Origin of the sequence: Aquabacterium parvum (assembly GCF_001447195.1) — a bacterium.
GTDB classification, from domain to species: domain Bacteria; phylum Pseudomonadota; class Gammaproteobacteria; order Burkholderiales; family Burkholderiaceae_C; genus Aquabacterium; species Aquabacterium parvum.
Map to the genome: position 1 here is coordinate 57,554 of NZ_LFRI01000538.1, position 57,671 is coordinate 115,224.

Sequence of the window (57,671 nt, forward strand, 5' to 3'; positions counted from 1 at the left end):
GGAAGATAGGACTCGAGCACCACCTCCCCAGTGATCTCGGTGGAACGCCGATTCGAGAACTTGATGGATGGCGCGATGCCATCGGTCAGGTCGAGGTCTTCAAGGACGAAGGTGAGGCCCATGTTGGCAGAAGCCGTCGCGGTGGGCAGAACGGCGGCGTGCGCCGCGCCTGAAAGTGCGAGCGCTGCCGCCCACACCATGGGTGATCGATGTGTCATGTGAACTCCCTGGTTCGTGGAAATGAAGGATTTGTGACCTCGTCCACGGTCAGGCAGGCCATCGGTTCACCCAGCGCGAAGCCCCGCCGACAGGCGTCTGAGGCTGCCCGCGGCGGTTGCCGCCGCGATGCCCTCCCCCGAAGGCTTGACTCATGTGCGTGGCCGATCGCTGCCTGTGCCGGCGGATCAGATCTCGAAGGACCTTAGCACCCTCGATCCGGCGGCTCGCCCCCCGCCTCAAGGTGAATTTGTGCCAAACCCGCTCGGAATGTCAGCAATCGAATCAATGGCTGGCTGCCGCTTTTTTGAGGCTCGGCCGATCGGTCAGCGCAACGATGAGGCAGCACAGAGCTGCGCCAACGCCTGCACGACCCGAGGGCGGTGACTCGCTCAAGGCGTGTAGAGGACCACCAACACAAGTGCCCACCCACGTTGCAAGCGGCGCGGATGTTGCATGATCACCCCATGAGCATCGAAAAAGCGCAAGGGCTCCGCGTCGTCATCGTCCTGCCCGTCACCCTGTCCGTCGAACCCGACGACGACGAGGTGGCCGAGGTCGAGCGTTCGCGCATCCTGCGCCTGTCGCTGCTGGAAGCCGGCTACAACCTCGTCGCCACCCTGCCGGGCGACCGCTTCCTGCCCGAGCGGCTGGCCTAGATCCAGCCCGACCTGATCGTGGTAGACGCTGAATCGCAAGGCCGCGACATCCTCGAGCACGTGGTGATGGCCACGCGCGACGAGCGCAGGCCCATCGTGATGTTCACCGCCGACGAAGACACGAGCTACGTGCGCAAGGCCATCGCGGCCTGCGTCTCGGCCTATGTGGTAGCGGGCACGCCCACCGAGCACATCAAGCCGGTACTGGACGTGGCCCTGGCTCGCTTCGAGCACGAAGAGCGCCTGCGCAGCGAACTGGCCGATGCGCGCAGTCAACTGGAAGAGCGCAAGGTCATCGACCGCGCCAAGGGCCTGCTCATGACCCGCCAGGGACTGTCCGAGCAGGAAGCCTATGCGCGCCTGCGCAAGGCGGCCATGGGCCGCGGTCTGAAACTGGCCGAGGTGGCCCAGCGCCTGATCGACGCCGCCGACCTGCTGGGCTGAAACCCACGCTGTCGGTGCACGTCACCCCGGGACGGTGCGCCCGGGGCACCGCAACAGGGGCCCAAGCGCCCTTTCCTCGACGCCCCCCCCCCAGCGAAGCCAGCCTCAACCGAAGCTGGCACAGGCTTTGCAACGCCTCATGCAAGCAAGGTCAACGGCGACCTTGCGTGACTCGGGCGCTCGAAGATGAGGCCCGTGCTTGCGGACAAAGGTGTTTTCGCTGCGTGAAGCCAATGGCAGAGCGCGACGACGGCACCTTTTTGTTTTTCAACCAGGAAAGCTTTGCACCATGAATCAGCAGGACCCGAACATGACCCGCCGCACCATCTTGAAGAGCGCTGCTGCCGCCGGCGCTGTCGGTGCCCTCGCCTCCCTTTCTTCGGCGGTCTGGGCCGCCGGGTCCGACAAGCCGGAGCTGGAAGAAGTCAAGATCGGCTTCATCCCGCTGACCGACTGCGCGTCCATCGTGATGGCCTCGGTGCTGGGCTTCGACAAGAAGTACGGCATCAAGATCATCCCCACCAAGGAGGCGTCGTGGGCGGGGGTCCGCGACAAGCTGGTCAACGGCGACCTGCACATGGCTCACGTGCTGTATGGCCTGATCTACGGCGTGCAACTGGGCATCGGTGGCCCCAAGAAGGACATGGCCGTGTTGATGAGCCTGAACCACAATGGGCAAGCCATCACTTTGTCGAAGGCCCTGGCAGACAAGAAGGCCGTCGATGGCGCCTCGCTGGCCAAGCTGATGAGCACCGACAAGCGCGAGTACACCTTCGCGCAGACTTTCCCGACCGGCACGCACGCCATGTGGCTGTACTACTGGCTGGCCACCTACAGCATCCATCCGATGAAGGATGCCAAGGTCATCACCGTTCCCCCGCCGCAGATGGTGGCCAACATGCGCGTGGGCAACATGGACGGCTACTGCGTGGGCGAGCCCTGGGGCCACCGCGCCATCATGGATGGCATCGGCATCACGGCGGTGACGACCCAGGACATCTGGCAGGATCACCCCGAAAAGGTGCTGGGCTGCACCGATGAGTTCACCAAGAAGTACCCCAACACGGCGCGCGCCGTGATGATGGCGGTGCTCGAGGCCAGCAAGTGGATCGACGCAGGCCTGCAGAACAAGCTGAAGATGGCCGAAACCATCGCCGCGAAGTCCTACGTCAACACCGGCGTCGATGCCATCAACCAGCGCATCCTGGGGCGCTACCAGAACGGCCTGGGCAAGACCTGGGACGACCCCAACCACATGAAGTTCTTCAACGACGGCAAGGTCAACTTCCCGTACCTGAGCGATGGCATGTGGTTCCTCACGCAGCAAAAGCGCTGGGGCCTGCTCAAGGACCACCCCGACTACCTGGCGGTGGCCAAGCAGGTCAACAAGGTCGACCTGTACAAGCAGGCGGCCAGCGCGCTGAACGTGCCGGTACCCAAGGACCCGATGCGCACCTCCAAGATGATCGATGGCGTGGTCTGGGACGGCAAGGACCCCAGGAAGTACGCCGACGGTTTCAAGATCAAGGTCTGAGCCCCTCACCGCCTTGAGTTCCGGTTGCAAGCCCCCCGGTTCGACGTCTTCACCCGTTCACCACCGAGCCCCGCTGAGGCCGGCCCGACAGAGCGCCCAACGATGGCACCGCCCCTCCCTCGCGGGAGGCGGCCGGTCATCCCGATGAAGGATGGCTCATCAGGCCAATTTCTTGCAGACGCCGAGCCGGGAGGGGCCTTGCGCCCACCCCGTTCCAGACCTCTCTCCCTGATCCACCAAAGGAGCCCGCCATGGTCAGCGCCGTATTTCACAGCCCCTCCGATGCCAGCGACGCCCTGCGCGCCGACAAGGCCTGTGCCAAGCCCCCCCTCACACCCATGACCGCTGTTTCCGCCCCCACCGCCACGGCCTGCGCTCAACCCGCCAGGGCACCATTCGACTGGGCAGGCTGGGCGCTGAAGCTCCTCTCGCCTGTGGCGGGCCTGGCCCTGCTGGTGGGCATCTGGGCCCTGCTCACCATGAAGAGCACCACCTTTCCCACCCCGCTGCAGACCTGGGACGCGGCGGTGGTGCTGTTCTCCGACCCGTTCTACAGCAACGGCCCCAATGACCAGGGCATCGGCTGGAACATCTGGTTCTCGCTCAAGCGCGTGGCGATGGGCTTCGGCCTGGCCGCGCTGGTGGGCATCCCGATGGGCTTCATCATCGGTCGATCGCAGGTGATCGGCGGCATGCTCAACCCGATCATCAGCCTGCTGCGCCCTGTCTCGCCGCTGGCCTGGTTGCCCATCGGCCTGCTGGTGTTCAAGTCGGCCGACCCGGCAGCCATCTGGACCATCTTCATCTGCTCGATCTGGCCGATGATCATCAACACCGCTGTGGGCGTGCAGCGCGTGCCCGAGGACTACCTCAACGTGGCCAAGGTGCTGAACCTGAGCGAGTGGAAGATCGTCACCAAGATCCTGTTCCCCTCGGTGCTGCCTTACATGCTGACTGGCGTGCGCCTGTCGGTGGGCACGGCCTGGCTGGTGATCGTGGCGGCCGAGATGCTGACCGGCGGCGTGGGCATCGGCTTCTGGGTCTGGGACGAGTGGAACAACCTGAACGTCCAGCACATCATCATCGCCATCTTCGTGATCGGCATCGTCGGCCTGCTGCTGGAAAACGCCCTCGTGGCCATCGCCAAGCGCTTCAGCTTCGAGTAAGGAGATCACCATGTCCGCATTCATCGACATCAGCCAGGCCGAGATGGTGTTCAACACCAAGAAGGGCCAGTTCCACGCGCTGCGTGAGATCAACCTGCAGATCAACCAGGGCGAGTTCATCGCGCTGATCGGTCACTCGGGCTGCGGCAAGTCCACGCTGCTGAACCTGATCGCCGGACTGCTGACGCCTACGAGTGGCGGCCTGATCTGCGACAGACGCGAGATCGCCGGCCCCGGCCCCGAGCGGGCGATGGTGTTCCAGAACCACTCGCTGCTGCCCTGGCTGACCTGCTTCGACAATGTCTACCTGGCGGTGGAACGGGTGTTCGGCGCCAAGGAGAGCAAGGCCCAGCTCAAGGCCCGCACCCAGGCCGCGCTGGAGCTCGTGAACATGGCCCACGCCACGCAGAAGCGCCCGGGCGAGATCTCCGGCGGCATGAAGCAGCGCGTGGGCATCGCCCGGGCCCTGGCGATGGAGCCCAAGGTGCTGCTGATGGACGAGCCCTTCGGTGCACTCGATGCGCTCACGCGTGCCCACCTGCAGGACGAGCTGCTCAAGATCGTGGCCCGCACCAGCAGCACCGTGGTGATGGTGACCCACGATGTGGACGAGGCGGTGCTGCTGTCAGACCGCATCGTGATGATGACCAACGGCCCGGCCGCCACCATCGGCGAGGTGCTGGAAGTGCCCCTGGTGCGCCCGCGCAACCGCGTCGAGCTGGCCGAGGACGCCACCTACATGCACTGCCGCAAGGCCGTGCTGGACTTCCTCTACACCCGCCACGGCGTGGCGCACCAGCAAGCCGCCTGAGTTCCCCGTGAGGGCTGGCACAGCGTTTGCAAATGCTCCAGCGGCCAGCGGTTTCGTGCGAAGCCGGTGGTCTTCCTCAGCGGGGGTCCGTGGGTTTGCGAAGACGCCACCGACCCTTTTACGCCCCCTGTCCTCCCGGACGGGGGGCATTTTTTTGGGCCACACCCCAAATCAGGGCGCCCAGCACGATCATCGGCACGCACAGCCACTGGCCCATGCTCATGTTCAGCGCCAGCAGGCCCAGGAAGCTGTCGGGCTCGCGGAAATACTCGGCCACGAACCGGAAGACGCCATAGCCGAACAGGAAGGCCCCGGCCACCGCCCCTTGCGGACGCGGGCTGCGCGCGTACCACCACAACAAAACGAACAAGGCCAGCCCTTCCAGCCCGAACTGGTAGAGCTGCGACGGGTGGCGGGCGACGTCGGTGCCGGACTGAGGAAAGACCATCGCCCAAGGCAGGCTCGGATCGGCCGCACGCCCCCACAACTCGCCGTTGATGAAGTTGCCGATGCGCCCTGCCGCCAGTCCCACCGGCACACAGGGCGCCACCAGATCGGCCACCTCGAAAAACGAGCGCTTGCGACGCCAGGCGAACACCCACATGGCCAGGATCACGCCGATGAGCCCGCCATGAAAGGCCATGCCGCCCTGCCAGACGGCCAGGATTTCACCTGGGTGGCTGAAGTAATACGCGGGCTTGTAGAACAGCACATAGCCCAGCCGACCACCCAGGATCACACCCAGCACGCCGAAGAACAGCAGGTCCTCGATGGTTTCGCGCGTCCAGCCCGCCTCCGCGTACCAGGGGCGTTTGACGCGCTGAGCCGCCAACAGGTAGAACATCGAGAAAGCCGCCAGGTAGGTCAGGCCGTACCAGTGGATCTGCAGGGGCCCCAGAGACAGGGCGATCGGGTCGAATTGGGGGTGCGTCAGCATGGCGCGAACGATACCGCATGTGAGCGTGCACAACGGCGGCGCGACAGACCTCACCCGGGGCGCTGCTACGATCCCGCGCATGCATCCGACCACCATCCAGATCATCGGCGCCGTGCTGTTCGGCATCGCCTTGCTTCACACGTTCTCGACCAAGTTCTTCGAGCACCTGGCCCACACGCGGCCCGCCCACGCAGGCCTGTGGCACTTCCTGGCCGAAGTCGAGGTGGTGTTCGGCTTCTGGGCCATGGTGCTGATGGTGTTGATGTTCGCGGTCAACGGCAAGGAGGAGGCCGTCCACTACCTGGACAGCCGCAACTTCACCGAGCCACTGTTCGTCTTCGCGATCATGGTGGCGGCCGCCAGCAAGCCCATCATTCAGCTTGCCGGTCTGCTCACTCGCATCCTGACAAGGTTGATCCCGCTGCCTGGGGCCATGGGCCTGACACTGGTGATCCTGGCTTTTGTGCCGCTGCTGGGCTCCTTCATCACCGAGCCGGCCGCCATGACCCTGGCCGCGCTGCTGCTGCGCGATGGGCTGTTCAAACTGGGCATTTCAGAGCGCCTCAAGTACGCCGTGCTGGGCGTGCTGTTCGTCAACGTGTCGATCGGGGGCACGCTCACGCCTTATGCCGCGCCGCCCGTGTTGATGGTGGCCAGCGCCTGGGGCTGGGACCTGGGCTTCATGCTCACGAACTTCGGCTGGAAGGCGGCCCTGGCGGTCGGCCTGAATGCCACCGGGCTGGTGGTGCTTTTCGCACGGGAGTTCATCCGGCTGCGCCCCGCTGTCGGCTCACCCGAGCCGATGCCGCCCCTGCCGGTCACGGTCATTCACCTGGCCTTCCTTGCAGGCATCGTCGCCTTTGCGCACCACGCAGCGGTGTTCCTGGCGCTGCTGCTGTTCTTCCTGGGTTTCATGAACGCTTACCAGCGCCACCAGTCGCCCCCGATCCTGCGCGAAGGGTTGATGGTGGCGTTCTTCCTGGCCGGCCTGGTGGTGCTTGGCGGGCAACAGCAGTGGTGGCTCGAGCCCTTGCTGCTGAGCATGAACAGCGACGCGGTGTACTACGGCGCCACCGCGCTGACCGCCATCACCGACAACGCTGCCCTGACTTACCTGGGTTCCCTGGTGCCAGGCCTGAGCCCCGAGTTCAAGTACGCGCTCGTGGCCGGCGCCGTCACGGGCGGTGGCCTGACACTGATCGCCAACGCCCCGAACCCGGCCGGCGCGGCCATCCTCAAGGGCGACTTCCACGAGCAGTCGATCAACGCGCTGTCGCTGTTTCTCTCTGCAGCAGGCCCGACCGTGGTCGCCATGGTCTGCCTCAAGCTGATTTGAGCCCTCAAAAAAAAGACCCCGACACGCGGGGTCTGAAAACGCTCTTTTGATCCACCCCGGCACTCGCGCATCGGGACCGTGCAGATTATATTTGCACAAATGCAATGGGCGCCATCGATTTCAAAGTTGCGCGAGCGGGGTGGTCGCCGCTTCGGCAGCATCGGGCACGGCCAACCCTCGGATCACCTGATCCAGGTCGGACTGCAAGCGCAGCAAGGTGGCGTCGTCCAGGGAGTCCAGCGCGTGCGGCAGCACCCCTGCCCACGGACCGGGCACACGGCCCAGGACCGCCAGCGCTTCTTCGGTGACAAACAGCGACACGGCCCGTCGATCGGCGCCGGAGCGCTCGGAACGCATCAGGCCCTTGCTCACCAGCCCCCTCACCAGGTTGCTTGCAGTGGGTTGGCGGATGTCCATGGCCTGCGCCAGTTGCCCCACCCCGATGCCCGGCGACTCGGCCACCACGCTCAAGGCCCAGACCTGCGCCCCACCCAGCCCACTTTCGTGCTCGACCTGGCTGAAGTGCGTCTTGACGGCATTGAAGATCACGCGGAACTGCCTGAGCACCTGCCTGGAGGGCACGGGCACGTCGGTTGCATCCTGTGCGGGGGTGTCGGGCGAATGGGTCATGAGGGGATGAAAACGGTGTCAACACGATGAGCGAGCGTTCTTCTTCCGAATTCGACACCGATTCGGGCGCCGGTGGCGGGACAGCCGACTCGCTCAGCCGTGAATTATCGGATTGGCGCGCCTGGGCTGCGCGGCTGGTGATCATCGGGTTCGCCGTGTTGTCGGGTCTGGCTGTCATTGGGCTGACCTGGCTGAGCGAAGCGGCATTGCACACGTTTTTTGCGCTGCACACCGCTCAGCCCTGGCTGGTGCTGCTGTGGACACCCGCCCTCACCGCCGGCATCGTCTGGTTGACTCGGCGCTGGGCCCCGGGGGCCGCAGGCTCGGGCATCCCTCAGGTGCTGGCCGCTCAGCACGAAGACATCGCGCCCGAACAACGGCGGCTGTTCGTGTCGTTGAGGCTGTCCGTGGCCAAGGTGCTGCTGACCTCTGCGGGCTTGCTCGCGGGCTTGTCAACGGGCCGCGAAGGCCCTTCGGTGCAGGTGGCGGCAGGTGTCATGCACCACGCGCGGCGATGGCTGCCTCAACGCAGCCACATCAATGAGCGAGGCCTGCTGGTGGCGGGCGGCGCAGCAGGCGTGGCTGCTGCGTTCAACACGCCGCTGGGCGGGGTGGTTTTTGCCATCGAGGAGCTCTCGCGCCGCCCTGAAGACCGCGCCAGTGGCCTGCTGATCGCCGCCATCGTGATCGCCGGTCTGGTGGCGGTCTCGGCATTCGGCAGTGGCACCTACTTCGGGCGCATCCAGGTCGAGACCATTGGCTGGGGCATGTTGCTGCCTGGCCTGGCCGTCACGCTGGCATGCGGTCTGGCGGGTGGCCTGTTCTCCCGCCTGCTCAGTTGGGCCCTGAGCCCTGGGCAAGACCGGTTTCGCCGCTTCCGCCAGAGCAGGCCCTGCCTGTTTGCCGCAGCTTGCGGCCTGGCGGTGGCAGCCATCGGCCTGGCCAGCTCTGGCCACAGTTTCGGCAGCGGCTACATGGCCACCCGCCAGATGCTCGAAGGCCAGGACGCCACCCAGGGCCTGGACACGGCGCTGCGTTTTCTGGCGACCTGGTTGTCGGCAATTTGCGGTGTGCCAGGGGGCATCTTCGCGCCTTCGCTGACGATGGGCGCGAGCATCGGTCACGAGGTCGCTTCGCTGACGTCGGACCCCAAACCGGTGCTGATTGCGATCGGCATGGCGGCGTTCCTGGCGGCGGTCACGCAGGCGCCGCTGACGGCTTTCATCATCGTCATGGAGATGGTCGATGGGCACGCCATGGTGCTCAGCCTGATGGGCTCGGCGATGCTGGCGGCAGCCCTGTCTCGCTTGATCGCCCGCCCGCTCTACGACACGCTGGCCAGGCAGATGGTGGCCGCCGCCGTGGGCACCAACAAAAAGGCGCCCGCTTTCGCGGACGCCTCAGGGGAAGGCCCGGACTGCGCCGGCCCCAAGCGTTGAAGGCCGAGCTTCAGCGCTGCAGTTGAGACAGGTCGCGCACGGCGCCGGTGTCGGCCGAGGTGGTCAGCAAGGCGTAGGCCTGCAGCGCGGCCGAGACCTGGCGCTGGCGGTTGGCCGGCTTCCAGGCGTTGGGGCCCTTGGCTTCCATGGCTTGGCGGCGGCGGCTCATTTCTTCGTCGCTGATGGCCAGGTGAATGCGGCGGTTCGGGATGTCGATCTCGATGGTGTCGCCGTTCTCGACCAGGGCGATGGCGCCACCCTGCGCCGCTTCGGGCGAAGCGTGGCCGATGGACAGACCCGAGGTGCCGCCGGAGAAACGACCGTCGGTCAGCAGCGCGCAGGCCTTGCCCAGGCCGCGGCTCTTCAGGTACGAGGTGGGGTAGAGCATTTCCTGCATGCCGGGGCCGCCCTTGGGGCCTTCGTAGCGGATGACGACCACGTCGCCAGCCTGCACCTCTTCACCCAGGATGCCTTCGACCGCATCGTCCTGGCTCTCGTAGACGCGGGCCTTGCCACTGAAGGCCCAGATGGACTCGTCGACACCAGCGGTTTTGACGATGCAGCCCTTCTCGGCGATGTTGCCGTAGAGCACGGCCAGGCCGCCATCTTGCGTGAAGGCGTTTTCCTTCGAGCGGATGACGCCTTTGGCGCGGTCGAGGTCGAGCGCCTTCCAGCGACTGTCCTGGGAGAAGGCCACCTGCGTGGGGATGCCGCCCGGCGCGGCCTTGTAGAAGGTGTGCACGGCCTCGTCCTGGGTGACGGTGACGTCCCAGTTGGCGATGGCCTCGGCCATGGTTTTGCTGTGCACGGTGGGCACATCGGTGTGCAGCAGGCCGCCACGGGCCAGCTCGCCCAGGATGGCCATGATGCCGCCGGCACGGTGCACGTCTTCGATGTGCACGTCGGGCACGGCCGGGGCCACCTTGCTCAGGCACGGCACCTTGCGCGACATGCGGTCGATGTCGGCCATGGTGAAAGGCACCTCGGCCTCGCGTGCTGCGGCCAGCAGGTGCAGCACGGTGTTGGTCGAGCCGCCCATGGCCACGTCGAGCGCCACGGCGTTCTCGAAGGCCTTGAAGTTGGCGATGTTGCGCGGCAGCACGCTGAAGTCGTCCTGCTCGTAGTGGCGCCTGGCCAGGTCGACGATGGTGCGGCCGGCCTTGCGGAAGAGCTTTTCGCGGTCGGCGTGGGTGGCGACGATGGTGCCGTTGCCCGGCAGGGACAGGCCCAGGGCTTCGGTCAGGCAGTTCATCGAGTTGGCGGTGAACATGCCCGAGCACGAACCGCAGGTCGGGCAGGCCGAGCGCTCGACCATGGCCACTTCTTCGTCGGAGCAGTTCTTGTCAGCGGCCTTGACCATGGCGTCCACCAGGTCCAGGGCAATGACCTTGCCTTCGATCTTGGCCTTGCCGGCTTCCATCGGGCCGCCAGAGACGAACACGACGGGGATGTTCAGGCGCAGGGCGGCCATCAGCATGCCCGGGGTGATCTTGTCGCAGTTGGAGATGCACACCAGCGCGTCGGCGGTGTGGGCGTTGACCATGTACTCCACGCTGTCGGCGATCAGGTCACGCGAGGGCAGCGAATACAGCATGCCCCCGTGGCCCATGGCAATGCCGTCGTCCACCGCGATGGTGTTGAACTCTTTGGCCACGCCGCCAGCGGCTTCGATTTCACGCGCGACCAGCTGACCCAGGTCCTTCAGGTGCACGTGGCCAGGCACAAACTGCGTGAAGCTGTTGGCGATGGCGATGATGGGTTTTTCAAAGTCACCGTCCTTCATGCCGGTGGCGCGCCACAGGGCGCGTGCACCCGCCATGTTGCGGCCGGCGGTCGAGGTGCGGGAACGGTATTGGGGCATGAGGGGCTCCGGAAAGCGCGGTATGGGGAACCCGCGATTCTAAGCCCCCACCCTGGTCAGCGACGGCGCCCCGGCTTCTGCAAACCCAGTGCGTCCAGGGCTTTCTGCCGACGGGCTTCGCGCTTGGCGTCCACCTTTTCCATGGCCTTGCGCTGGGTGTGACCGGACGCGTCGGACCAGCCCCACCAGACCACGGCCAGCCCAAAAGGCACCAGGATGAACCAGGCCTTGCCGAATCCTGCCCAGGCCCACTCGCCCACCGGACCGATGCCGGCCAGGTTCATCACCAGCATGGCGACGCCGATTGCCACGAACCACATGAGTCATTCACCTTTGTTGGCCTGTGGCACACCGCCCCCAGGCGGTCGTCCGAAATCGGCCCTGCTGCGTTTATAAATCACCTTCTTGCACAGGAGACCCCGGATGTTTGCTGCGATGACGATTTCCCGCACCTTGACGCGCCCCCTCGCCCCCGCCCTGCTGGGCGCTGCGCTGATGACCCTGAGCGCCCTCGCACCGGCCCACGCCAGCGAAGACCTCGCCCGCCAGAAGGCCTGCCTGGCCTGCCACCAGGTCAACAAGGCGGTGGTGGGCCCCTCTTTTGCCGACATCGCCAAAAAATACAAGGGCAACAAAAAGGCCGTCGAGCAACTCGCGGCCAAGGTTCGCAAGGGTGGTGGCGGCGTCTGGAACATGCCCATGGGGCCCATGCCCGCACAAGGTCAGGTCAACGAAGCCGAGGCCAAGCAACTCGTGACCTGGATCCTGGCAACCAAGTGATTTCGTCACGCCGCGGCTGAGGCGCTCGCCCACGAAAAAGGCCCCGCGATGCGGGGCCTTTGAGTTTGCACGGAGTCATCCGTCCGAAGTGCCCTGGCGGATCAGCCTGGGCAGGCCTGCCGGACTTGTGATCCGGCAGGGCATCGGCGCAGAAATCAGTCGCCGGCGTAGATGTCCACGTCCTTGGTTTCACGCACGAACAGCAGGCCGATCACGAAGGTGACCATGGCGATGATGATCGGGTACCACAGGCCGTTGTAGATGTTGCCCGTCTGGGCCACGATGGCAAAGGCCGTGGTCGGCAGCAGGCCGCCGAACCAGCCATTGCCGATGTGGTACGGCAGGGACATCGAGGTGTAGCGGATGCGGGTCGGGAACATCTCCACCAGCATGGCGGCGATCGGGCCGTAGACCATGGTCACGTAGATCACCAGGATGGTCAGGATGGCCACGATCATCGGCTTGTTCACCTTGGCAGGGTCTGCCTTGGCGGGGTAGCCGGCCTTCTTGAGCTCGCCGGTGACGGCCTTCTTGAACTGGCCGTCGATGACCTTGGCTGCCGCAGCCTTCGGGTCCTTGTCGAACGCAGCCAGGGCGGCGGCGGCCTCCTTGGCGGCCTTCTCGGCGTCCTTGAGCTTGGTGGCGGCGTCGGCACCGGTTGCGGCCTTGGCTTCGGCGACCTTGGCGATGGCAGCGTCGTTGGCCTTGGCAGCGGCTTCCTTGGCGGCCGGCACGTCGGCGTCGGTGACCTTGGTCGGCGAGTAGCTGTTGATGGCCACTTCACCCACCTTGATCACGGCGGTCGAACCAGCAGGGCCCGCCACGTTCTCGTAGTTGACCGAGCCGGTGGCCAGCAGTTGCTTGGCGATGTCGCAGGAGCTGGTGAACTTCGCCGTGCCCGTCGGGTTGAATTGGAACGAGCACTCGGCCGGATCAGCAACCAGGGTCACCGGAGCGGAGGTCTGGGCCTTTTCCAGGTCGGGGTTGGCGTAGTGGGTCAGCGCCTTGAACAGCGGGAAGTAGGTCAGCGCCGCGATCAGGCAGCCCGCCAGGATGATGGGCTTGCGGCCGATCTTGTCCGACAGCGAGCCGAACACCACGAAGAACGGGGTGGCGATCAGCAGGGACATCGCGACCAGGATGTTGGCCGTTGCGCCATCGACCTTCAGCGTCTGCGTCAGGAAGAACAAGGCGTAGAACTGACCGGTGTACCAAACCACAGCCTGACCCGCGACCAGACCGACCAGGGCCAGGATCACGATCTTCAGGTTGCGCCACTGGCCGAAGGATTCGGTCAGCGGGGCCTTCGAAGTCTTGCCTTCAGCCTTCATCTTCTTGAAGGCCGGCGACTCGTTCATGCTCATGCGGATCCACACGCTGATGCCCAGCAGAGCCAGCGAGACGATGAACGGCACGCGCCAGCCCCAGTCAGCGAAGGCTTCTTCGCCGATCATGGTGCGGGTGGTCAGGATCACGATCAGCGACAGGAACAGACCCAGCGTGGCCGTGGTCTGGATCCAGGCGGTGTAGGCACCACGGCGGCCGTGAGGCGCGTGCTCGGCCACGTAAGTGGCGGCGCCACCGTACTCACCGCCCAGCGCCAGGCCTTGCAGCAGACGCAGGATGATGAGGATCACCGGCGCAGCCACGCCGATGGAGGCGTAGTTGGGCAGGATGCCGACGATGAACGTCGAGGCGCCCATCAGCAAGATGGTGACCAAGAAGGTGTACTTGCGACCGATCATGTCGCCCAGGCGACCGAAAACCAGCGCGCCAAAGGGACGGACGATGAAACCTGCGGCAAAAGCCAGCAAGGCAAAAATGAATGCCGACGTGGGGTCCAGCCCGGCAAAAAACTGTTTGGCGATGATGGCCGCCAAAGAACCGTACAAGTAAAAGTCATACCACTCGAAAACCGTGCCAAGGCTGGAGGCGAAAATCACCTTCTTTTCCTCGGCGGTCATCGGGGCGTTCGAAACGCTGGTTGTAGCCATGTCAAAAGCTCCTCGTCATTGCGGTGTTGGACCGCGCTTGTGGCGCTGTCCCCCCCTCAATCTAGTGGGCTGTGTGAAGTTTTGTATGAGGGGGAATGCTAGGGGGGTGGGGTTTTGCGTGATTTCTGTTGGTTAACCCCGCAAACCAATCAGATAACAAGATTTCTCAAATTGAACGACCGTGCGAAAACCTGTCGCTCGGGAATGGGCAGACACAGTTCAAACGTTTGAATCACGGACACGACAAAACCCGCCCCACCTTTTCAGGCGGGCCGGATTTCATGCACGACGCGGCAGCGTCAGTTGCTCTTGGCGAGCTGCTCCAGGATCGCCGGGTTCTCCAGCGTCGAGGTGTCCTGGGTGACGTCCTCGCCCTTGGCGATCACACGCAGCAGGCGCCGCATGATCTTGCCGGAGCGGGTCTTGGGCAGGTTGTCGCCAAAGCGGATGTCCTTGGGCTTGGCGATCGGGCCTATCTCCTGACCGACGTGGTTGCGCAACTCGTTGGCGAGCTTCTTGGCCTCTTCGCCTTCCGGACGGGGGCGCTTGAGCACCACGAAGGCACAAATGGCTTCGCCGGTGAGGTCATCCGGGCGCCCGACCACGGCGGCTTCGGCCACCAGCGGGTGCGACACCAGCGCAGACTCGATCTCCATCGTGCCCATGCGGTGCCCCGAGACGTTGAGCACGTCGTCGATGCGGCCGGTGATGGTGAAGTAGCCCGTTTGCGCGTCGCGGATGGCGCCGTCGCCCGCCAGGTAGTACTTGCCACCGAAGTCAGCCGGGTAGTAGCTCTTCTTGAAGCGCTCGGCGTCGCCCCAGATGTTGCGGATCATCGAAGGCCAGGGCTTGCGCACCACCAGCACGCCACCCTGCCCCCACGGCACTTCCTTGCCGGTCTCGTCGACCACGGCAGCGTCGATGCCAGGGAAAGGCAGCGAGCACGAACCGGGCGTGAGCGCATGGGCGCCGGGCAGCGGCGTGATCATGTGGCCACCGGTTTCGGTCTGCCAGAAGGTGTCGACGATGGGGCAGCGGCCGCCACCGATCTCGCGGTGGTACCACTCCCAGGCGGCCGGGTTGATGGGCTCGCCCACCGTGCCCAGCAGGCGCAGGCTGGTGAGGTCGAAGTTGCGCGGGTGCACTTCGGCAGCCGACTCGGCGGCCTTGATGAGCGCGCGGATGGCGGTCGGCGCCGTGTAGAAGATCGTGACCTTGTGCTTTTCGAGCATGCGCCAGAAGCGCGCGGCATCCGGGTAGGTGGGCACGCCTTCGAACACGAGCTGCGTGCCGCCGTTGGCCAGCGGGCCGTAAGCCACGTACGTGTGGCCCGTGACCCAGCCGATGTCGGCCGTGCACCAGAAGACGTCCGACGGCTTGTAGTCGAAGGTCCACTTCATGGTCAGCGCCGCGTGCAACAGGTAGCCGCCAGTGCTGTGCTGCACGCCCTTGGGCTTGCCGGTGGAGCCCGAGGTGTAGAGCAGGAACAGCGGGTGCTCGGCCTCGACCCACTCGGGTGCGCAGTAAGCTGGCTGCGCGGCCATGACCTCGTGCATCCACACGTCGCGGCCGGCGTTGAAAGCCACCTTGCCGCCGGTGCGGCGGAAAACAATGACCTGCTTGATGCTGTCGCAGCCACCCATGCCGAGGGCCTCGTCGACGATGGCCTTGAGCGGCAGGGTCTTGCCGCCACGCACCTGCTCGTCGGCGGTGATGACCATGACGGCGCCAGCGTCCTCGATGCGGTCACGCAGGCTCTGGGCCGAGAAGCCGCCGAAAACGACGGAGTGGGTGGCGCCAATGCGAGCGCAGGCCTGCATGGCCACGACGCCCTCGACCGACATGGGCAGGTACAGCACCACGCGATCGCCCTTTTTCACACCTTGTGCTTTCAGGGCATTGGCCAGTTGGCAGACGCGGGCCAGCAGGTCGCGGTAGGACACCTGGCTGACCTGGCCGTCGTCGGCCTCGAAGATGATGGCTGTGCGGTCTCCAAGACCGGCCTCGACGTGTCGGTCAAGGCAGTTGTACGAGGCGTTGATGAGGCCGTCGTCGAACCACTTGTAGAACGGGGCGTTGCTCTCGTCGAGCGCCCGGGTGAAGGGCTTGTGCCAGCTGAGGAATTCCTTGGCGAGGCGGCCCCAGTAGGCCGTGTGGTCTTGCTGGGCTTCGTCGACCAGCTTGTCGTAGGCTTGCCGGCTGCCGATGTGTGCGGCTTGGGCGAAAGCGGAGGGCGGGGGGTAGAGGTCGTGGGTCGGGTTGTTGGTTTGATTGCCAGTCATGGCAGGGCTCCTGATGGACGGTGCTTGTGGCACACGCTTGTCGAATTGGCCGGGCGGTTACGCTTTGGGCGTTCACCTTGCCAATCCAAGACCATGCTACTAACTCTAGAATTTGTTACTTCGGAATTACCCCCAAGGTCAGCATGAAACCGACCCAGCCCCCCAAAAAGGTCAATGCCTTGTCTTCTTTTATTTTTGCCAGCCGTTGGCTGCAATTGCCGCTTTATATCGGTCTGATCCTGGCCCAGTGCGTGTACGTGTTCCATTTCTGGGTGGAATTGGTTCACTTGATCGAGGCAGCCTTTGGCAGCCAGGAAGCACTGCTGGCCATTTTCCATGCCACCGGCCAGCCCGCCGACCACGGTCCCAAGCACCTCACCGAGACCACCATCATGCTGGTGGTGCTGGGCCTGATCGACGTGGTGATGATATCCAACCTGCTGATCATGGTGATCGTGGGTGGATACGAGACCTTTGTCTCGCGCATGAACCTCGATGATCACCCGGACCAGCCTGAATGGCTGGACCATGTGAACGCCTCGGTGCTCAAGGTCAAACTGGCCACTGCCATCATCGGCATCTCTTCGATCCACCTGCTGAAAACCTTCATCAACGCGCAGAACTACACGGACAAGGTGCTGATCGCCCAGACCGTGATCCACATCGCGTTCCTGTTCTCGGCCATGGCCATTGCCTACACCGACAAGCTGCTGCACCATGCCGCACCGGGGCACGAAAATCACTGACGCCACCACACGATGAGGACATCGCTTCGCAGGGCCGGCACGCTGACGCGCCGCAAGACCCGCACCAGTTGGGCCAAGGTGCGACGCCAGGCGCCCGGTAAGGACGAGATCCTGGCGTCGCCCTGGATGGCGCCGGTGCGGCCGCACCTGCAAGACGACCGCCTGTGGTGCCTGGATCGCCATGGCGTGGCGCGCGGGGTCGCCGCAGGGCTGTTCATGGGCTTGCTCATGCCGGTGGCACAGATCCTGTTCGCCGTGGCCGCCTCGGTGGTGGTGCGTGGCAACGTGCCGGTGAGCGCCGCCTGCACCCTGGTGACCAATCCACTGACGGTGCCGCCGATCTACTACGCCGCCTACCAGATCGGCGAGCGCGTGTTGCCAGACGCGCTGGACCTGAGCTGGCTGATGAGCGACGCCACCCACTGGCTGGGCCAGGGCCTGAACTGGGCCATTGCGCACGGCACGCCCCTGATGACCGGCCTGTTGATGCTGGCCACAGCGAGCGCGGCACTGGGCTTCGCGACGGTTCACTTGCTCTGGCGACGAAACTGAGCCGCAAAGCACTCGCTCCCCCTCGGCCAGACCTTGGCACAATGTCGGCTGTTTTTTGCCCCCACCACCCAGCCTCACTTTTGCCCCACAAAGGCCCCTGCCATGACGACCATTCGCCACGACGACCTCGTTGAAAGCGTCGCAGCCGCGCTGCAATACATCTCCTACTACCACCCGGCCGACTACATCGCCCACCTGGCGCGTGCTTACGAGCGCGAAGAGTCGCCCGCGGCGAAGGACGCCATTGCGCAGATCCTGACCAACTCGCGCATGTGCGCCGAGGGCCATCGCCCCATCTGCCAGGACACCGGCATCGTCAACGTGTTCCTGAAGATCGGGATGGGCGTGAAGTGGGAAGGCTTCGGCGCCCGCAGCATTCAAGATGCGGTGGACGAAGGCGTGCGCCGTGGCTACAACAACCCGGACAACAAGCTGCGCGCCTCGGTGCTGAGCGACCCGATCTTCGAGCGCAAGAACACCAAGGACAACACGCCGGCGGTGGTCTTCATGGAGCTGGTGCCTGGCGACAAGGTCGACGTGACGGTCGCGGCCAAGGGCGGCGGCTCGGAGAACAAGTCCAAGGTCTACATGCTCAACCCGTCCGACAACATCGTCGACTGGGTGCTGAAAACCGTGCCGACCATGGGCGCCGGCTGGTGCCCGCCTGGCATGCTGGGCATCGGCGTCGGTGGCACGGCCGAAAAGGCCGCGCTGCTGGCCAAAGAGTCGCTGATGGACGACATCGACATGTACGAGCTGCTCGAGCGCGGCCCGCAGAACAAGCTCGAAGAGCTGCGCATCGAGCTGTACGAGAAGGTCAACGCCCTGGGCATCGGCGCACAAGGCCTGGGCGGCCTGACCACGGTGCTGGACGTCAAGATCAAGACCTACCCCACGCACGCGGCCTCCAAGCCCATCGCCATGATCCCGAACTGCGCGGCCACCCGCCACGCCCACTTCGTGATGGACGGCTCCGGCCCGGTTTACCTCGACCCGCCGAGCTTGGACCTGTGGCCCAACGTGCATTGGGCGCCCGACTACAACAAGTCCAAGCGCGTTGACCTGAACACGCTGACCAAGGACGAAGTCGCCAGCTGGAAGCCGGGCCAGACCCTGCTGCTCAACGGCAAGATGCTGACCGGCCGCGACGCCGCTCACAAGCGCATCCAGGACATGCTGGCCAAGGGTGAGAAACTGCCCGTGGACTTCACCAACCGCGTCATCTACTACGTCGGCCCGGTCGACCCGGTGCGCGACGAGGTCGTCGGCCCCGCCGGCCCCACCACCGCCACCCGCATGGACAAGTTCACCGACATGATGCTGGAGAAGACCGGCCTCATCTCCATGGTGGGCAAGGCCGAGCGCGGCCCCGTCGCCATCGAGTCCATCAAGAAGCACAAGTCGGCTTACCTGATGGCCGTGGGCGGTTCGGCCTACCTGGTCTCCAAGGCCATCAAGGGCGCCAAAGTCGTGGGCTTCGAAGACCTGGGCATGGAAGCCATTTACGAGTTCGACGTGGTGGACATGCCCGTGACCGTGGCCGTGGACGCCGGCGGCACCAGCGCCCACATCGAAGGGCCCAAGACCTGGCAAGCCAAAATCGGCAAGATCCCGGTGACCGTGGCCTGAGGCCCTCCCCTGCCCGAGCAGGGGAAGCCACCACGACGAAGGGCCCCACCTGGGGCCCTTTTCCATTTGACGGGACGATGAAAACTCGGCCTTGCACCCTAGGGATGGAAGAGTGCGCCTCGCAGGCCTAGCGTTGCAGCCTCCAAGCCAACAACGGGAGAGCGCCATGTCGAACCTTGCCGCAGCGGACTTCCTGGCTCAGATCCAGGACCTGACGCCCGCCATCGAAGGCTTGCGCCTGGGCGAGTACAGCGATGTGCTCGACAGCCAGGGGAACCAGTACATCGACATCGTGATGGAAGGTGGCGGCACGCTGGGCTTGGCCCTGCTGGGCTACCTGCATGTGCTGGAACAGGTCGGCTTGCGCTTCATCGGCATTGGGGGCACGTCCGCAGGCGCCATCTCGGCGATCGCGCTCGCTGCTGCCAACCGCCCGGGCGAGCTCCGCGTCGAAAAGCTCATTGGCGCGCTGGCAAACATGCCCATGGCCGACTTCGTCGATGGTCACAAGGATGGCGACAAGGACGCCTTGACCGGGCTGCGCACCTGGCTCGATGACGACTCCAGCTCGATCAACAAGTTGTGGAAGGCCAGTCAGGTGCTGGATAACCTGCACGCCATCCATGCGCTCAACCGCGGCGAGGTCTTTCACCGCTGGATGGACAACTTGCTGCGCGACATGAACGGTGGCCAGCCGCTGACGGTGCAGCAGTTGCGCGTGCGCATGAACGACCTGCCAGCCCTGCTGGTGAGCCCTCAAGCCGACCCCAGCGACTTTCACCACGTACCGGACGCTCCGATCTGGGAGGTGGTCAATGGCACGCGGGTCCTGCTTCGCCGGCACAACCCCGATCAACTGTGCGTGGTGGCCGCGGACATTTCCACCGAGACCAAGGTGCACTTGCCCCAGATGGCAGCGATGTACTGGCATCAGCCCGACCAGGTGAACGTGGCCGACTTCGCGCGGGCGTCGATGTCGATCCCGGGCTTCTTCAGCACCTTCAAGGTGAAGTCCCTGCCTGCCGACGAAGCCCGCTCCCTTTGGCGTGGCCAGGAGTGGCCTGAGCGCTGCTATGAGGGCGACTTCCTGCCCGCCGTGCACCATTTCGTTGATGGGGGTGTGTTGTCCAACTTTCCCATCGACGCCTTTCACATCAGAAACCGCGTGCCGTTGCGGCCAACCTTCGGCGTGAAACTGCAATGGGATGAACACAAGCACGACATCCCTGGCGTGATGAAGGTGTTCAGCCAGTCCTTCAACACCGCTCGCCACGCGATGGACGCCGAGTTCATCAAACAGAACCCCGACCACAGCAGGCTGGTCGCCTACATCGACACCGAGGACATCAGCTGGCTGGACTTCGCGATGAACGACGAAACCAAGCTGCGCCTGTTTCGCATGGGTGCGCTGACCGCCGTCTCGTTCTTGCGCGGCTTCAACTGGCGCGACTACAAACGCGTTCGCCGCTCGCTGGCCGAGGCCTACACCTTGCGGGCGTGATGCCCGGCGCGCAGCGCGGTTGACCTGGCGCGCATAAGATGCGCCGCATGAAGAACCCGCACTTCAACCCTGCAAAGAAGCATCACCGACCTGACGGTTTTCAGAACAATTACCAGTCGTTTCGGGGCAAGCGCTGGCACGAGCTCCTGCGCTGGCGTTGGGAGGCCTGGCGCGCGGGGCACCCAAAGCCCCTGCAACAGCCGATTCCAGTGGCAAAACCCGACCTGCCGTTCATCCACGCCAACGCCAAGGCCGGACTGGCCATGCAACCGGCGGCGACCTGGATCGGGCACATCACGGTGCTGCTGCAGGTGGGCGGGCTCAACATCCTGACCGACCCGGTGTTCTCCGAACGCTGTTTTCCGGTTCAATGGGCTGGGCCCAAGCGACACACGCCGCCGGGGCTGGCGCTCCACGAGCTGCCCCACATCCACGTGGTGCTGCTGTCCCACAACCACTACGACCACCTCGATGACGGTTCGATGCAGGCCCTCAAACTGCAGGCCGGCGGCGCACCGCTGGTGATCTGCCCCCTGGGTCACAAGCACTGGTTCGCGCGGCGCGGCATGCACCGCGTGGTCGAGCTCGACTGGTGGGACACCCACGTGCTGGCAGCCACCGAGCACCGCGCCCGCATCCCGGTGACCTTGGTGCCGGCCCAGCACTGGTCGGCACGCACGGCAACGGATGCATTGCGCAGCCTCTGGGGTGGCTTCGTCATTCGTTCACCAGACTGTCACGTCTACTTCGCCGGGGACACGGGTTACTCGAAGGACTTCGTCGACATCCGCCGGCACTTTGCCCGCGACCACACACCGGAAAACGGTGGCGGCTTCGACCTCGCCTTGCTGCCCATCGGCGCATACGAGCCGCGCTGGTTCATGAAGGACCAGCACGTGAACCCCGGTGAGTCGGTTCAGATCTTTCACGACATCGGCTGCAAACGGGCGCTGGCGGTGCACTGGGGCACGTTTCAACTCACGGATGAGGCACTGGACGAGCCGCTCAGGGCCCTGGCTCGTGCATTGCACGCCCACGCCTTGCCCAGCGAGCGTTTCAAGGCCGCAGCGATCGGCGAGACGTGGCGCATCCCGCAGCGCGTTCGCAAGCACGAGGCCACTGAACCATGATTCGTGTCGTGCCTACCGCGTTGTTGATGGCCTTGATCGCGTGGGTGATCGCGCAGACCAACCGTGTCTGAGCTGTTCACCGCGACCCGGTCACCAGACCTCCTGGACGTCCTGGCGAACCTGCTGGGGGTGATCGCCTTCAGCTTGCTGGGTCGCAAACTGGCGAAGCGACAAGGGTGGTTGCGCGGCTGAGCTCCGCTGACACCGCACGCAACACCCGTGTGCGTGAAACCTGGATGCAAAAGCGCTCAAGTAAAGGACCGGTCATCACCATGAAAAAAGCCACCCGAAGGTGGCTTTTGGTGGGCACGCTGCCAATCAGCGCGCGCGACGACGGGCCACGGCCATCAGACCCAGGCCAGCCAGGGCCAGGGCCCATGTGCCGGGTTCGGGCACCGGGGTCAGGTTGATCGGCAGGGCCGTGGAAGCGCGGCCACCGATCTGAGCGCCGATGTTGAAGTAGGCTGTCTGCTCGGTGTTGCTGGTGTTGGCGAACACGGCGTAGAACTGACGCGAGTCACTGAGGGTCTGCTCGTAAGCAGGCACCACGACCGTCGAGTAGATGGGGTGGTTGTACCAATCCGGCTTCGAGTAGTCGTAGCCTTGGTAGGTCTGGTAGCTGTACTCACCACGCGCGTTGGCGTTGATGCTCAGGTTGTTGTTGGAGTTGCCAGAGACCGAGCCGGCCGGCGTCGGCAGGCTGTAGCTGAGGTTCATCCAGGTCGACGACGAGGCCGACTCGGTGTAGTCGCAGTAGTAAGAGGTTGTGCAGGCAGAAGGATTGGTCGCAGAAGCTTTGACCAGGGCGTCGGCCGTGATGATCAACACCGACTGGGCCGACAGCTTGATGCTGCCGTTGTAGTAGTAGCTGCTGCCGTTGCTGCTGACAGAGGCGCTGTAAGACGTGCCGGGGCCACCCGCCTCGCCCTGAACCGACAGGCTGTTCAGGCCGACCGACAGGCTGGCGGAGACCGTGTCCAGGTCACCGGAGGCCGTCTTGGTGTAGGTGCCCAGCCCGTTGCGGCTGTAGTTGTACGACTCGCTCGCAGACTGCGAGGAATCGGCGAGGTTGAACGACAGGGAGCCAGGCAGGCTGGCCAGGCTGAAGCCACTCACGGAAGCGTCCGTGGGGGTCAGGTCGATCACTTGGAACTGGATGTTGCTGATCGAGGCCGAGGCCGAAGACGCTGCGAACGCGGGAAGGGTGGCGGCGACGAGGGCACAAGCCAGGGCGACCGAACGAATGCGGATCATGCTTTCCTCCTGTTGGAATCGATACATTTGCGGGAGAAATGTAAAGGCAACCGAAGGGGCTGAGGCTCGGCCAAAAAGCCGAACCCCGCGCTTGGAGGAGAGCGCGGGGGGGGGTGATTCGCGTCAATGCACCGTCCGCTCGAACCCGAAGTTGCCCTCCGCATCCACCTTAACCGGGATGACGTCCTTCGGCCCGAACCGCCCTTGCAGGATCAGCTTGGCCACCGGGTTCTCGATGCGCTGCTGGATGGCGCGCTTCAAGGGCCGCGCACCGAACACCGGGTCGAACCCCACCTTGGCCAGCTCGGCCAGCGCTTCGGGCGAAACGTCGAGCTTCATCTCGAGCTGAGCCAGCCGCCCTTCCAGGCCCTTGAGCTGGATCTTGGCGATGGACTGGATGTTGGCCATGTCCAGGGCGTGGAACACCACCACCTCGTCGATGCGGTTGAGGAACTCGGGACGGAAGTGCTGCTTGACCTCCACCCACACCGCGTCCTTGATGTCTTCCGAAGGCTGCCCCGCCATCTGCATGATGTGGTGCGAGCCGAGGTTGGAGGTCATCACGATGACGGTGTTCTTGAAGTCCACGGTGCGGCCCTGGCCATCGGTGAGGCGGCCGTCGTCGAGCACTTGCAGCAGCACGTTGAAGACATCAGGGTGGGCCTTCTCGACCTCGTCGAGCAGCACCACGCTGTAGGGCTTGCGGCGCACGGCCTCGGTCAGCGTGCCGCCTTCTTCGTAGCCGACGTAGCCCGGGGGCGCACCGATCAGGCGGCTGACCGAATGCTTCTCCATGAACTCGCTCATGTCGATGCGGATGAGGTGCTCTTCGCTGTCGAACAGGAAGCCGGCCAAAGCCTTGCACAGCTCGGTCTTGCCCACGCCGGTGGGGCCAAGGAAGAGGAATGAGCCGTAAGGGCGGTTTGGGTCGGACAGACCGGCGCGCGAGCGGCGAATGGCGTCGCTCACGGCCACGATGGCCTCTTCCTGCCCCACCACTCGCTCGTGCAGCTTGTCTTCCATGGCCAGCAGCTTGTCGCGCTCGCCCTGCATGAGCTTGCTCACGGGGATGCCGGTGGCGCGTGCCACGACCTCGGCGATCTCCTCGGCGCCGACTTGCGTGCGCAGCAGCGTGGGCTTGCCACCGGCGCCTGCGCCCTTGGCGTTTTCCTTGTCCTGCGCGTCCTTGAGCTTCTTTTCCAGCTCGGGCAGCTTGCCGTACTGCAGCTCGGCGACCTTGTTGAAATCGCCCTTGCGCTTGAGCTCCTCGATCTGGAAGCGCATGCGGTCGATCTCCTCCTTGACCGTGGCCGAGCCCTGGGCCTGGGCCTTCTCGGCTTTCCAGACTTCTTCGAGGTCGGCGTATTCCTTCTGCAGCTTGGTGATCTCTTCTTCGATCAAGCCAAGGCGCTTGATGGAAGCTTCGTCCTTCTCGCGCTTGACGGCTTCGCGCTCGATCTTGAGCTGGATGAGGCGGCGATCCAGGCGGTCCAGCGCCTCGGGCTTGGAGTCGATCTCGATCTTGATCTTGGCTGCGGCCTCGTCAATCAGGTCGATGGCCTTGTCGGGCAGGAAGCGGTCGGTGATGTAGCGGTTGGAGAGCTCGGCCGCGGCCACGATGGCCGGGTCGGTGATCTCCACACCATGGTGCACCTCGTACTTTTCCTGCAGGCCGCGCAGGATGGCGATGGTGGCCTCGACCGTGGGCTCGCCCACCAGGATCTTCTGGAAGCGGCGCTCCAGGGCGGCGTCCTTCTCGATGTACTTGCGGTATTCGTCCAGCGTGGTGGCGCCGATGCAGTGCAACTCACCGCGAGCCAGGGCCGGCTTGAGCATGTTGCCCGCGTCCATCGCGCCATCGGCCTTGCCCGCCCCCACCATGGTGTGGATCTCGTCGATGAACATGATGGTCTGGCCTTCGTCCTTGGCCACTTCCTTGAGCACGTTCTTGAGGCGCTCTTCGAAGTCGCCACGGTACTTGGCGCCGGCCAGCAGCAAGGCCATGTCGAGCACCAGCACGCGCTTGTTCTTGAGCGAGTCGGGCACCTCGCCGGCGACGATGCGCTGGGCCAGGCCTTCGACGATGGCGGTCTTGCCCACGCCGGGCTCACCGATGAGCACGGGGTTGTTCTTGGAACGTCGCTGCAGCACCTGGATGGCGCGGCGGATTTCTTCGTCGCGGCCGATCACCGGGTCGAGCTTGCCGGCGCGGGCGCGCTCCGTGAGGTCAAGCGTGTATTTTTTCAAGGACTCACGCTGGCCCTCGGCTTCGGGGCTGTCGACCTTCTGGTCGCCACGAACGGACTTGATGGCGGTTTCCAGGGACTTGCGGGTCAAGCCGAAGTCGCGGGCCGTGACCGCGGTGTCACCCTTGTGATCGCACAGGGCCAGCAGGAACATCTCTGCGGCGATGTAGGCGTCGCCGGCCTTGTGGGCTTCTTTCTCGGCCCCTTGCAGCAGGCTGACGGTGTCGCGGCCTGCCTGCACCTGCTCGGCGCCTTGCACCTGGGGCAGCTTGTCGAGGCCCTTTTCCAGGGCGGTGGCCAGCGGGGCCACCTTGACCCCGGCCTTTTCCAGCAGCGCGCGTGGGCCGTCGTCCTGGCGGAGCATGGCCAGCAGGATGTGGGCCGGCTCGATGTAGGGGTTGTCGCGCGTGACCGCCAGGCTCTGGGCCTCGGTCAGGGCTTCCTGAAAGGTGGAGGTGAGTTTGTCGAGTCGCATGGGGCTCTCCTGGTGTGCTGAGGCCGAGTTGATCAGCCGATTGCTGCGCAGATGGAGGGCACGAGGCGGTTTTCAAGCCCCGGCCGCGGCCCAGGCACCTCAGGTTTGCGCCAGATCAGATCGCCAGGCTTTCGCTGCTGACCCGGTTGCGCCCTGCCTGCTTGGCATCGTAGAGCCTGGCATCGGCCCGTGACAGGGCTTCTTCCAGCGGGCGGGTGCGGTGGTGAAAGGCAACGCCCACGCTGATGGTGACAGCGATCGTCACGCTGCTGTCGCCCACCTCGGCATGGCAGGGGCGAGCCTCGACCACCTGCCGCAGGCGCTCGGCCACCACCTGAGCGTCCTCAGCAGCCCTCAGGGGCAGCATGACCGTGAACTCCTCACCGCCGTAGCGCGCCAGCAGGGCGTCGTCGCGCAGGTGCTCCGAAAGCACCTGGGTGACGTGGCGCAACACCTCGTCTCCCACCGGGTGACCATGGCGGTCGTTGATGGATTTGAAGTGGTCGATGTCGATCATGAGCAGCGCCACGCCCAGGCTGTTGGCAGGCTGACTGGCGAGCAGGCGCTGCCCGTGCTCTCGCAGCCCCCGGCGCGACAAGATGCCGGTGAGGTCGTCAGACAGGGAGCGGTGGTGAACCTGTTGGTAAAGCCGGTCGTTGATGGTGGCAAAAACGATGGCCGCCACCGACAACGGCAGCAAGGCGATGCCCATGGCCGATGGCGCCATCAGCCAGTCGGGGGCCAGCAGCAAATGCGGCGGGTAAGGCCCAGGGTGGTCCCATGAGTAGGCCAGCACCATCACCCAGTCCAGCGAGAACAGGAAAGCCGTGAACAACAAGGCCCATTCACCACTGAGGCGCGGCTCCTGGGAGCGCAACAGCACCCGCCCCTGGTCCAGCAAGGTGCCAACGGCAATGGCCGCCAGCACCAGGGCCACCAGCAACTGGTAGTGCGCCGGGCTCAGCACCCCACCGCCGAACCAAAGCAGGCACCCCGACCCGATGGCCAGCAACAGGCCCACCGAGAGGGGCGTGCGTTCGCCGTTGAGCTCTCGGAACCCCCAAGCCAGCAGGGTGACGCCCGTGGCGCACACCCCCACCCCGTGACGCCAGACTTCGCGCATGTGCTCAGGCGGGGTCACCAGCACCACCAGGAAAGCCGACAGGCACAGGAACGCCGCCCGGTACAGCAGCAGCGCGCGGCGGATGCGGGGGTGCTCGGTTCGCACCAACATGATCAGCCCCAGGCCGATCAGCGAGCCGGCGCCCGCCAGGGCGTAACAGGTGTGGACGTCGATGACGGACATGCGATTTGGATCATCCCATGTCCGGGCGCAAAGGGGAACTCAGGTCAACCATGCCCGCATGAGCCGGGCGCCCAATGCTGCACACGCGAGGGCACCGATCACGTGCGCCAGGGTGTGAAACAAGGCCCCACCCAGGTCGCCTTTCTCCAGCAAGGCCAGCGATTCGGCAGAAAACGCGGAGAAAGTGGTGAAGCCGCCCAGCAACCCGGTCACCAGCAGCAGGCGCAGGCCTTCGTCTGGGTGGCGCCCCAGCCAGGCCAGGGTCAGGCCGATGCACAGGCCGCCCACCAGGTTGACGAACAAGGTGCCCAGCGGAAAGCCACCCCACAGCGGGTTGAACCACACGCCCGCCTGCCAGCGCAACAAGGCGCCTGCTGCGGCCCCCACGGCCACGGCCACGGCCGGCGGCCACCCCAGCATCCCACCGCTCATGCTGCGCCCTCCTCGTCCGGGGCCTGGTGCCAGCGGCGGGCGGCGGCTTCGTCGCTTTCGCGCGCGTCCACCCAGCGGGCGTCCGAGCCGGCGATCTCCTTTTTCCAGAAAGGCGCGCGGGTCTTGAGCCAGTCCATGAGGAAGGCGGCGCAGTCGAAAGCCTGTTGTCGGTGTGCCGAGGTGACCGCCACCAGCACGATCTGCTCGCCAATGCCCAGGGGGCCGACGCGGTGGATGACGCGCACACCGCGCACGTTGAAGCGCTGGCTGGCCTGGGCGATGAGTTCGGCGATGCTGCGCTCGGTCATGCCCGGGTAGTGCTCCAGCTCCATGACGGCGGCCGGGGCGGCCTGGGCTGCGTCCTGCCACTCGCGCACGGTACCCACGAAGCTGACCACCGCACCCACACCCGGGTCGCAAGCGCGCAGGGCAGCCACTTCGGTGCTCAGGTCGAAATCCTCGGCCGACACGCGCACGCAGGCCAGGGCCTGCTCCAGCGTGAGCGGTGATCGGGTCAAACCGGCCTGCCCCATCATCAGCCTCCGGTCACCGGCGGGAAGAATGCCACCTCGTCGCCGTCCGACAGGGCTTGGTCGGCTTCGCACAGGGCCTGGTTGCAGGCCATGCGCAAGCCGCGATCGGGGTCCAGCACGCGGGCGTGCGCCTCGGAGCGTGACTGCAACCAGGTCAGCAAGGCGCCCACGGTGGGCTGAGCCAGCGCGCTCAGCTCAACGAGCTCTTGCGCGCCCAGGCGCTCGCGGACTGAAGCGAAATAGCGGACGGTGATGCTCATGGACGGATCATTCAAAGCTCAGGGCTGACGAGCGCTGAGCACGGGGTGCAGCAACTCGGACCAGGGCAACCAGCGCAGCCGGTCGCCCGGGTTCACAGGGGTCTGGGGCGACAGGTCGACCAAGCCATCGGACCAGGCGGCCGAGCTGAGCACGCCCGACCCCTGGTGAGGGTACAGCTCGAGCTCGCCCGCTTCGTTGAGGCGGGCGCGCAGGAACTCGCGCCGCTTGTCGGGTTTCGGCCAGTGGAAAGCCGCTGGCAGCGTGATGGCGCGCGGCAGCTGCCAGCCCTCCCCCGCCAGCCAGCCGATGGCCGGACGGGCCAGCAGCAGGAAAGTGACCAAGCTGGCGACCGGGTTGCCGGGCAGGCCCATGTAGAGGGCACGGCTGCCGTCGGCTCGGCGCAACCAGCCGAACACAAAGGGCTTGCCGGGCTTGATGGCCAGGGCCCAGAAATCGAGCCCGCCTTCAGCCAGCACGGCCTGGCGCAGGTGGTCTTCTTCACCGACCGACACGCCGCCACTGGTGATGACCAGGTCACAGGACTCGGCCGCGGCGCGCAGGGCAGCGCGGGTGGTGTCGAGGCGGTCGGGCACGGTGCCCAGGTCAAGCGGTTCGGCTCCCGCAGCGCGGGCCAGGCCCAGCAGGGTGTGTCGGTTGCTGTTGTAGATGCCGCCGGGTGGCAGTGGCTGGCCCGGCATGACGAGTTCGTCGCCGGTGGTGAGCACGCCCACGCGCGGCTGAGCGAACACCGTCAGCTCGGCTCGGCCGACGGACGCGGCCACACCCAGCGCCGCGGCACCGAGCCGACGGCCCGCGCTGAGGACCACCTGCCCGCAGGCGATGTCCTCGCCTCGGCGGCGGATGTTCTGGCCGGACTGAACAGGCTGGGTGAAGGTGACTGGGGCGCCCGGTTCCGCTGGGGACGGGCGCTCGGTGTGCTCCTGCATGACCACGACGTCGGCACCACCGGGGATGGGGGCACCGGTGAAGATGCGGGCACAGGCGCCAGGCGGCAAGGCCGCCCCCACCTGCCCGGCGGCGATGCGCTGTGCCTGCGGCAGGGCCGCGCCCACGCCACCGGCCTGTTGCCAGTCGCTCAGGCGCAGGGCGTAGCCGTCCATGGCGCTGTTGTCGTGCGGAGGCACGTCCACGTCAGAGACGACGTCTTCGGCCAGCACGCGCATGAGGGCCTGGTCAGTGGGCAAGGTCTGGCGACCGGTTGCCGCCGGCCAGGTGTTCAGGGCATCGGCCAGGCGAGACCAGGCCTCGTCCAGCGACATCAGGGGTTGGGGGCCTTGGGCCACGTTCTTTTCCTTGGGTCAGATCAGGTTTCAGCAGGGTGCACGATCGCTGAGGTGGCTGGCGGCAAGCGCAGGCAGACCTCGGTGCCCTCCACCCCCGATTGCACCACCACTTTGGCTCCGATGCGCTCGGCGCGTTCGCGCATGATGCTCAGGCCCACATGGGTGCCATCGGGCGAGATGCTGCCCGGCTCGAAGCCCTGGCCGTCGTCGCGCACGCGGATTTCCCAGATCGGGTGGGCGCGGACCTGCACGTGCACCTGCGTGGCTCGGGCGTGCTTGCGCACGTTGGAGAGCGCTTCCTGCACGATGTGCAGCACCTGGATCTGGATGTCGGCCGGCAGGGGCACACCATCGTCCTGGCAATCGAGTTGCCAGCGCATGCCCGATTGCAGCTCGAACTTGGCCAGCGTTTCGCGCAGAGACAGGTCCAGGCGTTCGCTGTCGGTGCGAACACGGAAGTGCAGCAGCAGTTCGCGCACGTCGTTGTAGCTCTCGCGCACGCCAGTGTCGAGTTCGGCCATGGCGGCATCGATGCCGGGCTGATCACCCTGGGCCATGGCCGAGCGCAGCAGGCTCATCTGGATCTTCAAAAAGGCCAGCGATTGTGCAATGGAGTCGTGCAGCTCCTGGGCCAGCAACCGGCGCTCACTGGCAACGGCCGATTCGCGCGCCAGGGCGGCCATGCGCAGGCTTTCCATGGCCCCTGCGAGATGGCTGGCCAGGGCTTCGAATAGGCTGCGCTCTTCGTCAGAGAAAGCGACCTCTCCGCGGTAGAACAGCTCGATCTCGCCCAGCAGTCGGTGCTGCAGCAACAGCGGCAGGGTCACCAGGGTGGTGTAGCCCTCAGCCTCGCAACGGCGCTGCACAGGGGCGTGATCGGCATGTCCCCCGCCAAAAGACGGCTCGGCGACGATGGGGATGACGCGCATGCGAGGCATGACACCTTCGCGCAGGCGATCACCGCAAAAGCAGTCCCCGGTGAGCACGCATTGCTCTTCGCGGGCCAGGATGTGCGGCAGGCTGTCGCTGGCCAGCAGCACATAGCGATCATTGGCCTCGTCCGACCAGCGAATGGCCACCGCGTCTGACTGGGCAATGCCTCGCATCTGCCGGGCAAAGCCTTGCCCCAGCTCCGAGAGGTTTTCGGCCGACGCCACGAAGGTCGAGACGTCGTAGAGCGCACGCAGACGCGACTGCTCGAGTTCGAGCTTGCGGGTTTTTTCTTTGACCTTGGCTTCGAGCCCTCCGTACAGGGCCTGCAGGCGCTCGGTCATGCGGTTGAAGCCTTCGGCCAGCTCGCCCAGTTCATCGTCGGCCCCGGGGCGCACCCGAGCCTGGAAGTCCCCCTCTTCGACGCGGCGCAAGGCATTGCGCAAACGGGCAACCGGGTCCAGCACCAGCACGTGACTGGCGTACAAGATGGCCAGTGCGCTGATCACCGCCAGCACCATCATCACCACCTGAAAGGTGTGCAAGGCCACGGTGCGAGCTTCCAGTCGGCGCTCGATTTCGGAGACGAGGTCATCGACCTGCCCGACAAAGGGTTCGATGTCGAGGGCCCCGGGCAGCGAGGGGTCGGATTGCCGCGCCATCGCTTGCGCTCGCAACTGACGCCAGTCGGCTTCGACCGCACGCAGGCTGCGTTGCACGGGCTCGCTGCCCGGCACCGCCAGCGGGCGCTGTGGATCGCCACGCGACAGCAGGGTCAGGCTGGCATCCAGCTCGGCAATGCGATCGCCGATGCGTGCCTTGGCCGCGCCATCGAGGCCTGCGCGCAGGTCTCGTGCGTGCAGGGCCAGCTGGTAGGAGCGCATGCGCATGCGACCGGCTTCGTTGATGGCTGCCGCGCCACCTTCGAGCTGCCACGTCACCCACATCGACAGGCCAATCGTGGCCAAAGCCACCGCCAGGAAGACGCAGCCCACAGCCGCCAGCTTGCGCGCCAGCGTCAGGCTGGACGTGCGCGCCCAGGCGGTGGTCTGACGCCGAGCGCCTTCGGAAAGGGAAGCCGCCGAGACATCGACGGGATCGCCCGAAGTCGCGCCTGAAAGAGGTTGGGGCATGGTTGCAAGGCGTCCAGCGGATCCTGCTCGATCCATGAGAAGGGCCTAGACGCGGCGCTCAGCCGCCCGTCTGGGCCATGAACCGCACGATCTTCTCACGCCGTTCGTTGAATTCGTGCCGCGCGGGTTTGGCCGCGATGCCGCGCAGGATGGCCGCGCGCAAGGCATCGTCATCGGCACCATCGCGCAGCAGGCGGCCCAGAGGCACCTGATCGTCCTGCCCCAGGCAGAGGTAGAGTGTGCCGTCCACGCCCAGGCGCACGCGGTTGCAGGCTTCGCAGAAATGCTGGCTCATGGGCGTGATGACGCCCAGGCTCATGCCGCTGGCCGGGTGGCGCCAGTAGCGGGCAGGGCCGGCGCCACGACCAAGCACCTGGGGCAGCAGGCCCCGACGTTGCGCCAGGGCTTCGGTGTAACGGGTGAGGTCACACGTGGGCGCGGCCCGGCCGGTGTCGCCGACGGGCATCGGCTCGATCAGGCGCAGCACCAGGCCATGCTGGCATGCGAAGTCGATCATGGGCTCGATCTCGTGATCATTGACCCCGGGTTGCACCACCATGTTGAGCTTGATGGGATCGAAACCGGCTTCGCGCGCCGCAGCGATGCCGTCGAGCACGTCGGCCAGGCAATCGCGACCGGTGATGCGCGAGACGCAATCGGCGTCCAGGCTGTCGAGGCTGATGTTCAGGCGCTGCACGCCCGCCGCACGCAAGGCCGGTGCCAGTCGGTCGAGCCGGGTACCGTTGGTGGACAGGGACAAGTCTTGCAGGCCTGGCAAGGCGCTCAGACGCGAGGCCAACTCGGGCAAGGCGCGGCGCGTCAGGGGCTCACCACCGGTCAGGCGCACCTTGGCCACACCCAGGCCCACGAACAGGCCCACCAGGCGGGCCATCTCCTCGTGACTCAGCCAGTTGGCGGGCTCTTCAAAGCCCTTGAAGGCCTGGGGCAGGCAGTAGGTGCAGCGCAGGTCGCAGCGGTCGGTGACCGAGACGCGCAGGTAGTCGATGACCCGTCCGTGCGGGTCGACCAGTCGGGTGGTCGGCAACGGGGTTTGCATGCGCTGGAGTCTAGGCAGGCTTGCGTGCTGAGAACATCCTTCGGTGGGACTACTCCCTGCGCGCTGAGCGGAAAAGGTGCGCACGCATGGTCCCGCGCGAGACAATGCCGACATGTCCAGTGTTCCGCTGCCCTCGCCCACCTTGCCTTTCTCACCCGCCGAGCCGGTGGCACCCCGTCGCCCCGAGCCCATCTCGCCACGCATCGACGACCCGATGGCCCTTCTACGCGCCTGCCACGAGAAGGTCGTTCGCTTCACCACGCTGGCACAGCGGCTGCAAGCGCACGTGGGTCAACAGGGCGTGGATGAGCAGGCACGCGAGGCCGCGCAGGCGGTGCTGCGCTACTTCACGCTGGCCGCGCCACTGCACCACGCCGACGAAGACGACAACCTGTTCGTGGCCCTGCGCGGCTTGAATCGGAGCACGCTGACCGCCCGCATCGACGCGCTGCAGGCCGAACACGATGCGCTGGGGCAACGCTGGACCGAGGTGCAACCCTGGCTGGAGGCGGTCGCCGCGGGCCACTCGCCTGGTGGCGTTGAACCCGATGTGGATGGCTTTGCCAAGAGCTACCGCAAACACGCCCAGGCGGAAGAAACCGAGGTCTACCCGCATGCCGCCGAGCTGAGCGAGGCCACCTTGCGGGCCCTGGCGGACGCTATGGTGGCCAGGCGTCAACCAAAGGCGGCACGCTGACCGGTCAGCAAGCAGCATCAGACGACGTTAGGCACTGGCCAGGACCACCCGGGGCGCTCCGGGTTGGGCGGCTTCCTACGCCGCCACGACTTCTTCGGTCATCAAGCGCTCAAGCAACTCGCGCACGCTGCGGATCTGGTCGCCGAAGGGCAACGCCCCCGCCCCACGGAAAAACAAGCCTTTTTTCACGTCACCCCGCAAAGCAGCAGCCAGTTGGTTGTCGATGCAGAACTGACCCCAGGTGGCCAGGCCGTCTCGCAACCCGCACTGGGCCAGGCAATCGAAGGCCTTGGTACAGCGTGACTTGACGTGCGCCACCGCCTGCAGCTTGTGCTCGATCTTAAGGTAGGCGTCGAGCCAGGGGGTGCGCACGGCGCGCGCCGGCAGGCCCGCCACGCTGACGAACTCGGCCAGGTCTTCGTCACGGGCCTCGGCCAGCACGCGCTTGAACTCGGGGTGGGCGTCGCCCTCCTCGGTCACGGCGAACGGCGTGCCCAGTTGCACACCGGCGGCGCCCAGCGCCTGCACGCGGCGGATGTCGGCCAGGCTGCGGATGCCGCCGGCCGCGATGATGGGGATGTCCTTTTCGATGCCCGCCGAGCGGAAGAAGGCCAGGCATTCGGGGATGACACGCTCGAAATCGAAGCGCGTGTCGCTCAGGTCGTCCACCTTGGCCGCCCCCAGGTGACCACCGGCCAGGCGGGGATGCTCGATGACGATGGCGTCGGGCAGGCGCTGCTTGCGCTCCCACTTGCGCACGATGAGCTGCACCCCGCGCGCGTCCGACAGGATGGGGATGAGCAGGGTCTTGGGGTGCTCCCTGGCCAGGTCGGGCAGGTCCAGCGGCAGGCCAGCGCCCACCACGATGGCATCGATGCCAGAGGCCAGCGCCTGCTTGACGGAGGCGGCGTACTCGGTGACCGCGCGCATGATGTTGAGCGCCAGCAGCCCGTTGCCGCCGCTGAGCTCGCGGGCAGCGCGGATGTCGCGGTCGATGGCTTCGAGGTTGGCGGCGTTGATGGCCTGCTTGGCACGGTCGTCCTGCGGCAGGCCGGTGGTGCGCGCCATCAGATCAGGGTGCTGGCGGCGCAGGTCCACCGAGGACAGCGTGCCCACACCGCCCCATTTCGCCACGGTGCCGGCGAGCCGGTGACCCGACACGCCCACGCCCATGCCGCCCTGGAAAATGGGCAGCATGGTGCGCCCGCCAAGCTCGAGGGGCTTCAAGGGGCTGCGGGCCAGCAGATCGGCAAGTTCGTCAGGGATGGCGTTCATGTCGCAAAATTCCAGTCATTCATCGGGTTGCGCGCAGCGTAAGCGCGCGGTCCTCGGCAGGGATTTGCCCTGCATCAAACGACAAGCAGACTCCCCATGCCCATTCGCCTGATCGTGGTCGACGACCACACCCTCTTTCGCCGCGGCCTGACCGCCCTGCTCGCCCGTGACGAACGTGTGACAGTGGTGGCCGAAGCCGCCGATGCTGGCGAGGCCATGCGCCATGTGGCCCAGCACCAGCCCGATGTGGTGCTGCTGGACAACCACCTGCCCGGCGTGCATGGCATCGATGCCCTGCCCCAGTTGCTGGCCGGGCAGCCGGCGCCGAAGGTGCTGATGCTGACCGTCAGCGAGGACGCCAACGACCTGGCGCGCGCACTCGCCGGCGGGGCCAGCGGTTACCTGCTCAAGACGGCCGAGGGCAACGAGCTGGTGGACGCCATCGAGCGCGTGCACCGCGGTGAGTCGGTGGTGTCGCCCGAGATGACAGGCAAGCTGGTGGCCGCCTATCGGCAGGCCCTGGCGTCGGCCACGGAGGCGACTCCTGTCAGCACCCCGCCGGCCGAACCGAGCGGGGTCGTGGCTTCTGCAGCCCCTTCGGCTCATGCCTCGGGCCCGCTGTCGCGCCTGTCGCCCCGTGAGCGCGACATCCTGCGCGAGATCGCCCGGGGCGCCAGCAACAAGGAGATCGCCCGCACGCTCGACATCGCCGAGACGACGGTCAAGATCCACGTGCAGCACATCCTGCGCAAGCTGAACCTGACCTCGCGGGTGCAGGCCGCCGTGATGGCATCGTCTGATCTGGATCAAACCTGAGCCCCGGGCATAGTTCTTTCGAACGATGCCCCTACCCCACAGGAGGATACCCACGCAGAGCTGATCTTCTGACACTGCGCGACATGGAAAGGAATTGACCATGTCCACAAGCAACAGAAGAACAGCGATATCGGTCCTCGTCGTCAGCACCCTGGCTTTCACCGTGTGCTTCATGGTGTGGATGATGTTCGGGGTCATCGGCATCCCGCTCAAGAAGCAGCTGGGGCTGACCGCCACCCAGTTCGGCCTGCTGACGGCCACGCCCGTGCTGACGGGCTCCCTGGTGCGGGTGCCGCTGGGCATCTGGACCGACCGCTTTGGCGGGCGCATCGTGCTGTTCATCACCATGCTGCTGTGCGTGGTGCCGATCTACCTGCTCAGCCACGCCACCGAGTACTGGCACTTCCTGGTGCTGGGCCTGTTCGTGGGCCTGGCCGGTGGCTCTTTCTCGGTCGGCACGCCGTATGTGGCGCGCTGGTTCCCGAAGTCGCAGCAAGGTTTCGCCATGGGCGTGTTCGGCGCCGGCAACTCGGGTGCAGCCGTCAACAAGTTCGTGGCCCCGGTGATCCTGGTGGCCGCGGGCTGGGCCATGGTGCCGCAGATCTACGCGGCCATCATGCTGGGCACCGCCATCATCTTCTGGCTGGGCAGCGCGCACGATCCGGCGCACGTGGTGCCGGCGTCCAAGGGCGGCTTCATGGCCCAGCTCAAGGCCCTGAAGGACCCGCGCGTGCTCAAGTACTGCCAGTATTACAGCATTGTCTTCGGTGGCTACGTGGGCTTGAGCCTGTGGATGGTTCAGTACTACGTGGGCGAGTACGGGCTGGACATCCGCGTGGCCGCGCTGCTGGCCGCCTGCTTCTCGCTGCCTGGCGGCGTGCTGCGCGCCATCGGCGGCTGGCTGTCTGACAAGCACGGCGCGCACCAGGTGACCTGGTGGGTGATGTGGGTGAGCTGGATCTGCCTGTTCCTGCTGAGCTACCCGCAGACCGACTTCACCATCCAGACCGTCAACGGACCCCAGACCTTCCACATCGGCCTGAACGTCTACAGCTTCACCGCCATCATGGCCGTGCTCGGCGTGGCCTGGGCCTTCGGCAAGGCCAGCGTCTTCAAGTACATCAGCAACGACTACCCCGACAACATCGGCACGATCAGCGGCATCGTCGGCCTGGCCGGTGGCCTGGGTGGCTTCGTGCTGCCGATCATGTTCGGCTACCTGCTCGACCTCACCGGCATCCGCTCCAGCGCTTTCATGCTGCTGTACGGCGTGGTCTGGGTCTCGCTGATCTGGATGTACTTCACCGAGGTGCGCACCCGCGACGTCATCGGCGGTGAATCGACCTCACCTTCGGGCTCACGCGCCTGATCCGCTACCGCATTGCCACCTCCTCCACTGGAGAAAATCATGACCACCATCCAAGCAGGCGCACGGCCCGGCAGCACGCTGACCGTCTGGACGCCTGAAGACAAGGCCTTCTGGGAATCACAAGGCCAGGCCATTGCCAAGCTCAACCTCTGGATCTCGGTGCCCGCTCTGTTCCTGGCCTTCGCGGTCTGGCAGCTGTGGAGCGTCGTCGCGGTGAACCTGCCGCAGATGGGCTTCAAGTACTCGACCAACCAGCTCTTCTGGCTGGCGGCAGCGCCGGCCCTCTCGGGCGCGACGCTGCGCATCTTCTACTCCTTCATGGTGCCGGTCTTCGGCGGGCGCCGCTGGACGGCCATCTCGACCGCCTCGCTGCTGATCCCGGCCATCGGCATCGGCTACGCGGTGCAGGACCCGACCACGCCCTACCCCACCATGCTGGCGCTGGCCCTGCTGTGCGGCCTGGGCGGCGGCAACTTCTCCTCGTCGATGTCGAACATCAGCTTCTTCTTCCCGAAGGAGCGCAAGGGCTCGGCCCTCGGCGTGAACGCCGGCCTGGGCAACCTCGGTGTGTCGGTGGTGCAGTTCATCAGCCCCATCATCATCTCGGTCGGCGTGTTCGGTGTCTTCGGCGGTGACTCGCAGACCATCGTCAACAAGGCCGGCCAGCAGGTCGAGGTGTGGGCGCAGAACGCGGCCTTGGTCTGGGTGCCCTGGATCGTCATCGCCTCCGTGGTGTCGTGGTTCTTCATGAACGACATCGCCGATGCGAAGGCCTCGTTCGCAGCGCAAGCCGCCATCTTCCGCAACAAGCACAACTGGCTGATGTGCGTGCTCTACCTGGGCACCTTCGGCTCTTTCATCGGCTACGCCGCGGGCTTTCCGCTGCTGATCAAGTCGCAGTTCAAGGACATCAACCCACTGGCCTACGCCTGGATCGGCCCGCTGGTCGGCGCGCTGGCCCGCCCCTTCGGCGGCTGGCTGGCCGACAAGCTCGGCGGCGCACGGGTCACCCTCTGGAACTTCGTCGTCATGGCTGCGGCCGTGGTAGGCGTGCTGTTCTTCCTGCCCAAGACCACGGGCAGCGCCTGGGCCGCGCCCTTCGGCCCGCACGATGGCAGCTTCAGTGGCTTCTTCCTGATGTTCCTGGTGCTGTTCCTGACCACCGGCATCGGCAACGGCTCGACGTTCCGGATGATCCCTGTCATCTTCCTGAACCAGAAGACCCGCACCGTTCCTCGCAACGACGAGGTGGCCCTGGCCGCTGCCACCAAGGAAGCCAACACCGAGGCCGCGGCCGTGCTGGGCTTCACCGCCGCCTTCGCGGCCTACGGCGGCTTCTTCATCCCCAAGAGCTACGGCTCGGCCATCGCCGCCACCGGCGGCCCCGAAGCGGCCCTGCTGATCTTCATTTCCTTTTATGTGCTGTGCATCGGCCTGACCTGGTGGTACTACGCCCGCCGCGATGCCGAGCAGCCCTGCTGATCCCCGCCTCATTCGACCAATCCCACCACGGAGTCAAACAACATGAGCCACTTCCTGGACCGACTGACCTTCTTCGCACAGGCGAAAGAAGGCTTCTCCGACGGCCACGGCGTCACCACGGGCGAAGACCGCACCTGGGAAGACGCCTACCGCAGCCGCTGGCAGCACGACAAGATCGTGCGCTCCACCCACGGCACGAACTGCACGGGCTCCTGCTCGTGGAAGATCTACGTCAAGGGCGGCATCGTCACCTGGGAAACCCAGCAGACGGACTACCCCCGCACGCGCCCCGACCTGCCCAACCACGAACCGCGCGGCTGCGCCCGTGGCGCCTCGTACAGCTGGTACCTCTACAGCGCCAACCGGGTCAAGCACCCCATGGTGCGCGGCGAGTTGCTCAAACACTGGCGTGCTGCGCGCGGCGTGGCCAAGTCGCCCGTGGACGCCTGGGCCGCGCTGATGTCCAGCGACGACATCCGCCGCAGCTGGCAAAAGCAGCGTGGCCTCGGCGGCTTCGTGCGCACCACCTGGGACGAGGTCAACGAGATCATCGCCTCGGCCAACGTGTACACCATCAAGCAGCACGGCCCCGATCGCATCCTCGGTTTCTCGCCCATCCCGGCGATGTCGATGGTGTCGTATGCCGCCGGCAGCCGCTACCTCAGCCTGATCGGTGGCGTGTGCATGTCGTTCTATGACTGGTACTGCGATCTGCCGCCGGCCAGCCCGCAAATCTGGGGCGAGCAGACCGACGTGCCCGAATCGGCCGACTGGTACAACTCGAACTTCATCATCGCCTGGGGCTCGAACGTGCCCCAGACGCGCACGCCAGACGCCCACTTCTTCACCGAGGTGCGCTACAAGGGCGCCAAGACGGTGGCCGTCACGCCCGACTACGCCGAGATCTCCAAGCTCGCCGACATCTGGATGCACCCCAAGCAGGGCACCGACGCGGCGGTGGCCATGGCCATGGGCCACACCATCCTGCGCGAGTTCTACGTCGACCAACGCAGCGCCTACTTCGACGACTACGCCCGCCGCTACACCGACCTGCCCATGCTGGTGATGCTGCAGGAGCAGGACACGCCGCTGGGCAAGGCCCTCGTGCCGCAACGCTACCTGCGTGCCAGCGACCTGAGCGACAGCGTGCCCCAAGGCAGCAACGCCGAGTGGAAGACCCTGGCCTATGACGGCGAAGGCCGCATCGTGGTGCCGCAGGGTTCGATCGGCTTTCGCTGGGGCGCCGATGGCCGCCCCGATCAGGGCAAGTGGAACCTCGAAGCCAAGGAAGCAGGCGAAGGCCGCGAGGTCAAGCTCAAGCTCTCGACGCTGGAAGACGCGCAGCACGCCGAAACGCGTGCATCGGATGTCCAGGTCGTGGCCTTCCCCTACTTCGGCGGCATCGACTCGCCGGGCTTCAACTCGAACAAGCAAGGCGAAGTGCTGCTGCGCCACGTGCCCATGCAGCGCGTCACCGTGCAGGACAAGGGCGTTGCCCGTGACGTGTGGGTGGCCACGGTCTATGACCTGCAGCTGGCCAGCTACGGCGTGTTCCGCAACCTGACCGACGCCCACGGCGTGCTGGTGGACAACGGCGCGCGCACCCTCGACGACAACGTCGCCTACACCCCGGCCTGGCAAGAGCAGATCACCGGTGTGCCGCGCGACCAGGTCATCGCCGTGGCCCGCCAGTTCGCCGACAACGCCGACAAGACCAAAGGCAAGTCCATGGTCATCATCGGCGCGGCCATGAACCACTGGTACCACTGCGACATGAACTACCGCGGCATCATCAACATGCTGATGATGTGCGGCTGCATCGGCCAAAGCGGTGGCGGCTGGGCGCACTACGTGGGCCAGGAAAAGCTGCGCCCGCAGACCGGCTGGACGGCCCTGGCCTTCGCGCTCGACTGGTCGCGCCCGCCGCGCCAGCAGAACTCCACCAGCTTCTTCTACGCCCACACCGACCAGTGGCGCTACGAGAAGCTGGGCGTGGACGAGATCCTCTCGCCGCTGGCCGACAAGTCGAAGTTCGGCGGCAGCATGATCGACTACAACGTGCGCGCCGAACGCATGGGCTGGCTGCCCTCGGCGCCCCAGTTGCAAACCAACCCGCTGAAAGTGGTGCGCGACGCCGCCGCCAAGGGCCTGGACCCGAAGGATCACGTGGTGGCCTCGCTCAAGGACGGCTCGCTCAAGCTGTCCTGCACCGACCCCGATCACCCCGACAACTGGCCGCGCAACCTCTTCGTGTGGCGCTCGAACCTGCTGGGCTCATCCGGCAAGGGCCACGAGTACTTCCTCAAGCACCTGCTGGGCACCACCCACGGCGTGCAGGGCAAGGACCTGGGTCATGACGACGCCAAGCCCGAAGAAGTGGTCTGGCACGACAAGGCGCCCGAAGGCAAGCTCGACCTGCTGGTCACGCTCGACTTCCGCATGAGCACCACCTGCCTGTACTCGGACATCGTGCTGCCGACCGCCACCTGGTACGAGAAGAACGACCTCAACACCAGCGACATGCACCCCTTCATCCACCCGCTGTCCACCGCGGTGGACCCGGCCTGGGAAGCGCGCTCCGACTGGGACATCTACAAGGGCTTCGCCAAGAAGTTCAGCGAGGTCTGCGTCGGCCACCTGGGCGTCGAGAAGGAAGTCGTGATGACGCCTCTGATGCACGACACCCCTGCCGAGATGGCGCAACCCTTCGGCGTTCAAGACTGGAAGAAGGGCGAGATCGACCTCATCCCCGGCAAGAGCGCGCCACAGATCACCGTGGTCGAGCGCGACTACCCCAACACCTTCAAGCGCTTCACCTCGCTGGGCCCGCTGATGAACAAGGTGGGCAACGGCGGCAAGGGCATCAGCTGGAACACCCAGGACGAGGTCCAGCAACTGGCCGAGCTCAATGGCACCGTGCGCGACGAAGGCGTCTCGCAGGGCATGCCGAAGATCGAGACCGACATCGACGCCGCCGAAGTGGTGATGATGCTGGCGCCCGAAACCAACGGCCACGTCGCCGTCAAGGCCTGGGATGCGCTGTCCAAGCAGACCGGCCGCGAGCACGCCCACCTGGCGCTGCACCGCGAAGACGAGAAGATCCGCTTTCGCGACATCCAGGCGCAGCCGCGCAAGATCATCTCCTCGCCGACCTGGTCGGGGCTGGAGAGCGAGAAGGTCTCGTACAACGCCGGCTACACCAACGTGCACGAGCTGATCCCATGGCGCACCCTCACCGGCCGCCAGCAGTTCTACCAGGACCACCCCTGGATGCAGGCCTTCGGCGAAGGCTTCGTGAGCTATCGCCCGCCGGTGGACTTGAAGACACTCGACGACATCGCCGGCCGCAAGCCCAACGGCCACAAGGAGATCGCGCTCAACTTCATCACCCCGCACCAGAAGTGGGGCATCCACTCCACCTACACCGACAACCTGATGATGCTCACGCTCAACCGCGGTGGGCCCGTCATCTGGCTCAGTGAAGACGACGCGAAGAAAGCCGGCATCGTCGACAACGACTGGGTGGAGCTGTTCAACACCAACGGCGCCATCGCGGCCCGCGCGGTGGTGAGCCAGCGCGTCAACCCGGGCATGGTGATGATGTACCACGCCCAGGAAAAGATCATCAACACGCCGGGCTCGGAGATCACCGGCACCCGGGGCGGCATCCACAACTCGGTCACGCGCGTGGTGCTCAAGCCCACCCACATGATCGGTGGCTACGCCCAGTTGAGCTACGGCTTCAACTACTACGGGACCATCGGCACCAACCGCGACGAGTTCGTGCTGGTGCGCAAGATGAACAAGGTCGACTGGCTGGATGGCGAAGCCACCACTGCCGCCACCCACGCCTGACGACCCAAGGAGCACACAACATGAAAGTCCGCGCACAGATCGGCATGGTCCTCAACCTGGACAAGTGCATCGGCTGCCACACCTGCTCGGTGACCTGCAAGAACGTCTGGACCAACCGCCCCGGCGTCGAGTACGCCTGGTTCAACAACGTCGAGACCAAGCCCGGCATCGGCTACCCCAAGGAATGGGAGAACCAGGAGAAGTGGAAAGGCGGCTGGATCCGCAAGAGCGACGGCTCGATCCAGCCCCGCCAGGGCGGCAAGCTCAGCCTGCTCATGAAGATCTTCGCCAACCCCAACCTGCCGCAGATCGACGACTACTACGAGCCCTTCACCTTCGACTACGACCACCTGCAGTCGGCCCCGAAGACCAAAGCCGCACCCACCGCCCGCCCGCGCAGCCTGATCACCGGCAAGCGCATGGAGAAGATCGAGTGGGGCCCGAACTGGGAAGAGATCCTGGGCGGCGAGTTCAGCAAGCGCAGCAAGGACGCGAACTTCGAGGATGTGCAAAAGGACATCTACGGCCAGTTCGAGAACACCTTCATGATGTACCTGCCGCGCCTGTGCGAGCACTGCCTGAACCCGGCGTGCGTGGCGTCGTGCCCCTCGGGCTCGATCTACAAGCGCGAGGAAGACGGCATCGTGCTGATCGACCAGGACAAGTGCCGTGGCTGGCGCATGTGCGTCTCGGGCTGCCCCTACAAGAAGATCTACTACAACTGGCAAAGCGGCAAGGCCGAGAAGTGCATCTTCTGCTATCCGCGCATCGAGGCCGGCCAGCCCACGGTGTGCTCGGAGACCTGCGTGGGCCGCATCCGCTACCTGGGCGTGCTGCTCTATGACGCCGACCGCATCGAGCAGGCCGCCAGCACCGAGCACGACCGCGACCTGTACCAGGCGCAGCTCGACATCTTCCTGGACCCGCACGACCCCAAGGTGATCGAGCAGGCCCGCGCCGATGGCGTGCCCGAGGCCTGGCTGACCGCCGCCCGCAACAGCCCCGTCTACAAGATGGCCGTGGACTGGAAGGTGGCCCTGCCCCTGCACCCCGAGTACCGCACGCTGCCCATGGTCTGGTACGTGCCGCCGCTGTCGCCCATCCAGGCCGCGGCCAACGCCGGCCACGTCGGCACCAACGGCGAGATCCCGGACGTCAACCAGCTGCGCATCCCGCTGAAGTACCTGGCCAACCTGATGACGGCCGGCGACGTGGCACCGGTGTCGCGCGCGCTGGAACGCATGCTGGCCATGCGCGCCTACATGCGCGGCAAGCACGTCGATGGCGAGGCCAACGTCAAGGCCATCGAGCAAGTGGGCCTCACGCCCGCGCTGGTCGAAGACATGTACCACATCATGGGCATCGCCAACTACGAGGACCGCTTCGTCATCCCCACCGCGCACCGCGAGTACGCCGAAGACGCGTTCGATCTGCGTGGCGGCTGCGGCTTCTCGTTCGGCAACGGCTGCTCCGACGGGCAGACCGAGACCAGCCTGTTCGGCGCCAAGAAGAAGCGCACCATCCCCATCAAATCGGAGATCTGACCATGAGCAGCCTGTTGAACCACCTCAAGGGCCTGCACAGTGCGCCGACGCCTGCGCGCAGCCTGCGGGCCCTGGCCCGATTGCTGGCCTACCCGAACGCCGAGTTGCGCGCCCACCTGGGCGATCTGCTGGACGCCCTGCACGATGAACAACGCCTGAGCGACACCCGGCTCGCCGGGCTGGAGAAGCTGGTGTCGCAACTGACGGCACGCGACGGCTACGAAGTCGAGTCCGACTACGTCGAGCTGTTCGACCGCGGGCGGGCCACCTCGCTTCACCTGTTCGAACACGTGCATGGCGACTCGCGCGATCGAGGCCAGGCCATGGTCGATCTCGTGCAGACCTACGAGCAGGCCGGCCTGCAGCTGAACCCCGACAACGGGGGCGAGCTGCCCGACTACCTGCCCCTGGTGATGGAGTTCGCGTCCACGCTGGAGGCCGGTGCGGCGCAGGGCTTCACGGGCGAGTTCGCGCACATCCTCAATGCGCTGTATGCGGCCTTGCTCAAGCGCCGCAGCCTGTACGCACACATCCCCGCGGCCGTGCTGGAGCTGATGGGCCACGCCATCGAGGCCACCGAGGTGCCCGAAGACGAGGCCCTCGACGACGCCTGGGCCGAGCCCGCCGCTTTCGATGGCTGCTCGACCAAGGGCCAGCAACGCGCCGATCAGCCCCAACCCATCCACATCGTGCGCACCCCGCGCGCATCCGCCCCCGCACTCACACCACAACGAGGAGCATGAGATGAGCCTCACACATCAGTTCTTCTTCGGCATCTACCCCTACATCGCCATGGTTGTCTTCCTGCTGGGCAGCCTGGTGCGCTTCGACCGCGACCAGTACACCTGGCGCAGCGAGTCGAGCCAGATGCTGTCCACCGGCTTGCTGCGCGCGGGCTCCAACCTCTTTCACCTGGGCATCATCGGCCTGTTCTTCGGGCACTTCTTCGGCATGCTGACGCCGGCCGACCTGGTCCATGCGCTGGGCATCAGCGCTGGGCAAAAGCAGATGCTGGCCGTCGTGGCCGGTGGCATCCTGGGCAGCGTCTGCCTGGTCGGCCTGCTGCTGCTGATCGCCCGCCGCCTGGGCAACGAGCGCGTGCGAGCCACCAGCAAGCCACGCGACTTCCTCGTGCTGTTCTGGATCTTGGGCACGCTGCTGCTGGGCCTGTCCACCGTGCCCCTGTCGCTGGAGCACCGCGACGGCGCCACGATGCTCAAGCTGGTGGCCTGGGCGCAGCACATCGTCACCTTCCGTGGCGATGCGGCCAGCCTGATCGCCGACGTCTCGCTGGTCTTCAAGGTGCACATGGTGGCCGGCATGACGCTGTTCGTCATCTTCCCCTTCACCCGCCTGGTCCACGTCTGGAGCGGCTTCGCCGCCGCCGGCTACGTGCTCCGCCCCTGGCAGGTGGTGCGCAGCCGCCGCAGCGGCCTGCCCCGCTGAACCCTCGCCAGGAGATGACCATGCACACCATCCCCGCCACCGATGCCCTCGCCGCCACCCGCCCCCTGCGCGTGGGTGACGACGTGCTGCACGAGCAGCCCGAACAGCTGACCGAAGCCGAGCGCCGCCAACTCGCCAGCCTCGCCTTGCTGCGCCTGGCCGCCATCGAAGATGGCCTGCTGTCCGTCGATGACCCGGCGCCCAGCGACGGCGTCATCAGCGAAGCCGCGGCCGACGCCATCGACCGCTGGCTGGACCAGGCCATCCAGGTGCCCGATCCAGACGAGGCCGCCTGCCGGCGCTTTCACGCCGCGCACCCGGCTCGCTATGCACAGGGCGAGCGCGTGCAGGCCCGCCACATCCTGTTCGCCGTGACACCCGGCGTGGACGTGCAGGCCCTGCGTCAGCGCGCCGAACAAGCGCTGATCGCGGTGCGCTCCGCGCCCGAGACCTTCGCCGAACAGGCTCGCACCACATCCAACTGCCCGTCGGGCGAACAGGGTGGCGAGCTGGGCTGGCTGAGCGCCAACGACTGCGCCCCCGAGTTCGCTCGCGAGCTCTTCGGCCAGGACGAAGCGCAGGCCCACATCGGCGTGCTGCCCCGCCTGGTGCACAGCCGCTTCGGCCTGCATGTGGTCGAGGTGCAGGCACGCGAGGCCGGCGTTCGCCCGCCGTTTGAACAGGTGCAGCAGGCCGTGGCGCAATCGCTGCGCCAGCAGGCTTTTGCCACCGCACTCAAGCAGGCCTGCGCCGTGCTGGCCGCGCGCCACGAAGTGGAAGGCGCCGACCTGGACGCCGCCGCTTCGCCCCTGCTGCAGTGAGCCAGGAGCCGGGCCCATGGACGAGCTCCTGCAACGCCTGCGGCACTTCCACACGGATTTCTTCCCACAGCACCAGTCGCGCTTCCAGAGTCTGGTGGCCGACGGCCAGCACCCGACGACGCTCTTCATCGGCTGCTCCGACTCGCGGCTGGTGCCTTACCTGCTGACGGGCGCGGGCCCGGGCGAGCTCTTCATCGTGCGCAACGTGGGCGCGCTGATCCCGCCTTATGACGGTCTGCATGGCCTGCACGGCACGGCAGCCGCCATCGAGTTCGCGATGCTCAACCTGAAGGTCTCGCGCATCGTGGTCTGCGGGCACTCGCATTGCGGCGCCATGAAGGCCTTGTACGAAGAGGTGCCGGAGCAAGCCAAGAACCTGCGCGGCTGGCTGGACATGGCGCGCGAAGCCGCCCTGCCCGTTCAGGTCTCGCCCGAGGCCTTGCGCCGCACCGAGCAGCGCGCCGTGGTGCTGCAGCTCGAGCGCCTGATGGACTACCCCATGGTGCGCGAACGCGTCGAAAAGCGCGAGGTGACGCTGCACGGCTGGCACTACGTGATCGAAGACGGGGAGGTGCACGTCTTCGATGTGAGGAGCGGTCAGTTCCTGCCCGCGTCGCAATCGGAGCACAGCGGCACCGGCCCCTATCAGGACGCGCCTCAGGATTCACCCCCGGATGAACAGTCGATCTTCAACGAGATCGACGCACGCCTTGGGGGTGGTTGATCACCGCTGTGCATGCGACTTTGTGCCGCATCAAAACCATGTCCACCTCGGGTCCGAAAAATGGTGGCAAAGGCTGAACAAAGGGACCCTCACATGCCCATGCAACCGACTCGCGCGCTGGCCCGGCTGGCAGAAAACCCCGTCTTCTCGGCACTGGACCGAACGCAACTGGCACACCTGCTCGAGCACAGCCAGCTGCGCAACCTCCAGCGCGGTGAAACAATCTTCGATGCGGGCCAGCCTTGCGAAGGCCTGCACGCCGTGCTCGACGGCCACATCAAGGTCTACGCGCGGGCCAGCGATGGCCACGAGAAGGTCATCGACGTGGTCGGGCGTGGCCACACCCTGCCCGGCACCCACCACGTGCGGACCGCGCCCCACACCCATCACGGACGGGCGCTGGTCGAGACGACCGTGCTCGTCGTGCCGCACGAGGTGCTGCGCAACCGCTTGCACCTGGACAACGAGATGGCCGCCCGCTTGCTAGACGACGCCGGCCGTCAGGTGCGCCGCATGATGCGCGAGATCGAAACCACCTCGCTTTGCAGCGCCGCGCAGCGCGTGTGCGACTACCTGCTGAACCTGCCGGCGCTGGTCGAACAGGCCGACGAGCTGGGCGAAGACCTGATCGACGGGGCGAACCAAACACTCGCCGAACGCGTCGTGACCCTGCCGGTGAGCAAAGGCGTGGTGGCCTCTCTGCTGTCGATCACGCCAGAGCACTTCTCGCGTGTCTTGCGCGAGTTGCAAACCGAAGGCCTGATCGACATGCAGCAGCGCACCATCCGCCTGCTGGCGCCCGATCGCCTCGCCCGTCGGCGATGAGCACCGATCGCCCACGCGCCGAACGCGGCCCCCTGCGGGTCGCTCAACTGCTGCAGGCCCCGCATCGGCTGGCGTTTTTCCTGGCGGGCATCAACCTGCTGCTCACCGCCGCGTGGTGGGCCTGGCTGTGGGCATTCGGTGCCAGGCAACTTGCCCCTGTGCTGCCCGCGGGCTGGCTTCATGGCCTGTTGATGGTCTGCGGCTTCATGCCGCTTTATTTCGCCGGTTTCCTTTTCACGGCGGGCCCACGTTGGTTGCAGATGCCGGAGGTGAGCGCGCGCGACGTGCGGCTCGCCTGCCTGGTGCTGGCTTCGGGCTGGTGGCTGGTGCTGCTGGGCTCGGTTGTCGACAGTCGCGTCGTGTTGCTGGGCCAGGGCGTGAGCCTGATCGGTTGGTGCCTGCTGATGCACCGCTTTGTCGTGCTGACCTGGCGCAGTCGGGCCGATGACCGGCTGCATGCCAAGCTGGTGGTGGCCTCTGGCCTGATCGGCGCTCTGGCCATGGCGGCGTCGGCACTGGGCCTGCACCTGGGCCGGTGGGACCTGTGGCGCGGCGCCACGCTGTTGGCGCTGTGGGGCTGGGTGGTGCCGGTGTTCGTGGTGGTGCAGCACCGCATGATCCCCTTCTTCACGGCCGCCGCCCTGCCTCGCCTGGACGCCTGGCGGCCCAACTGGCTGTTGTGGGCGCTGCTGGTCGGCATCTGGCTGCAAGGCGCCTTGCACCTCGCCGAAGGCACGGTGTTGAGCCGCAGCGAGCTGCCCTGGCTGCGCGCCGCGCTGGCCTTGCCATGGGGCTTGCTGGTGCTGGGCCTGGCCGTGCGCTGGGGGCTGGTGCAGAGCTTGCACATCCGCCTGTTGGCGATGCTGCACGTGGGCTTCGTGTGGATGGGGCTGGCCTTCCTGCTGGAGTTGCACCCCGACCCGTTGCTCTCGGTGCACGCGCTGGGCATCGGCTGCCTGGGCTCGCTGGTGCTGGCCATGGTCACGCGCGTGAGCTGCGGCCACGGCGGGCGCACCCTGGTGGCCGATGACTTCATCTGGGCTGCCTTCCTGGGCTTGCAAGGTGTGGCGGGGCTGCGGCTGACGGCCCTGCTGTGGCCGGCTGAAGCAGCGTGGCTGCTGCCAACGGCGGCCGTGGGCTGGCTGCTGGTGATGGGGGCCTGGGCGCTGCGCCTGCTGCGCTGGTACCTGCGGCCCCGGCTGGATGGGCGACCTGGTTGAGGCGGGTCAAGCCGGCCACGTCACCGGCCCCACCGCGTCAAGCGTGTTCTTGAGCAGCAGCGCGAAAGCGGTGTCACCCTCCATCACCAGGCGCCGTTCGAAGAACAAGGTGTCCGGGTCTTCTCGGCCGGCCATCAGGTCGAGGAAGGCGCGGGCATCGGCCTGGATCGCAACCGCCATCGGCTCATGTGCCGTCGCCATGCGAATGCCCCGCCCCTCGGCACACAGCCGGAATGTCAGCCCCAGGTCGCGCACGACCACGTCAACGCGCCGACCACACAAGCCTGGGCGAGCCGACAGCGGCACCTGTGGCCACCAGCGTTCGGTCAGCACGCGGGCCAGCACCAGCGAGGGAGGCTGCACCGGCAGGCGGCTGAGCAAGGGGCTGAGCCACGGGCCCAGTCGCTCAAGAGACGCCAGCCAAACGTGTTCCGTTGAAGGCTTCTGGTTTGGATTCAGTGTGTGATTCATGCGGCCTCCCAGGCCATGCCCGGCATGCGGGCGTGAGCAAAACCATCGGACAAAGGGCCCGGCAATTTCAGGCCGCGCAAAACCACCTCCGCATCGCCGGGCGACAAGCGCCCGCCCAGCACGGCGTCATGCAGACGCAGCACCTCGAGGAAGTCCCAGGCACATGGCGACAGGCGCAGGGCAGAGACGCCCGCACGCGCGATGGCCGGCAGGTGGCCCAGCAGGCACTGCACCGTGCCCGACTGCGTCTGGATGCCATTGATGGCCAGGAACACCTGCCCTTCCTGCGTTTTCACGTCGAGCCCATCGGGGTCGTTGCCACACACGAAGCCGCACTGGTCCTTCTGCAACCCATGGTGCCGCGCCGTGAAGCATCGTGCCGACAAGGCCAGCGGCAGGCGTCCGAAGGCGATCACCTCGGCTTCGATGTGGCCCAGGTGCGGCGCGAGCACGGCCTGCATGGCGTCCAGGTCCAGCTCCACCGGCGCGAGCCAGCGGGTGGCGCCCATCTCGCGGTACTCGGCCAGCGCCTCGCTGCTGTAGACGTTGACGTGCGTGCCGATGGACCACGGCCGGCCCGCGTGCCAGGCCAGGCGAACGGCCGCGGCGTCGTTGGCCTCGATCAGCACGTCGCCGCGCTCAACGGCCTGGCGCACGCCGCGCAGCTCGGCTTCGGTTTCGATCAGCGCAAGCGTGCCCAGCCACACGCGCTTGCCGGCTTGCGTGAGCTCAGCCGCCAGCGCCAGCCAGTCGGCGGGTTTGAGATCACGTCGGCGCGAGCACACGACCTCGCCCAGCACAACGTCGCGCGCGGGGCTGTCGGCCAGGTCGGCGTAGAAGCGAAACAGGGTTTCTCGGGGCCAGTGGTACTGAACGGCCCCCACGGTCAAGGTCATGGTCGTGTTCATTGCCAAGGCCTGCTCAAGGCGCCAAGCGTCGTCTGCCGCCCTTCGGAGAGGCGCTGCAAGGCCTGCTGCCCCACTGGGCTTGCCTCATAGGTTTCGAGCGAGGCCATCGCCCGATCGATGGCCTGCCGCCACACGCGGGTGACCTGGTCGATGTAGGCCGAGCTGCGCTGGCGGCCTTCGATCTTGATCGCCTTCACACCCGCGCGAATGAGGTCGGGCAACACGTCGATCGTATTCAGGCTGGTGGGCTCTTCCAGGGCGTGTTCTCGGCGCCCTTCGACATCGAAGCGGCCTTTGCAGAGCGTGGGGTAAGCGCGGTGCTCTTCGGGCCCGTAGCGGTCGATCAGCACACCGCCCAGCCGCGCATCGACCTGCAGCCCGCGCTCCTCCCAGCGCACGAACTCGGCCGGCGAGCACACGCCCGCGTTGTTGGGCGAGCGGCCTGTGGCGTAGGAGGACAGCGCGCAGCGCCCTTCCACCATCACGCACAGGCTGCCAAAGCCGAAGACCTCGATTTCCACCGGGGTCTGGCGGATCACGTGCGCCACCTGCGACAGCGTCAGCACGCGAGGCAGCACCGCGCGCTGGATGCCATAGCGCTCGTGGTACAGCGCGATGGCCTCGTGGTTGGTGGCCGAGCCCTGCACCGACAGGTGCAGGCGCAGGTGCGGGTGCTGCCTTTTCGCATGTGCCATCACGGCCACGTCGGCCGCGATCAGGGCATCGACACCCGCGTCGGCGGCCACATCCACCGCGCGCAGCCACGGCCCTGGGTCGGGCGACAGCGCCTGCGTGTTGAGTGCCATGAGCACCTTGCGGCCCAGCCCATGGGCGCGCCTCACCGCCGCCTTGAGCTCGGTCGGTGAGAAGTTCAGCCCGGCGAAATTGCGCGCGTTCGTGGCGTCGCGCAGCCCGAGGTAGACGGCGTCGGCACCTGCTTGCAGGGCCACGTCCAGCGCACGGGGGGAGCCGGCCGGACAAACCAGCTCCGGTTGGATGACAGCGTTCATGGGTGGCCAATCTATGCAGCCACCCTCTTCATGGTTTTGTGCAGCGTCAAGGCATGTCGTGTGCCCAGCTTGGCGCGGCGGCTTGCTGCACGGGCACCACAGGCTCGGCAGGTGCTTCGGCCTTCGCAGCCACCCTCGCCGCGGCGGGCGACTCATCCTGCCAGCCACCGCCCAGCGCCTTGTACAGCGTGACGGTGTAGATCAGGCGGTCGTTGTCGGCGCGCACGCGGTCGTCGTCGCGCTCCAGGGCCTTGGCCTGCGCCTCCAGCGCCGGCTGCAACAAGGCCTGCCCCTTGATGAACAAGGCCTGCTGGTGGTCGGACACGCGCCTCGCCAGCTCGGCCACGCGCTGCAGGTGCTGGTGCTGCGCCACGAAGGCTTGCTGAGCCACGTAGGCGTTCTCGACGTCTTCCAGCGCCGTGAGGATGGCTTTTTCGTACTCCACCGCCAGGCCGTCCAGGTTGGCTTGGTTGGCCGCGATGTTGGCCCTGATGCGCCCGCCATGGAAGATCGGCAGGCGCACGCCCACGCCCAGGCGCTGCAGCCCGAAATTGCTGCCCGGCTCGTCGTCGGGTGAAAAGCGGCCGCCCATCACGGCCAGCCCAAGGTAGAAACGCGGCAGCTGCGCGGCCTTGGCCGTGCCCAGCTTGGCTGCTTGCGAGCGCAACTTGCGGGCCGCGCCGCGCACATCGGGCCGACGCTCCAGCACCTCGCTGGGCAGCACCTCGGGCAGGGGCGGCGGTTGCATCTCGGCCATGGTGGGCGGCAGAGATTTGAGCTCTTGAGGCGGCCGCCCCATCAGCACCGCCAGGCGCTTGAGGTGACTGTGCAGCAAGGCCTGCAGCGGCTCGCGCTTGGCCTGGGCGTGGCGCCACTCCAACTCTGCGCGCTCGACGTCGCTGCTGGTGGCCTGCCCGGCCTTGAAGCGTCCCTTGGCGTAGGCCATCAGCCGCTCGGCCACGCGGATGCCTTCGTCCAGCAGCAGCACCCGCCTCTCAGCGCTGCGCGCTTCGATGTAGCGCGATGCGATGTCCGAGGCCACCATCAACTGGGCGCCATGCACCTGCTCCTGCGCACCCAAGGCCAACTGCCTGACCATCTCCGTCTGGCTGCGCAGGCCGCCGAACACGTCCGCCTCCCACGCCAATGTCATCGCATGGCCACGGGTGTTGCCCCAGGGCAGGTCGCCCGTGGTTTGCGGCAGCTCGATGGGCAATGGCATGGACGTCGGCAGGGCCGAGCCCGCCCCGGTCGGCAAGGCGCCGTCCTGCTTGCCACGCGAGCCGGCCAGCGAAGCATCGACGGTGGGCAGGCTGGCCGAACCGGCCACATCGATGTAGGCACGTGCTTCGCGCACCCGGGCCAGGGCCACGCGCACATCCGCGTTCTGGCGCAGGCCTTCTTCGATGTAGGCCGTGAGCACCGGGTCGCCGAAGCGGTCCCACCAGCGGGCCAGGTCGGCGCGCTCACCGCTCAAAGGTGCGGCAGCAAAACGGTCGGGCACGGCAACGTCGGGCGGTGGCACGTCCACCGTGACGGTGGTGCAGCCCGCCAGCCAGGCCGAGGCCACGGCCGCCGCCACACCACCCCAACGGGTCAGAGAAGGCTTCATCGAACAACTCCTTCGAACAAGCAGGTCACCCCTGGCGGGCCAGCATGGTGCGAAAGCGCATCAAGGCCAGACCGAGGAACACGATGCCGATGCCCGCCACACTCAGCATCTGCGGCCACACGACATCGGCCCCGGCCGCGCGGTACAAGATGCCCTGCGCCAGCTGGGTGTAGTGGGTGGAGGGCGAGGCCAGCATCAGGTGCTGCAGCCACTCGGGCATGCTCTCGCGGGGCGTGGCCGAGCCCGACAGCAGGTACATGATCACGAACACCGGCACGGCCAGCAGCCCGAACTGCGGCATCGACGAGGCCACGGTGGCCAGCAAGATCCCCAGCGCCGTCAGCGAAAACAGGTACAAACCCGTTCCCAGCAGGAACAGCGCCGCCGACCCCTCGGGCGGCACCTCCAGCACGCCGCGCACCACCAGCGACAGCGACACCCCCACGGCCACCAGGATGACCAGCCCGTTGGCGGCGATCTTGGCCACCGCGATCTCGCTGGGCCGCACCGGCATCACCAGCAGGTGTTCGATGGTGCCGCGCTCTCGCTCGCGGATCACGGCCGCGCCCACCAGCACCACCGACAGCACCGTGACGTTGTTGATGAGCTGCATCACCGAGGTGAACCACGACGAGGTGCCGTTGGGGTTGAACAGCACGTGCACCACGGCCCTGGCGGGCAGCAACTCGTCGATGCCATCGACCTTCAGGTGCGCCAGGGTTTCGCGCACGATGATTTCTTCGAGGTAGGCCGCACCCAGACGTCCCTGGGCCATGGCCGTGGCATCCATGTGCACCTGCACGGTGGGCGAGCGGTAGGCGTGCACGTCGGCCTCGAAGTGCGCCGGGATGTCGAGCACGAACAGGAAGCGCCCCGTCTCCAGACCGTTGAGCGCTTCTTCTTCGGTCACCGGCACGGGGGCCTGGAACATGGGCGCGCGCACCGCGTCGCGCAGGCGCAGGGACAGGGCTGAGCCGTCTCGGTCGACCACGCCCACGGCCACGTGGTTCACGTCGGTCTTGGTGCCGACGGCCACCACGTAGATCGCCAAAGTGAACGACACGATGATGGCGGCCATCATGGTGCGGTCCTTGAGCACGCAGCGCAGCTCCTTGAGTCCCAGGTGCCAGACGTTGAACAGCCAGGTTGCCATCTCCGCTCTCCCCTTTCAGCGCTCTTGCTTGGGCACCAACAGGCGCGCCAGACCCACGTACAGCACGCCAAAGCCCAGCAGCACCGCGCTGGCCTGCCACAGCGGTGCCCAAGCAAGCGGCCAGCCCTTGGTGATGGTGCCCAGGCTGATCTCCTGGAACCAGGCCGCGGGGAAGGCCGCCGCCAGCGCGCGGCTGGGGCCCTGCAGCGTGGACACCGGGCTGAGCAACCCGGCAAAGCTGGTGGTGAAGATCACGCACACGATGGCCGTGAGAAACTGCGCGGCCACCTGCGTCTGCACGAAGGCCGACACCAGCATGCCCAGGCCCGTGACGGCCACCGCGTAGGCCACGGCCCCCACCGCCAGCCCGACGAAGCTGCCCTGCACGCTCACGCCGAAGACCAGCTGCAGCACCGCCACCAGCAAGCCAAAAGCCAACGTGGTCAAGGCGATGTAGGGCAATTGCTTGCCGATCAGGAACTCGCTGACCGACCCCGGCGCGGCAAAGAGGTTGAGGATGGTGCCCATCTCGCGCTCGCGCACCACGCCCAGCGCCGTCAGCATGGCCGGCACCAGCGTGAGCGACAGCATCAGCACGCCCGGCGCGAAGGTGTGGATGGAGCGGTAGTCCTGGTTGAACGACAGCCGGGGCTCGACCCGCACCGGCAACTGCGGCACGTCCGCCCCCGGTATGCCGCGCGCATAAGCCAGCGAATGTGCCAGCGCGATGGCCCGGGCGTTGTTGGCCACGTGGGTGGCGCGCGTCAGGTTGGCGCCGTCCACATGGAACGCCACCTCGGGGTGGCGCATGCCAACCAGGTCGCGGCCAAAACCTGGCGGGATGTCGATCACCATCCAGGCATCGGACGAACGCAGCGCCTGATCGATGCCGCCGGGTCCTTCAAGCTGCTGACGATCGTTCACCGACACGGCGGTGAAGTATGGCGAGCCTTCGAACTGCGCCACCAGCTCGCGGCTTTCGCTGCTCTGGTCGCGGTCCACCACCACGTAGGCGATGCGGTCCACGTCGAAGCTCAGGCCCCAGGTGCCGGCGCACAGCATGATCAGCGGGCCCAGCACGGCAAAGGTCAGGCGGATGGCGTCGTGGCGCAGCTCCATCGCCTCGCGGCGGGCAAAAGCCCACATGCGGCGCCACCAGGCCCGCCAGGCCGCCAACTCGGCGCCAGCGCTGCTCGACGCGGGTTCGTCATCGAGCACCTCATCTGGCGGCGCATGCAGGCACTCTCCTGGGTCGGCCTGGCCGGCTTTCGCATCCGCTTCCAGGTGGTCGATGAAGGCCTGCTCCAGCGTCTCGCAGCCCTGCTCTTCGCACAAGGCCTGCGGTGCCCCCACCGCCAGCACGCGCCCGTGGTGCATCAGCGAGATGCGGTCGCAGCGCTGCGCCTCGTTCATGAAGTGCGTGGACACGAACAGCGTGACGCCCTCTTCGCGCGAGAGGCGGATCAGGTGGCGCCAGAACAGGTCGCGCGCGGCCGGGTCCACCCCCGAGGTCGGCTCGTCGAGGATCAGCACCTCGGGCTTGTGCAGGCAGGCCGCCGCCAGTTGCAGCCGCTGGCGGATGCCCAGCGACAGCCGCGCCGGCGGCACCTCGGCGTGGGCCAGCAGGTCGAACTTCGCCAGCGACGACTCGATCGCCTCGGGCACCGTGGCCAGTTCCATGCGGTAGAGCCGCGCATGCAGCCACAGGTTCTGCCGCACCGACAGCTCTTCGTACAGCGAGAACAACTGCGACATGTAGCCGATGTGCAGCCGCGTGCTCAGGTCGCCCGCGTCCACCGGCTTGCCCAGCAGGCGGGCTTGGCCTTCGGTGATGTCGAGCAGTCCCGTGAGCATCTTCATCGTCGTTGTCTTGCCGCAACCGTTCGAGCCCAGGAAGCCGAAGATCTCGCCCCGCTCGATGCGGAAGTTGACGTCGCTGACCGCGGTGAAGTCACCGAAGCGGCGTGTCAGGCCTTGGGCCTCCATGGCCGGCTCGCCGCCGAAATCCGGCAAGGGCGGGATGACCAGGGGCTCGGCCGCCCCACCCTGCGACAGCTTGATGTAAGCCTCTTCCAGGTGCGCCGACTGCGTGCTGGCCAGCACCTCGGTGGTGGGCGCGTTCACCAGCACGCGGCCATCGGCCATGGCCACCAGGTGCTCGAAACGCTCGGCCTCTTCCATGTAGGCGGTGGCCACCAGCACCGTCATGTGAGGTCGCTGGCGGCGCAGGCCTTCGACCAGGGCCCAGAACTGGCGGCGCGAGAGCGGGTCCACGCCCGTGGTCGGCTCATCGAGGATGAGCAGGTCGGGGTCGTGCACCAGGGCGCTGCACAAGGCCACCTTCTGCTTCATGCCACCCGACAACTTGCCAGCGGGCCGATCCGCAAACGGCGCCATGCCCGTGGCCGCCAGCAAGCGCCTGATGCGCCCATTGCGCTCGGCCTCGGGTACGCCGAACAGGCGCGCAGCGAAGTCCACGTTGTCGTAGACCGAAAGCGAGCGGTACAGCGCCCGCCCCAGCCCCTGCGGCATGTAGGCGATGCGTGGCAACAGGCGTTGTCGCGCAGCGGTGTCGGCCAGGTCGGTGCCCATCACCTCGACCATGCCATCCTGGATGCGCTTGACACCCGCAACGATCGACAGCAACGTGGACTTGCCCACGCCATCGGGCCCCACCAGTCCCACGGTGCAGCCGGTGGGCAGGCTCAAAGTCACGTTGTGCAGGGCCTGGGTGTCGCCATAGCGATGAGACACGTCCTGCAAGGAAACAGCGGGGTGCATGGGACACCTCAGCGCCACGCGCTCACACGGCGGCTTTCTTCCGTCGCCGGCTCAGGCCATTCGGGCTCCACCATCCTTGGGGCCACGCGCACATGGCCCATGCCCGTCAAGCCGCCCTTGAGCAGGCTGATGTGGCGAGCGGCCACATCTGCTGGCACCGTGAGCTTGACGCGGTAGGTCAGCTTGTCGCGCTCGTTGCGCGTCTCCACGTGCTTGGGCGTGAACTGCGCCTCCGAAGACACGAAGGACACGCGCGCCGGCAGCGGCAGGTCGGGCGCGGCGTCGAGCACGATGCGCGCCTCATCCCCCAGCTTCACCTGCCCGGCCACGGCCGACGACACGAACACCGTCATGTGCACCAGCGTCGTGTCCAGCACCGTGGCCACGCGCCCACCCGCCGGAATCACCGCCCCCGGCTCGACCACGCGGTGCTCGATGCGGCCATCCACCGGCGCACGCAGCGTGTGGTCGTCGATGGCTTGCTTGAGGCGCAGCATGCCAGCTTCGGCTTCTTCCTTGGCGGCCTTGGCCTCGCCCATCGCCGACGTGGCGATCGAGATGCCCGCGCGCTCGCCATCGCGTTGGGCCTGGCGGCGCTGCAGCTCCGAGTCGGACACCAGGTCTTGTTTGCGCAGGTCGGCCGCGTTGTCGAACTCCAGCTGCGCCACGCGCGCCTTGATCGACTGCACCTGCACCTCGCCCTGCGCGCGGCCCATGGCCTGCATGGCGCGCTGCCGCATGGCCTGCACGCCGGCCAGTTGCGCCACCAAGTCGGCCGTGTCCATGCGGGCGATGACGTCGCCGGCCTTGACCGACTGGCCTTCGCGCACCTCCACGCTCAGCACCTTGCCGGCGAACTTGGTGGCCACCTCAACGCGCTGGATCTCCAGCCGACCGTTGCCCTTGAAGACCTGCTGCACGGGCGTGTCAGGCCCCAGCACCGACCAGGTGGCCCACGCCGCCGACATGGCCAGGGCCGATGCGCCCACCCCGAAGATGAACCCACGGTAGCGCGTCAACATGTGGATGGCTTGCTTCATCGCTTGTCCCCTTTCGGCAACCGGCGCGCGACACGAACGGCGTC

At 66.4% G+C, this 57,671-nt stretch carries 48 protein-coding genes and 1 pseudogene (1 of these 49 cut by a window edge); 25 read left to right on the plus strand and 24 right to left on the minus strand.

Annotated elements, in window-relative coordinates; translation table 11 throughout:
* Positions 1-200, minus strand: the start of a protein-coding gene (locus tag ABG80_RS19725) for a hypothetical protein (RefSeq protein ID WP_058089267.1). Its footprint begins 730 nt before the window's first position; only the first 200 of its 930 coding nucleotides appear in the window; its start codon is at positions 198-200; its stop codon lies off the left edge, out of view.
* Positions 201-683: 483 nt separating this feature from the next.
* Between ABG80_RS19725 and ABG80_RS19730 the strand changes: the two are divergent.
* The 4 genes and pseudogenes from ABG80_RS19730 (at position 684) to ABG80_RS19745 (ending at position 4,830) form a co-directional block, all read left to right on the plus strand.
* Positions 684-1,319 (plus strand): annotated as a pseudogene (locus ABG80_RS19730) (ANTAR domain-containing response regulator).
* Positions 1,320-1,629: 310 nt separating this feature from the next.
* Positions 1,630-2,853, plus strand: coding sequence for a CmpA/NrtA family ABC transporter substrate-binding protein (locus ABG80_RS19735; protein WP_235513968.1), 1,224 nt, complete (start codon positions 1,630-1,632; stop codon positions 2,851-2,853).
* Between the two features lie 251 nt (positions 2,854-3,104).
* A complete protein-coding gene (gene ntrB / locus ABG80_RS19740; RefSeq protein WP_058089269.1) occupies positions 3,105-4,019 on the plus strand; it encodes a nitrate ABC transporter permease in 915 nt (304 codons plus the stop codon).
* A 10-nt stretch (positions 4,020-4,029) separates the two neighbouring features.
* On the plus strand, positions 4,030-4,830 hold the full coding sequence (locus tag ABG80_RS19745; RefSeq protein ID WP_152987764.1) for an ABC transporter ATP-binding protein: 801 nt from the start codon (positions 4,030-4,032) through the stop codon (positions 4,828-4,830).
* A gap of 118 nt (positions 4,831-4,948) precedes the next feature.
* On the opposite strand, the gene lgt is transcribed toward ABG80_RS19745, so the two are convergent.
* Entirely contained in the window at positions 4,949-5,767 is an 819-nt protein-coding gene (lgt, locus tag ABG80_RS19750) for a prolipoprotein diacylglyceryl transferase (protein ID WP_058089271.1), read from the minus strand.
* Positions 5,768-5,846: 79 nt separating this feature from the next.
* On the opposite strand from lgt, the gene ABG80_RS19755 reads away from it, so the two are divergent.
* Positions 5,847-7,103: a putative Na+/H+ antiporter gene (locus tag ABG80_RS19755; protein ID WP_058089272.1), complete on the plus strand. Its 1,257-nt coding sequence runs from the start codon at positions 5,847-5,849 to the stop codon at positions 7,101-7,103.
* A gap of 120 nt (positions 7,104-7,223) precedes the next feature.
* On the opposite strand, the gene ABG80_RS19760 is transcribed toward ABG80_RS19755, so the two are convergent.
* Positions 7,224-7,733 carry a MarR family winged helix-turn-helix transcriptional regulator gene (locus ABG80_RS19760; protein WP_058089273.1) on the minus strand — a complete coding sequence of 170 codons (510 nt, stop codon included), beginning with the start codon at positions 7,731-7,733 and terminating at the stop codon, positions 7,224-7,226.
* A 26-nt stretch (positions 7,734-7,759) separates the two neighbouring features.
* Between ABG80_RS19760 and ABG80_RS19765 the strand changes: the two genes are divergently transcribed.
* On the plus strand, positions 7,760-9,172 hold the full coding sequence (locus ABG80_RS19765; protein ID WP_058089274.1) for a chloride channel protein: 1,413 nt from the start codon (positions 7,760-7,762) through the stop codon (positions 9,170-9,172).
* Positions 9,173-9,182: 10 nt separating this feature from the next.
* Here the strand turns inward: ABG80_RS19765 and ilvD are convergent, their stop codons facing one another.
* Together ilvD and ABG80_RS19775 are read right to left on the minus strand one after the other, a co-directional pair.
* A complete protein-coding gene (gene ilvD, locus ABG80_RS19770) occupies positions 9,183-11,033 on the minus strand; it encodes a dihydroxy-acid dehydratase (RefSeq protein ID WP_058089275.1) in 1,851 nt (616 codons plus the stop codon).
* 56 nt (positions 11,034-11,089) lie between these two features.
* Complete coding sequence (locus ABG80_RS19775) at positions 11,090-11,353, minus strand: TIGR04438 family Trp-rich protein (protein ID WP_058089276.1); 264 nt, start codon at positions 11,351-11,353, stop codon at positions 11,090-11,092.
* Between the two features lie 115 nt (positions 11,354-11,468).
* Between ABG80_RS19775 and ABG80_RS19780 the strand changes: the two genes are divergently transcribed.
* A complete protein-coding gene (locus tag ABG80_RS19780) occupies positions 11,469-11,813 on the plus strand; it encodes a c-type cytochrome (RefSeq protein ID WP_058089326.1) in 345 nt (114 codons plus the stop codon).
* 155 nt (positions 11,814-11,968) lie between these two features.
* Here ABG80_RS19780 and ABG80_RS19785 read toward each other — a convergent pair whose 3' ends face one another.
* Together ABG80_RS19785 and acs are read right to left on the minus strand one after the other, a co-directional pair.
* Positions 11,969-13,807 carry an MFS transporter gene (locus tag ABG80_RS19785; RefSeq protein WP_058089277.1) on the minus strand — a complete coding sequence of 613 codons (1,839 nt, stop codon included), beginning with the start codon at positions 13,805-13,807 and terminating at the stop codon, positions 11,969-11,971.
* A gap of 299 nt (positions 13,808-14,106) precedes the next feature.
* Positions 14,107-16,089, minus strand: coding sequence for an acetate--CoA ligase (acs, locus tag ABG80_RS19790; protein ID WP_058089278.1), 1,983 nt, complete (start codon positions 16,087-16,089; stop codon positions 14,107-14,109).
* Positions 16,090-16,232: 143 nt separating this feature from the next.
* On the opposite strand from acs, the gene ABG80_RS19795 reads away from it, so the two are divergent.
* The 6 genes from ABG80_RS19795 (at position 16,233) to ABG80_RS23880 (ending at position 21,839) form a co-directional block, all read left to right on the plus strand.
* Positions 16,233-16,835, plus strand: a complete 603-nt coding sequence (locus ABG80_RS19795) for a TIGR00645 family protein (RefSeq protein WP_058089279.1) — start codon at positions 16,233-16,235, stop codon at positions 16,833-16,835.
* Positions 16,836-16,847: 12 nt separating this feature from the next.
* A complete protein-coding gene (locus ABG80_RS19800; RefSeq protein ID WP_058089280.1) occupies positions 16,848-17,387 on the plus strand; it encodes a DUF2062 domain-containing protein in 540 nt (179 codons plus the stop codon).
* A gap of 102 nt (positions 17,388-17,489) precedes the next feature.
* On the plus strand, positions 17,490-19,016 hold the full coding sequence (locus ABG80_RS19805) for a fumarate hydratase (protein WP_058089281.1): 1,527 nt from the start codon (positions 17,490-17,492) through the stop codon (positions 19,014-19,016).
* A gap of 166 nt (positions 19,017-19,182) precedes the next feature.
* On the plus strand, positions 19,183-20,517 hold the full coding sequence (locus ABG80_RS19810) for a patatin-like phospholipase family protein (RefSeq protein WP_058089282.1): 1,335 nt from the start codon (positions 19,183-19,185) through the stop codon (positions 20,515-20,517).
* Positions 20,518-20,564: 47 nt separating this feature from the next.
* Positions 20,565-21,647, plus strand: coding sequence for an MBL fold metallo-hydrolase (locus ABG80_RS19815; protein WP_058089327.1), 1,083 nt, complete (start codon positions 20,565-20,567; stop codon positions 21,645-21,647).
* Positions 21,648-21,710: 63 nt separating this feature from the next.
* Entirely contained in the window at positions 21,711-21,839 is a 129-nt protein-coding gene (locus ABG80_RS23880) for a hypothetical protein (RefSeq protein ID WP_268761015.1), read from the plus strand.
* Between the two features lie 126 nt (positions 21,840-21,965).
* On the opposite strand, the gene ABG80_RS23310 is transcribed toward ABG80_RS23880, so the two are convergent.
* From ABG80_RS23310 to moaA, 9 genes are all read right to left on the minus strand, one after another.
* Entirely contained in the window at positions 21,966-22,901 is a 936-nt protein-coding gene (locus ABG80_RS23310) for a PEP-CTERM sorting domain-containing protein (RefSeq protein WP_058089283.1), read from the minus strand.
* A 123-nt stretch (positions 22,902-23,024) separates the two neighbouring features.
* Positions 23,025-25,622 carry an ATP-dependent chaperone ClpB gene (gene clpB / locus ABG80_RS19825; RefSeq protein ID WP_058089284.1) on the minus strand — a complete coding sequence of 866 codons (2,598 nt, stop codon included), beginning with the start codon at positions 25,620-25,622 and terminating at the stop codon, positions 23,025-23,027.
* 115 nt (positions 25,623-25,737) lie between these two features.
* A complete protein-coding gene (locus ABG80_RS19830; RefSeq protein WP_058089285.1) occupies positions 25,738-26,928 on the minus strand; it encodes a GGDEF domain-containing protein in 1,191 nt (396 codons plus the stop codon).
* 39 nt (positions 26,929-26,967) lie between these two features.
* Entirely contained in the window at positions 26,968-27,360 is a 393-nt protein-coding gene (gene crcB, locus ABG80_RS19835; protein ID WP_058089286.1) for a fluoride efflux transporter CrcB, read from the minus strand.
* Positions 27,357-27,878: a molybdenum cofactor biosynthesis protein MoaE gene (locus ABG80_RS19840; RefSeq protein ID WP_235513969.1), complete on the minus strand. Its 522-nt coding sequence runs from the start codon at positions 27,876-27,878 to the stop codon at positions 27,357-27,359. The genes crcB and ABG80_RS19840 overlap by 4 nt, the downstream gene beginning before the upstream one ends.
* A 17-nt stretch (positions 27,879-27,895) precedes the next feature.
* On the minus strand, positions 27,896-28,153 hold the full coding sequence (locus ABG80_RS19845) for a MoaD/ThiS family protein (protein ID WP_058089287.1): 258 nt from the start codon (positions 28,151-28,153) through the stop codon (positions 27,896-27,898).
* 18 nt (positions 28,154-28,171) lie between these two features.
* Complete coding sequence (locus tag ABG80_RS19850) at positions 28,172-29,434, minus strand: molybdopterin molybdotransferase MoeA (protein ID WP_058089329.1); 1,263 nt, start codon at positions 29,432-29,434, stop codon at positions 28,172-28,174.
* 44 nt (positions 29,435-29,478) lie between these two features.
* Positions 29,479-31,521 carry a type IV pili methyl-accepting chemotaxis transducer N-terminal domain-containing protein gene (locus tag ABG80_RS19855; RefSeq protein WP_083506313.1) on the minus strand — a complete coding sequence of 681 codons (2,043 nt, stop codon included), beginning with the start codon at positions 31,519-31,521 and terminating at the stop codon, positions 29,479-29,481.
* A 58-nt stretch (positions 31,522-31,579) separates the two neighbouring features.
* Positions 31,580-32,578, minus strand: coding sequence for a GTP 3',8-cyclase MoaA (moaA, locus tag ABG80_RS19860; protein ID WP_058089288.1), 999 nt, complete (start codon positions 32,576-32,578; stop codon positions 31,580-31,582).
* A 112-nt stretch (positions 32,579-32,690) separates the two neighbouring features.
* Between moaA and ABG80_RS19865 the strand changes: the two genes are divergently transcribed.
* The gene (locus tag ABG80_RS19865) at positions 32,691-33,275 is read left to right on the plus strand and encodes a hemerythrin domain-containing protein (RefSeq protein ID WP_058089289.1); all 585 of its coding nucleotides are present in this window, start codon (positions 32,691-32,693) and stop codon (positions 33,273-33,275) included.
* 75 nt (positions 33,276-33,350) lie between these two features.
* Here ABG80_RS19865 and ABG80_RS19870 read toward each other — a convergent pair whose 3' ends face one another.
* Positions 33,351-34,550, minus strand: a complete 1,200-nt coding sequence (locus ABG80_RS19870; protein WP_058089290.1) for an NAD(P)H-dependent flavin oxidoreductase — start codon at positions 34,548-34,550, stop codon at positions 33,351-33,353.
* Between the two features lie 96 nt (positions 34,551-34,646).
* On the opposite strand from ABG80_RS19870, the gene ABG80_RS19875 reads away from it, so the two are divergent.
* The 11 genes from ABG80_RS19875 to ABG80_RS19925 all read left to right on the plus strand — a co-directional run bounded on the left by ABG80_RS19875 (position 34,647) and on the right by ABG80_RS19925 (position 48,652).
* Positions 34,647-35,366 carry a response regulator gene (locus ABG80_RS19875; protein WP_058089291.1) on the plus strand — a complete coding sequence of 240 codons (720 nt, stop codon included), beginning with the start codon at positions 34,647-34,649 and terminating at the stop codon, positions 35,364-35,366.
* Between the two features lie 100 nt (positions 35,367-35,466).
* Positions 35,467-36,735 carry an MFS transporter gene (locus ABG80_RS19880; RefSeq protein WP_058089292.1) on the plus strand — a complete coding sequence of 423 codons (1,269 nt, stop codon included), beginning with the start codon at positions 35,467-35,469 and terminating at the stop codon, positions 36,733-36,735.
* Positions 36,736-36,774: 39 nt separating this feature from the next.
* Positions 36,775-38,217 carry a NarK family nitrate/nitrite MFS transporter gene (locus tag ABG80_RS19885; RefSeq protein ID WP_058089293.1) on the plus strand — a complete coding sequence of 481 codons (1,443 nt, stop codon included), beginning with the start codon at positions 36,775-36,777 and terminating at the stop codon, positions 38,215-38,217.
* 42 nt (positions 38,218-38,259) lie between these two features.
* Positions 38,260-42,072 (plus strand): nitrate reductase subunit alpha, encoded by a 3,813-nt coding sequence (locus tag ABG80_RS19890; protein ID WP_058089294.1) that lies wholly within the window; start codon positions 38,260-38,262, stop codon positions 42,070-42,072.
* 20 nt (positions 42,073-42,092) lie between these two features.
* The gene (gene narH, locus ABG80_RS19895) at positions 42,093-43,616 is read left to right on the plus strand and encodes a nitrate reductase subunit beta (RefSeq protein WP_058089295.1); all 1,524 of its coding nucleotides are present in this window, start codon (positions 42,093-42,095) and stop codon (positions 43,614-43,616) included.
* Positions 43,617-43,618: 2 nt separating this feature from the next.
* On the plus strand, positions 43,619-44,359 hold the full coding sequence (narJ, locus tag ABG80_RS19900) for a nitrate reductase molybdenum cofactor assembly chaperone (RefSeq protein ID WP_058089296.1): 741 nt from the start codon (positions 43,619-43,621) through the stop codon (positions 44,357-44,359).
* 1 nt (position 44,360) lies between these two features.
* Positions 44,361-45,062 (plus strand): respiratory nitrate reductase subunit gamma, encoded by a 702-nt coding sequence (narI, locus tag ABG80_RS19905; RefSeq protein WP_058089297.1) that lies wholly within the window; start codon positions 44,361-44,363, stop codon positions 45,060-45,062.
* A 20-nt stretch (positions 45,063-45,082) separates the two neighbouring features.
* Positions 45,083-45,883, plus strand: a complete 801-nt coding sequence (locus ABG80_RS19910; protein WP_058089331.1) for a peptidylprolyl isomerase — start codon at positions 45,083-45,085, stop codon at positions 45,881-45,883.
* Positions 45,884-45,899: 16 nt separating this feature from the next.
* A complete protein-coding gene (locus tag ABG80_RS19915) occupies positions 45,900-46,607 on the plus strand; it encodes a carbonic anhydrase (RefSeq protein ID WP_058089298.1) in 708 nt (235 codons plus the stop codon).
* Between the two features lie 93 nt (positions 46,608-46,700).
* Entirely contained in the window at positions 46,701-47,432 is a 732-nt protein-coding gene (locus ABG80_RS19920; protein ID WP_058089299.1) for a Crp/Fnr family transcriptional regulator, read from the plus strand.
* Positions 47,429-48,652 carry an NnrS family protein gene (locus ABG80_RS19925; RefSeq protein WP_058089300.1) on the plus strand — a complete coding sequence of 408 codons (1,224 nt, stop codon included), beginning with the start codon at positions 47,429-47,431 and terminating at the stop codon, positions 48,650-48,652. Before ABG80_RS19920 ends, ABG80_RS19925 begins: the two co-directional genes overlap by 4 nt.
* Positions 48,653-48,658: 6 nt before the next feature.
* Here the strand turns inward: ABG80_RS19925 and ubiT are convergent, their stop codons facing one another.
* From ubiT to ABG80_RS19960, 7 genes are read right to left on the minus strand one after another with little or no spacing between them, the layout of a single operon-like run.
* Positions 48,659-49,123, minus strand: coding sequence for a ubiquinone anaerobic biosynthesis accessory factor UbiT (gene ubiT, locus ABG80_RS19930; protein WP_083506315.1), 465 nt, complete (start codon positions 49,121-49,123; stop codon positions 48,659-48,661).
* The gene (locus ABG80_RS19935; RefSeq protein WP_235513970.1) at positions 49,120-50,019 is read right to left on the minus strand and encodes a U32 family peptidase; all 900 of its coding nucleotides are present in this window, start codon (positions 50,017-50,019) and stop codon (positions 49,120-49,122) included. Before ABG80_RS19935 ends, ubiT begins: the two co-directional genes overlap by 4 nt.
* 8 nt (positions 50,020-50,027) lie before the next feature.
* A complete protein-coding gene (gene ubiU, locus ABG80_RS19940; protein WP_058089303.1) occupies positions 50,028-51,041 on the minus strand; it encodes a ubiquinone anaerobic biosynthesis protein UbiU in 1,014 nt (337 codons plus the stop codon).
* Between the two features lie 46 nt (positions 51,042-51,087).
* Positions 51,088-52,653 (minus strand): efflux transporter outer membrane subunit, encoded by a 1,566-nt coding sequence (locus ABG80_RS19945; RefSeq protein WP_058089304.1) that lies wholly within the window; start codon positions 52,651-52,653, stop codon positions 51,088-51,090.
* A gap of 25 nt (positions 52,654-52,678) precedes the next feature.
* The gene (locus ABG80_RS19950) at positions 52,679-53,806 is read right to left on the minus strand and encodes an ABC transporter permease (protein ID WP_058089305.1); all 1,128 of its coding nucleotides are present in this window, start codon (positions 53,804-53,806) and stop codon (positions 52,679-52,681) included.
* A gap of 15 nt (positions 53,807-53,821) precedes the next feature.
* Entirely contained in the window at positions 53,822-56,587 is a 2,766-nt protein-coding gene (gene rbbA / locus ABG80_RS19955; protein WP_058089306.1) for a ribosome-associated ATPase/putative transporter RbbA, read from the minus strand.
* Between the two features lie 8 nt (positions 56,588-56,595).
* Positions 56,596-57,627 carry an HlyD family secretion protein gene (locus tag ABG80_RS19960; RefSeq protein WP_058089307.1) on the minus strand — a complete coding sequence of 344 codons (1,032 nt, stop codon included), beginning with the start codon at positions 57,625-57,627 and terminating at the stop codon, positions 56,596-56,598.
* Positions 57,628-57,671 lie beyond the last annotated feature (44 nt).

Coding starts and splice junctions, on each gene's coding strand:
- ABG80_RS19855 (WP_083506313.1), bottom strand. CDS start 31,521: ATGCCCCAACCTCTTTCAGGCGCGACTTCGGGCGATCCCGTCGATGTC.
- narJ (WP_058089296.1), top strand. CDS start 43,619: ATGAGCAGCCTGTTGAACCACCTCAAGGGCCTGCACAGTGCGCCGACG.
- ABG80_RS19875 (WP_058089291.1), top strand. CDS start 34,647: ATGCCCATTCGCCTGATCGTGGTCGACGACCACACCCTCTTTCGCCGC.
- ABG80_RS19960 (WP_058089307.1), bottom strand. CDS start 57,627: ATGAAGCAAGCCATCCACATGTTGACGCGCTACCGTGGGTTCATCTTC.
- ABG80_RS19815 (WP_058089327.1), top strand. CDS start 20,565: ATGAAGAACCCGCACTTCAACCCTGCAAAGAAGCATCACCGACCTGAC.
- ABG80_RS19890 (WP_058089294.1), top strand. CDS start 38,260: ATGAGCCACTTCCTGGACCGACTGACCTTCTTCGCACAGGCGAAAGAA.
- ABG80_RS19765 (WP_058089274.1), top strand. CDS start 7,760: ATGAGCGAGCGTTCTTCTTCCGAATTCGACACCGATTCGGGCGCCGGT.
- ilvD (WP_058089275.1), bottom strand. CDS start 11,033: ATGCCCCAATACCGTTCCCGCACCTCGACCGCCGGCCGCAACATGGCG.
- ABG80_RS19945 (WP_058089304.1), bottom strand. CDS start 52,653: ATGAAGCCTTCTCTGACCCGTTGGGGTGGTGTGGCGGCGGCCGTGGCC.
- ABG80_RS23310 (WP_058089283.1), bottom strand. CDS start 22,901: ATGATCCGCATTCGTTCGGTCGCCCTGGCTTGTGCCCTCGTCGCCGCC.
- ABG80_RS19935 (WP_235513970.1), bottom strand. CDS start 50,019: ATGACCTTGACCGTGGGGGCCGTTCAGTACCACTGGCCCCGAGAAACC.
- ABG80_RS19755 (WP_058089272.1), top strand. CDS start 5,847: ATGCATCCGACCACCATCCAGATCATCGGCGCCGTGCTGTTCGGCATC.
- narH (WP_058089295.1), top strand. CDS start 42,093: ATGAAAGTCCGCGCACAGATCGGCATGGTCCTCAACCTGGACAAGTGC.
- ABG80_RS19735 (WP_235513968.1), top strand. CDS start 1,630: ATGACCCGCCGCACCATCTTGAAGAGCGCTGCTGCCGCCGGCGCTGTC.
- ABG80_RS19870 (WP_058089290.1), bottom strand. CDS start 34,550: ATGAACGCCATCCCTGACGAACTTGCCGATCTGCTGGCCCGCAGCCCC.
- ABG80_RS19845 (WP_058089287.1), bottom strand. CDS start 28,153: ATGAGCATCACCGTCCGCTATTTCGCTTCAGTCCGCGAGCGCCTGGGC.
- ABG80_RS19830 (WP_058089285.1), bottom strand. CDS start 26,928: ATGTCCGTCATCGACGTCCACACCTGTTACGCCCTGGCGGGCGCCGGC.
- ubiU (WP_058089303.1), bottom strand. CDS start 51,041: ATGAACGCTGTCATCCAACCGGAGCTGGTTTGTCCGGCCGGCTCCCCC.
- lgt (WP_058089271.1), bottom strand. CDS start 5,767: ATGCTGACGCACCCCCAATTCGACCCGATCGCCCTGTCTCTGGGGCCC.
- ABG80_RS19850 (WP_058089329.1), bottom strand. CDS start 29,434: ATGTCGCTGGACGAGGCCTGGTCTCGCCTGGCCGATGCCCTGAACACC.
- moaA (WP_058089288.1), bottom strand. CDS start 32,578: ATGCAAACCCCGTTGCCGACCACCCGACTGGTCGACCCGCACGGACGG.
- ABG80_RS19910 (WP_058089331.1), top strand. CDS start 45,083: ATGCACACCATCCCCGCCACCGATGCCCTCGCCGCCACCCGCCCCCTG.
- ABG80_RS19775 (WP_058089276.1), bottom strand. CDS start 11,353: ATGTGGTTCGTGGCAATCGGCGTCGCCATGCTGGTGATGAACCTGGCC.
- ubiT (WP_083506315.1), bottom strand. CDS start 49,123: ATGAATCACACACTGAATCCAAACCAGAAGCCTTCAACGGAACACGTT.
- ABG80_RS19760 (WP_058089273.1), bottom strand. CDS start 7,733: ATGACCCATTCGCCCGACACCCCCGCACAGGATGCAACCGACGTGCCC.
- ABG80_RS19915 (WP_058089298.1), top strand. CDS start 45,900: ATGGACGAGCTCCTGCAACGCCTGCGGCACTTCCACACGGATTTCTTC.
- ABG80_RS19795 (WP_058089279.1), top strand. CDS start 16,233: ATGAAACCGACCCAGCCCCCCAAAAAGGTCAATGCCTTGTCTTCTTTT.
- ABG80_RS19925 (WP_058089300.1), top strand. CDS start 47,429: ATGAGCACCGATCGCCCACGCGCCGAACGCGGCCCCCTGCGGGTCGCT.
- ABG80_RS19800 (WP_058089280.1), top strand. CDS start 16,848: ATGAGGACATCGCTTCGCAGGGCCGGCACGCTGACGCGCCGCAAGACC.
- narI (WP_058089297.1), top strand. CDS start 44,361: ATGAGCCTCACACATCAGTTCTTCTTCGGCATCTACCCCTACATCGCC.
- ABG80_RS19880 (WP_058089292.1), top strand. CDS start 35,467: ATGTCCACAAGCAACAGAAGAACAGCGATATCGGTCCTCGTCGTCAGC.
- ABG80_RS19805 (WP_058089281.1), top strand. CDS start 17,490: ATGACGACCATTCGCCACGACGACCTCGTTGAAAGCGTCGCAGCCGCG.
- clpB (WP_058089284.1), bottom strand. CDS start 25,622: ATGCGACTCGACAAACTCACCTCCACCTTTCAGGAAGCCCTGACCGAG.
- ABG80_RS19865 (WP_058089289.1), top strand. CDS start 32,691: ATGTCCAGTGTTCCGCTGCCCTCGCCCACCTTGCCTTTCTCACCCGCC.
- ntrB (WP_058089269.1), top strand. CDS start 3,105: ATGGTCAGCGCCGTATTTCACAGCCCCTCCGATGCCAGCGACGCCCTG.
- rbbA (WP_058089306.1), bottom strand. CDS start 56,587: ATGCACCCCGCTGTTTCCTTGCAGGACGTGTCTCATCGCTATGGCGAC.
- ABG80_RS19920 (WP_058089299.1), top strand. CDS start 46,701: ATGCCCATGCAACCGACTCGCGCGCTGGCCCGGCTGGCAGAAAACCCC.
- ABG80_RS19780 (WP_058089326.1), top strand. CDS start 11,469: ATGACGATTTCCCGCACCTTGACGCGCCCCCTCGCCCCCGCCCTGCTG.
- ABG80_RS19810 (WP_058089282.1), top strand. CDS start 19,183: ATGTCGAACCTTGCCGCAGCGGACTTCCTGGCTCAGATCCAGGACCTG.
- acs (WP_058089278.1), bottom strand. CDS start 16,089: ATGACTGGCAATCAAACCAACAACCCGACCCACGACCTCTACCCCCCG.
- crcB (WP_058089286.1), bottom strand. CDS start 27,360: ATGAGCGGTGGGATGCTGGGGTGGCCGCCGGCCGTGGCCGTGGCCGTG.
- ABG80_RS19745 (WP_152987764.1), top strand. CDS start 4,030: ATGTCCGCATTCATCGACATCAGCCAGGCCGAGATGGTGTTCAACACC.
- ABG80_RS19950 (WP_058089305.1), bottom strand. CDS start 53,806: ATGGCAACCTGGCTGTTCAACGTCTGGCACCTGGGACTCAAGGAGCTG.
- ABG80_RS19885 (WP_058089293.1), top strand. CDS start 36,775: ATGACCACCATCCAAGCAGGCGCACGGCCCGGCAGCACGCTGACCGTC.
- ABG80_RS19785 (WP_058089277.1), bottom strand. CDS start 13,807: ATGGCTACAACCAGCGTTTCGAACGCCCCGATGACCGCCGAGGAAAAG.